Raw genomic sequence first — 57,392 nt, 5'->3', positions numbered from 1 at the left:
GTACCTGTGGGTTCGGTCTGAAACCATCAACCAGTCCTCGTTCACCTTGAACCTGGATCGCAGCAGGCCCGTGCTGTACGCCTTGCAATCGCCTTCGCTGGCCGACCTTGCCGTGGTCGACCGCGAATGCAGCAAAGCCGGCCTGCCACGCCCGGTGCTGCCCGTGGCCATCGGCGATCTCATGGAGCCCACGGCGGTGTTCTACCTGACCCCGGACCCTGACTGGCTGGGCCGGCAAGACAAGCGCGGCGCCCCGCCCACCCTGGCGCGGCTGGTCACGGCACTGGCACAGAACGCCGGCGAAGATGCGCAGATCATTCCGGTAAGCGTGTTCTGGGGCCAGTCGCCAGCGAGCGAATCCAGCCCCTGGAAGCTGCTGTTCGCCGACAGCTGGGCGGTTACCGGGCGCTTGCGCAAGCTGGTCAGCATTCTGATCCTGGGACGCAAGACCCGCGTACAGTTTTCCGAGCCAATCCACCTGGCCGAGCTGGTGCAGCAGAACAAGGGTCACGAGCGAACGGTGCGCATGGCCCAGCGCATCCTGCGTGTGCATTTTCGCAACCTGAAGACGGCAGTCATCGGCCCCGACATTTCCCACCGCCGCCATCTGGTCAAGGGTCTGGTGCGCGACCCACTGGTGCGCCAGGCCATTGCCGAAGAAGCCGAACGCGAGCACATCACCCTGGAAAAGGCCGAGGCCCGAGCGTTGCACTACGGCAACGAAATCGCCTCGGACTACACCTACACCGCCATCCGCTTCATGGAAGTGGTGCTCAGCTGGTTCTGGAACAAGATCTACGACGGCATCAAGGTCAACAACATCGACGGTGTGAAGGACGTTGCCCGTGGCAACGAGATCATCTATGTGCCATGCCATCGCAGCCACATCGACTACCTGCTGCTGTCTTACCTGCTGTTCAAGAACGGCCTGACGCCACCCCATGTTGCTGCCGGCATCAACCTCAACATGCCTGTGATCGGCAGCCTGCTGCGCCGAGGCGGGGCGTTTTTCATGCGCCGCACTTTCAAGGGCAATCCGCTGTACAGCGCCGTGTTCAACGAATACCTGCACACCCTGTTCACCAAGGGTTTTCCGGTGGAGTACTTCGTCGAAGGCGGGCGCTCGCGCACCGGACGCATGCTGCAACCCAAGACAGGCATGCTGGCCATCACCCTGCGCAGCTACCTGCGCTCCTCGCGTACGCCCATCGTCTTCGTACCGGTGTACATCGGCTACGAACGGGTGCTGGAAGGCCGTACCTACCTGGGCGAGTTGCGCGGCGCGGCGAAGAAGAAAGAGTCGATTCTGGACGTTTTCAAGGTCATCGGTGCACTCAAGCAGCGCTTTGGCCAAGTGGCGGTCAACTTCGGCGAGCCGATCAAGCTGCAGGCTTTTCTCGATGAGCAGCAGCCTGGCTGGCGCGAGCAGGACCTGGCGCCGCAGTTCAAGCCCGACTGGCTGAACGAAACCACGCATCGCCTGAGCATCCGCGTGGCTCGCCACATGAACGAGGCTGCAGCCATCAACCCGGTGAACCTGGTGGCACTGGCACTGCTGTCGACCAGCAAGCTGGCTCTGGACGAACGGGCAATGGAACGGGTACTCGACCTGTACCTGACCCTGCTGCGCCAGGTGCCCTACTCGCCTCATACTACCGTGCCCACGGGGGACGCCCGCAGCCTGATCGCTCATGTCCAGGGCATGCAGCTGCTGTCCGAACAGAGCGATGCCCTGGGCAAAATCCTGTATCTGGACGAACAGCACGCGGTGCTGATGACCTATTACCGCAATAACGTGTTGCACATCTTCGCCCTGCCCGCGCTACTTGCCAGCTTCTTCCAGAGCACTTCGCGCATGACCCGCGAGCAGATCCTGCGCTACGCCCATGCGCTGTACCCCTATCTGCAAGCCGAACTGTTCATCCGCTGGAACGCCGGGCAGCTCGACGAGGTGATTGACCAGTGGCTGCAAGCGCTGGTCGAACAAGGCCTGCTGCGCCTGGAAAACGGTGTGTACCTGCGCCCCGCGCCGAGTTCGCGGCAATTCGTGCTGCTGACCTTGTTGTCGCGTGCCATCGCGCAGACCCTGCAGCGTTTCTACATGGCCATCGCCCTGTTGCTCAATGCCGGGCAGAACACCCTCAGCGCCGAAGAACTGGAAAACCTGTGCACCACCATGGCCCAGCGCCTGTCGATCCTGCATGGCCTGAACGCCCCGGAGTTCTTCGACAAGAGCCTGTTCCGTCACTTCATTCAGACCCTGCTCGATCAAGGGGTACTGCGCCGCGATGCCCAAGGCAAGTTGAGCCACCACCCCATGCTCGATGAGCTGGCCGAAGGCGCTGCCAAACGGGTATTGCCCGCTGAAATACGCCTGTCGATCCGCCAGGTTGCGCTGCACCGCAGCGATGAGGCCGCCGATGGGCTGTGATCGACGACGGTCTTTGCCTATGCTTTTGCCTGACGGCCGAATTTGTAAATGGAGATAACCATGAAGCGCCTTTCACTGATCGTATTCAGCGCCCTCATCGGCGCCTGCAGCAGCATGCAGCCCGCACCCAAGGCCACGCTCGAGGGGGAGGCGTTCTATCTGCAGCGCATCGCCTTGCCGCCTTCGGCCGTATTGACCGTGAGCCTGCAGGACGTGTCCCTGGCTGACGCACCTGCGGTGGCCCTGGCCCGGCAGAGCGGCCCGATCACTGGCCAGGTGCCGCTGCCGTTCAAACTTGAATACGACCCGGCCCAGGTCAAGCCGGGGCATCGCTATTCGGTGAGTGCCCGCGTTGAAGCCGACGGGCACCTGCTGTTCGTCAGCACCCAGCATCACGGCGTGACGCTGGATGGCAAGGATGAGCAGCCGCTGCGTATCCGCATGGATGCCGCTTCGCGGTAGGCAGGGCTGCGGCGGTGTTCAGAACCGATAGACGCTGCTCAATACCGCCGCACGACCATCACCGAACTCCACGGCCGAAGAACGGGTATCGCTGCCGACGACCGTGCGTACGCGCTCGACGTACTTCGTGTCGGTCAGGTTGCTCAGGTTCAGCTGCAGCTCGAGGTTGTCGGATGCCCGGTAGCCCAGCATCGCGTCGTGTACCCAGTAGGCATCGAGCTTGATTTGATCCTGGGACGTCAGGTTGCGTTTGCCGACGTGGCGGATGCCGTAGGCCAGGGTAATGTCGCTGGGAAGCTGGTAGGCGGTCCATAGATTGAAAGATCGGGGCGCCGTGTTTTTCAGTGCCTGACCTATGCGTTCGGGATTGGCCACCGACTTCAGTGTCTCGCTGCTTTGCAGGGTGTAGTTGGCGAACACGTGCCACTTCTCGCTCAATGCGCCCGTGGCTGCCAATTCCAACCCCTGCACGCGCTGCTTGCCGGCAAGCAGGTTGCTGCCGTCGCTCAAGCGCTCGCGCACGTTGTCCTTGACCACCCGGAACAGCGCGCCTTCCAGCTGCAGCCGCTCATCGAGCAATTGCCACTTGGTACCCAGTTCCCAGGTCTTGCCCTTCTCGGGTTCCAGGCTCTGGGTGCTGTCGGAAAGACCACCGCCGTAGGTCAGCAGGTTCTCGGCCGAAGGGTTGAACGAGGTGCCGTAGGCGACGTAGAAGCGGCCGTTCTCGGCGGGCTTGTAGACCAGGCCGGCACGTTGGCTGAACACGCCGTCGGTTGAGCCGGCCTGGGTCCGAACGCCGCTGGCCGAGCGATTACTGGCCTGGGCCCGCATGTGGTCGTAGCGCAGGCCCAGGCTGAGGTCCCACTGCTCGTCCAGGGCCAGCGTATCGAACACATACAGGGCGCGATCTTCCATGCTGTTGTGCGCCACGCTGGTAGGCGACTTGACCTTCGGCCCGCTCCAGTAACCCGGCGGGTTGGCCAGATCGTAGCCGTTGGCTGGGTAGAAGGACTCCACGGCATAGCCCGAGGCCTTGCGGTCGTAGGTTTCGCGTGACAGTTCCGCGCCGACCACCAGGGTATGGCCCAGGCCGAAGGTATCGAAATGACCGGTCAGGCTGGTCTGGTTCATCGCCAGGCGGGTCTGCACGTCGCGCCGATAAGCTTGCGGCCCTGCCGGCAGGTAGCGTAGCGCCGGAAGCTTGGCCAGCCTGACATGGGAAGCGGACACGGTGGCATCGCGGTCAACCTGGCTGAGCCGGGCAAGGTTCTGCGCGCTCCAGTCCGGGTTCAGGTCGTGCTCGTACTTGACCGTCAGGCTGTCGGTGTCGGTGCGGTCCTGGTCCAGGTTGCGCCAGCCATAATAGTGACTGGTCTTGACGCCCGGCAAGCGCTTGCCATCGCGTGCAGGCACGCCGTAGTCGGGCAGGTTGTCATCGCTCTGGTGGAAATAGCTGAGGGTCAGGCGCGTGTCGCTGCCGTGCCCGAACATCAGCGACGGCGCCAGGCCCCAGCGCTGCTGTTCGATGCGATCGCGCCCCGGCACGTGGTTCTCGTGAGCCATCATATTCAGACGAAACAGGGTGCCGTCGCCCAGGTCGTGCAGCTGCTGATTGGTGTCCAGGGTCAGGCGGCGATAGCGATCGGTACCAACGCCGGCGCCCAGCTCGGTGAAGCTGTCGGCAACCGGCAGCTTGGTGATCAGGTTGATGGAGCCGCCGGTGGTGCCGGCGCCACCGAATACCGAACTGGGCCCCTTGATGACCTCGACCTGCTCCAGGTTGAACAGGTCGTTGCGGCTGGTCTGCGCAGAGTCGCGCAGGCCGTCGATCTGCAGGTTGGCATTGGCACTGAAACCGCGGATGTTGATGCTGTCTCCCGACCCGCCGCCGCCCTCGCCGGCATTGAAGGAAATGCCGGAGACGTTGGACAGTGCCCGGCGCAGGCTCAGGGCATTCTGCTCGCGCATGATCTGGCGCGGGACAACGGTAACCGTTTGCGGCACGTCGAGCAGTGGCACGGCGTACTTGGCGGAAGCCGAACGCTCGACCTGGTAGGGTGGCGCGGCCTGCTTGCCGGTCACGCTCAGCTTGTCGAGCACCAGCGATTCGGGCCCTTCGTGGGCATTGGCACCTGCGGCGCAACCGATCAACGCCAGGCCCAGCGCCGAACGGCGGGGCAATGTGCAAACTCCTGTAGAACGGTACATGTATACAGCCTCACTACAAATGAGACTTGATTCTATTTGAGCGCATCGGGCTAAAACCGGCTGGGAAAAAATCAGGACCGATCCTACGTACCCCCGGGCGCCGGGGGTCGTCCTGGCCTACAACCTGCGTCCATTCATCACGTCGGTTTTAGGGCTTTCTTCGGGTAGATATCGTAGCGGCTGGATTTGCCTTCAAGCGCATGGCTGGGTTTGCAGCCCTCGATGCAGGGCGCCTTGCGCGGTCGCTTGACCACTACCCGGTGGCTGGCCAGGGCCAGGGCGGCGGCCAGCAGGGCCGGTGCGTCCATGTCATCGCCCACCAATGGCCGGAACAGGCGCATTTCCTTTTTCACCAGCGCACTCTTTTCGCGGTGCGGGAACATCGGGTCCAGGTAGATGACCTGGGGTGCTTCGCCCTGCCACTGCTGCATGACCTCGATCGAGTTGCCCTGAAGCAGATGCATGCGCGCAACGATGGCGCCTACCTCCAGGTCACCCTGGGCACGGGCCAGTCCGTCCTCGAGCAGCGCGGCGATGATCGGCTGACGCTCTACCAGGCTCATCTCGCAGCCCAGGCTGGCCAGCACGAACGCGTCCTTGCCCAAGCCGGCCGTGGCATCCAGTACCCGCGGGCGCACGCCAGGCTGCACGCCAACGGCCTTAGCGATCATCTGACCGCTGCCACCGCCGTACAGTCGTCGGTGAGCGACGGCGCCCTCGACGAAATCCACACGCACGGGCCCCGGCGCGTCCGCGCCCAGTTGTTGCAACTGCAGGCCGGTTTCGCCGACCTGCAGCACGAAATCGGCGTCGGGCAACTGGCGAGGCAGATGCAGGCGTTGCGCCCATCGTTCGGCTTGCGGTTCGCAGGCGTCGTTCTGTGCCTGAACCTGGATGCGACCACCGGCTTGCTGCTCCACTGAAGATTCCTGTATCGAAAGGCTAAAAGATCGGCGCACGCCGCCGATAAGAACTTTGCCAGGCATTTTGCCAGAGCCCAAGCGTGCCGAGTGCCATGTCCGTCATCAATTCCACAGCGCCAGGTTACATTTCGCCCATCGGCGACTTCAGCCAGCACAACATCCAGACCCTGGGTGCTGCAAGTGCGCTGTGGCAGGACTTCTTTGCCCAGGCATTGACCGAGCACTGCGATGGACAGCTGCCAGGGCAGGCTCATGCAGCGGCGGACAATGCAGCGGCGGCCGAGCCCAGCGCCGGCAGCGAGATCCTGGCGCACATTCTTCTGCAGCGCCTGTGCGATGTTCGCGACACCGAAGTGAAGCCTCCCGAGCCGTTGTTTCTGCCAAAGGCCGAACTGGAGCTGACGTTGCTGGACAAACCCTCGGCGCCGCTGCCCGAGCAGGACGTGCTGGCCCAACAGGCGCAGTTGGCGTTCGACAGCCGCTGGGTTCGTCCGCTGGTGCTGAACCAGGGTGGCCAGAGCACGCAACCTGCCCCGGCGCCTCTGCCTCGGGCACTGCGCCTGCCGATTGCCGAGCTCGACTGGCAGTTGGCACAGACGCCGGTACCGCTGGCGCAGGAAACCATCAGTGAGCAATGCCATGCGTTGGATCTGGACCTGAGCTGGAGGCGCCCCGCCGTGTTGAACAACATCCGTCTGGCTGCCTGAGCGCCGATCGCATCCATCCAGATACCTCGCGCGCACCGCCGACGCGGCTCGCGTCGCTGCTACAGAGGCCCACACCGGCAGCCATATGGCAGCGGCGCAAGCCGCGTCCGGCGTTCAGCCAACCCAGGCCCTGTAGCAGCGGCGCAAGCCGCGTCCGGCGTTCAGCCAGCCCATGCCCTGTAGCAGCGGCGCAAGCCGCGTGCGGCGTTCAGCCAGCCCATGCCCTGTAGCAGCGGCGCAAGCCGCGTCCGGCGTTCAGCCAACCCAGGCCCTGTAGCAGCGGCGCAAGCCGCGTCCGGCGTTCAGCCAGCCCATGCCCTGTAGCAGCGGCGCAAGCCGCGTGCGGCGTTCAGCCAGCCCATGCCCTGTAGCAGCGGCGCAAGCCGCGTCCGGGTTCACCGCGGTGGCCGGAAATGAATCAGCGACACACGCTCCAGCGGCCCATGTCGAGGTGAAAATGGTTGCGGTGGGCGGCGTTGTACTCGGGGCCCAGCACGGTATTGAAATGCTTGCAGGCGCCGTCGCGTACCTGGCGCAGGAAGCGCGCGTTGGCGCTGTCGCCAGGCCAATCCTTGAGCACGTTGATACGACGTCCGTCGGCCAGACGAAACCCGGCGATGTCCAGCGCGTTGGCGCTGGCATGCTGGCTCAGACGTCCTTCACTGCGACCATAGACATTGCGGCAGGCAAAACTGCCCAGGTGATCCACCTGCGTTACTGCCTGACCGAACGTCGCCTGCGCTGCCGGCTGCAGGGCCTGGCGCTCGAACATGGCGAACGCCACCACCACTGGGCAGGTGGCGAGGAAACTGCTGCTCAACCTGACCTCGCTGCCCTGCACGCGCAACACGTTCACCAACGGGCACTTGGCATCGGCCGGGCTGTCGGCCTGAACGCTATAGCGCACGGTGGAAGTTGCCAGAGCCTGCACACACAGCTGTGGATCATTCTGTAACTTGCCGAGCTTGTAGCGGGTAAGGAAATTCACCGGTTCGGCGATATCCAGCGGGGCCCAGGGATTCCAGCGATCGGGCACCTCGACCCAACCTCGCCACACGGCAACGGGCGCGGCGGCCAGAAGCAGCAGAATGATCAGCAATTTCGGCACACAGGCTCCTGCTTGGCGTGGCTGAACGGTACTTGCGGGAAAACCGCGTCAGAGCAGGCCGAGTTGCGCCGTCTGTGGCTCCCGAGGCAGTTCCATTAAGGCCGGCAAGCCTGGCAAACGTTCCATCAAACGCTCGTGGAAACGCCGGGCCAGCGCGGGCGCGAGCAAGTTGTCGGCCGTGTGCAGGAAAATGTAGGGGGTGCGGCCCTCTTCGATCCAGGTGGCGATCTTCTCCACCCAGGGGGTCAGAAAAGGCTCATTCGCCTGCAACTGCGGGTGGCCGATGAAACGCACCTGCGGGCTGTGGCTGAACGCCGCTGGGCGGGGTGGCACCCGCGGCTTCTTGGACTGGGCATGAAGCACGGCAGGCGCGTCGGAAACACAACTGAACAGCGCACGCGGATCCAGACAGATGCGTTCGACATTGCGTTCGCGCAGCAGATTGTTGAGCAGTCGTTCCTCGTCACCGCGAGCGAAGAATGCGCCGTGGCGTACCTCCACAGCGATGGGCCGCTGCAGGACGTCGATGAAGCCGATCAATTCCGGCAGCCGCCAGGGCGCGAACGATGCAGGCAGCTGCAACCACAACGGCGCCACCCGATCGCCGAGCGGCGCGAGCAGCCGACAAAAATCCTCAGCCACTCCCAGTTGCTCGCGCAGATCGCCACCATGGCTGATGTCGCGCGGCAGTTTGGCCGTGAAGCGAAAATCGGACGGCATGCTTGCAGCCCAGCGTTCCACGGTATTGGGCGCCGGCCGTGCGTAGAACGTGGTGTTGCCTTCCACAGCGTTGAACTGCTGGGCATAGAGAGCCAGGAAATCCGGCGGACGCGCGTCTTGCGGATAGAAATCCCCGCGCCAGGCGTTTTCGCTCCACGACGGACAGCCGATGAAATAAGGCAGGCTGGGCACAGTCAGATATGCACATCCAGGCCCAGGACTTCATTGTCCCACTCGACGAAACCCTGGGTGCTCAGGTACATGCCCAGCGCGTCGGCCGCACGCCGGCTCATCGAGCGGGGGAAGATCATGTCCTGCTGGCGGGCCGGCACGCTGGTGCCACGCGCGCGGGAGCGCTGGGGCGTAGGTTGCGCAGGAACCTCGAACTCGCCTTCGATATCGTCGAGGGTTTCCTGCACCCGCGCCTTGTCCGCAAGCGGCTTGCGCTTGATTGGATAAGGCTGGGAGGAAACACCATCGATACGCATCAGATTCACTCGATCGTCGAAACAAGCCGCCACAATGTCCTGCAGTGACCCAGGTAACCACTAGACCACAAATTGCGGCAAAGTTTTATCTTCATGGCAGATTATGCCGATGAAATGCGCACTACAGGCTTGAACGCCGACGAAGCGTACTACAACGGCGACTTCTTCGGTGTGGCAACGTTGTCACGCAGATAGACCGGCTGGGCGCCATCGGCGGGCAAGCCTTCGCCACGCGCCCAGGCAAACCGTGCAAGCTCGAGCAGGTCTTGCGCATGGGGCAGCAGATCGGCATCACGCCCTACGATGGGCACAGCGATCCGCTCGGCATAGGTCCAGCCGGTGCCCGCGCCGAACCATTCGCCAGAGGCCTGGGCCGGCAGCAGGGCCCGTTCGGGAGCGAATACCCCCTCCTCACCCTGCAGGCGCATTTCTCCCGCGTGCTCCCGATAACAACCCCAGTACACCTCGTCCATGCGCGCGTCGATCGCGGCCGCTACCTGGCCGACGCCATGCTCGCGCCAGGCGCGCTGCGCCAGCAGGGCCAGGTTGGACACTGGCAACACGGGACGATCCAGACCGAACGCCAGGCCCTGGACCACCCCCACCGCGATGCGCACCCCGGTGAAAGCGCCCGGGCCGCGCCCGAAAGCGATCGCATCGACGGCCGTCAGCGCTACCCCCGCTTCGGCCAGCAAGGTCTTGATCATCGGCAGCAGCTTCTGCGCGTGAAGGCGCGGGATCACTTCATAGTGGCTCGACACCTTGCCATCGTGCAGCAACGCAACGGAACAGGCTTCAGTGGCAGTGTCCAGGGCCAGCAGGGTGGTCATCGAAAGGGTCCAGGCAAGGGGGAATAGGCGATTATAGACAACTACGGCCCGCAAGCGGGCCGTTCATGGCAAGGCAGTGGCCGACACCCAGTGTGTGGGTGCCACGCGTCTGGATGCCAGCACTCAGCTCAGTGCGGCAAGCACCTTGGCGGTGATGTCGGCGACCGAACCGACGCCTTCGACGTGGCTGCACTTGGGCTTGCCATGGGCAGCCGCCAGTTCGTTGTAGAAGGCCACCAAGGGCTTGGTCTGCGAGTGGTAGACCGAGAGGCGATGACGCACGGTTTCCTCGGTGTCGTCCTTGCGCTGCACCAGCGCCTCACCGGTCACGTCATCCTTGCCCGCCTCGCGCGGTGGATTGTAGACAGTGTGATAGACCCGGCCCGATGCCTCATGGACCCGACGGCCGGCGATACGCTGAACGATCTCTTCGTCGTCGACGGCGATTTCCAGAACGTGGTCGAGCTCCACACCGTTGGTGACCAGCGCTTCGGCCTGCGGAATGGTGCGCGGGAAGCCATCGAAGAGGAAGCCGTTGGCACAGTCGGGCTGGGCAATGCGCTCCTTGACCAGGGCAATGATCAGGTCGTCGGACACCAGGCCACCGCTGTCCATGACGCTCTTGGCCAGCACGCCCAGTTCGCTACCGGCCTTGACGGCAGCACGGAGCATGTCGCCCGTGGAAATTTGCGGGATACCGAATTTTTCGGTGATGAATTTTGCCTGAGTACCTTTACCGGCCCCGGGAGCTCCCAGCAGAATCACGCGCATCGATGTGCTCCTCTCGATTTTTATAGATAGTCGTCGAATCTGCTTCCGCCGCGCTGACGGCAGAAGCCCTTCCCAAGAAAAATGATGGCCGCAAGATGGCCAAAGGCTGATCAAGATACACAGCGGGCACGGGGCACACAAGCCACCGAAAGTCGCAGGCACCTGCCCCCGAGGACGGCATCCTGCAGGGGTTGTACCGGGTATCACCGCCAATCGGTTGCACCCGAGCTGACAGCTGCCCGGCTGCACCGATCGACCGCCAGCCTCAACCGGTATTGCGCAACCCGGCGGCGATGCCTGCCACGGTGACCAGCAGGGCCTGTTCCAGAGGGCTGTCCAGCGCCGCTTCGCGGGCGCGCGAGCGTTTCAGCAGTTCGGCCTGCAACTGATGCAACGGATCCAGGTAGGTGTTGCGCAGGCTGAAGAACTCCAGGGTCGTCGGGCTGTGCGCAAGCAGGTGAGTCTGCCCGGTCAGGCCCAGCACGGCCGCGCAACACTGCGACAATAGGTCGCGCAGTTGCGCGCCCAATGGCTGCAGCTCGGGTTCGACCAGCCGCACGTCGTACAGCGCCGCAATCTCGGCATCGGCCTTGGCCAGCACCATCTCGAGCATGTCGATGCGCGTGCGGAAGAACGGCCAGTGGGCGCGCATCGAAGCCAGTTGCGCAGCCTGGCCACGCGCCAGCGCTGCGCCCAGGGCCGCCTCCCAGCCCAGCCAGGCGGGCAGCATCAACCGCGTCTGGGTCCAGCCGAAGATCCACGGAATGGCGCGCAGGCTTTCGATGCCGCCCTGCCGGCGCTTGGCCGGACGGCTGCCCAGTGGCAAACGACCAAGCTCCTGTTCGGGCGTGGCCTGGCGGAAGTACTCGACGAAGTGCGGGTTCTCGCGCACCACCTGCCGATAGGCCTTGACGCCCTGCTCCGCCAACTCGTCCATCACGGTGCGCCAGGCAGGCTCGGGCAGCGGCGGAGGCAGCACGGTGGCTTCCAGCACGGCGGCGACATACAGGTTGAGATTTTGCTCGGCGATGTCCGGCAGGCCGAACTTGAAGCGGATCATTTCGCCCTGTTCGGTGGTGCGGAAGCGCCCCGCCACCGAGCCTGGTGGCTGCGACAGAATGGCCGCATGGGCCGGACCGCCGCCACGGCCGACGGTGCCGCCGCGACCATGGAACAGCAACAGCTCGACGCCGTGCGCCTGGCAAATGTTCACCAGGGTTTCCTGGGCCCGGTACTGCGCCCATGCGGCGGCGGTGGTCCCGGCATCCTTGGCCGAATCGGAGTAGCCGATCATCACCTCCTGCGGACCCTGCAGCGAGCTGCGGTAGTCAGGCAGCTTCAGCAGGCGCTCCAGCACCGGGCCGGCATTGTCGAGGTCGGCCAAGGTTTCGAACAGCGGCACCACGCGCATCGATCGACGCAGCCCGGACTCCTTGAGCAGAAGCTGCACCGCCAGCACGTCGGAGGCGGCGCCCGCCATGGAGATCACGTAGGAGCCCAGCGACGCAGCCGGCGCGGCCGCTACCTCGCGGCAGGTAGCCAGCACTTCGGCAGTGTCTTCGCTGGGTTCGAAGCAGGCCGGCAGCAACGGCCGGCGATTGGCGAGCTCGCGCACGAGGAATTCGACCCGCGCCTCTTCGTCCCAGTCGGCATAGCGACCCAACCCCAGGTACTCGGTGATCTCGCTCAACGCTGCGCGATGGCGGGTCGAATCCTGACGCACGTCGAGGCGCACCAGAAACAGGCCGAAGGTCACGGCGCGGCGCAGGCAGTCCAGCAGCGCTCCATCGGCGATCACGCCCATGCCGCAGGCGTGCAGTGAGTCGAAGCACAGCTGCAACGGCTCGATCAGCTCGCGATTGTCCTGCAGCACCTGGTCATCGCCGGGCTGATCGCCCGGCAGCGAGGCATGGGCCCAGTTGCGCGTGGCCCGCAGGCGTTCGCGCAGTTGCTTGAGCACGGCGCGATAGGGTTCGCGGCTGTCGGACGCCTGGGCCATGAGCGGCGCACTGGCCTGCTGCATGGACAGATCGGCGGCCAATTGGTCGACATCGCGCAGAAACAGATCCGCCGCCATCCAGCGCGCCAGCAGCAGCACTTCGCGAGTAACCTTGGCTGTCACGTTCGGATTGCCGTCGCGGTCGCCGCCCATCCACGAAGCGAAGTGTATGGGTGCAGCGCCCAACGGCAGGCGTTGGCCGGTGGCGGCCTGCAATGCCGCGTCGACCTTGCGCAGGTGGTTGGGCACCGCTTGCCACAGCGAATTTTCGATGACCGCGAAACCCCACTTGGCCTCATCCACAGGCGTGGGTCGGGTACGACGGATTTCTTCGGTGTGCCAGGCCTCGGCGATCAACCGCTGCAGGCGCTCGCGCACCGCGTTGCGCTCGGCGGTGGTGAGATCGCGGTGGTCATGCAAGGCCAACTGCGCAGCGATGGCGTCGTATTTCTGGATCAGCGTGCGGCGAGCCACTTCGGTGGGGTGCGCGGTCAACACCAGCTCGATATCCAGCGCCAGCAACTGCTGCGCCAAGGCTTCAGGGCTGTGCCCGGCGCTTTTCAACCGCCCCAGCAGCTCGCCCAGGGCAAGGTTTTCGAAAGGTTCGGGCTGGCCCTCGTCACGACGGCGGATCAGTTGGTATTGCTCGCAGATATTGGCCAGGTTGAGGAATTGGTTGAAGGCGCGGGCCACGGGTAGCAGCTCTTGCTCACCGAGGTCGTCCAGGCTGGAGCGCAGTTCGGCGCTGACCGCATCACCGGCCGGATCAGCCCGACGGTCTGCCTTGGCGCCACGCCGTATGCGCTCGATCTTTTCCAGAAAGGCGTCGCCGTACTGCTCGCGGATGGTATTGCCCAGCAATTCACCCAGCAGGTGCACGTCTTCGCGCAGGCGCAGATCGATATCGGACATCGGCATTTTCTCCATTGCTTGGAAACGGTGTGCCCTTCCAGCCCGCGCGGCGCGACCGGTGATTCGATCGCCATGGCCACTGAACAAGCACGGGAAAAATGGCTCTACAAACTACTGGTACGCAACAACTACTGCCATGCAACGACGGCTGTACAGTAAAGAGTGCCCCAGCCGAGCCGAGGCTGACAAGCGTGGTGGACGGGGGCGTGAACAACCTGGGCAAGAGGTATATATGAAGATTCATGAACTGGCCGAGCATTGGGAACAGAACGCCAAGGGCCGACTGACCGACACGGGTATCAACATACATCTGGACATGGAGTCGGCCGCACGCCTGGCGGCCCTGACCCAGATGTACCCCAAGCACCATGCTCAGGAACTGCTGGGCGAACTGATCGGTGCGGCACTCGAAGAACTCGAAGGCAGCTTTCCCTACGTCAAGGGGACCAAGGTCATCGCTACCGACGAAGAAGGCGACCCGATGTACGAAGACATCGGCGCGACGCCGCGTTTCCTGGCGCTGTCGCGTGAACACCTTGGGCGCTTGAAACACAATGCGGATGACACTCCAGACTGAACATGGACTATTAACTTTAAGAATATTCCTACACCCATAACGCGCCGGGTCAAATGGTCAGAAAAAAAACCAGGCCTCCACGTATAAAACCATATAAATCAATAGGATAGTGTTCCATAGCGATTGTAGACTCGAAAAAAAGAGCCGGGTAATGGCCACCGATCCGTCCGCAGCGCATCCCAGCGACAGGCCCACTCCGGCGCGTCGCGGATAGCGGACGAAGCAATCAATCGCTGTCCAATGGAGCACTATCGCGTGAATACATCCAGCGTAAGGTCGTCTTTCGGCCCTTTGAAAACAGCCCTTGTATGCCTTGCTGCCGGTGTCGTGCTGACAGGCTGTGCCAGCAACGCACCGGTCGAGCAATATGCGCTGAGCCGGTCGGCCGTCAATGCGGCGGTGAGCGCCGGTGGCACCGAGTTCGCCGCCATCGAAATGAAGTCCGCCCAGGACAAACTCAAGAACGCTGAAATCGCCCTGCACCGCAAGCACCACGATGAAGCCCGGCGCCTCGCCGAGCAGGCTGAGTGGGATGCCCGTGTGGCCGAGCGCAAGGCTCAGGCCGCCAAGGCTCGCCGCGCCGTCGACGATGCCCGCCAGGGCGTCCAGGACCTGCGCGAGGAAGGCCTGCGCGCTGCTTCTTGAGCCTGGCCTTCGCGTTCTTCTTTCAAGATTCAGGAAAATACCGTGAACAACACATTCAAGTTCCCCGCCCTGTCGGCGCTGTTCGTACTGCTGGCTGCCTGCTCCAAGACCCCCAACCCACAACTGGTGCAGGCCCAGGCCAACTTCGCCGGCCTGCAGGGCAACCCCAAGTCGGTACAGTTGGCCGCCCTGGAGACCAAGGACGCCGCCGACTGGCTGGAGCGCGCCGAAGCGGCCGCTCGCGCCAACGAGGCCGATGAGCACGTGGGTCATCTGGCCTACCTGAGCAATCAGCGTGTCGAAGTTGCCAAGCACACCATCGAACTGCGCACGGCCGAGCACGCGATCCAGGGTGTCGCCGCGCTGCGTGCGCAGGCCCGCCTGGAAGCTCGCGATGCGCAGATCAAGAAACTGCAGGAAAGCCTCAATGCCAAGCAGCCCGCAGCCGAAGTGATGGCCGTGGCACAGACCGAGCGCGGAAGCCTGGTGACCTTCGGCGATGTGCTGTTCGAAGTGGGGCAAGCCGAGCTGCGCGCCAATGCCTACGACAACATAGGCCGCCTGGCGCAGTTCCTGCGCGACAACCCGGACCGCAAGGTCATCGTCGAAGGGCATACCGACAGCACGGGTTCGGCTTCCTTCAACCAGACCCTGTCACAGCGACGCGCCAATGCCGTCATGGTGCAGCTGGTGCGTACGGGCGTGGGTGCCGAACGTATCGTGGCTCAGGGGCTGGGTATGGCCTACCCGGTTGCCAGCAACGGCGACGCCTCGGGTCGGACACAGAATCGCCGGGTAGAGGTGACCATTTCCAACGACAACCAGCCGGTCAGGAGCCGCGCTTCGCTGCATTGATCCACGATGCCTCGAAAAGCCCGGCCTGCGCGCCGGGTTTTTCATGCCCGGGCGTTTCATCGCGACGAATGCGCGGTCGGTTCGCGAGCACCTTGGCCTTAAGTATGGTTCTGCGCGGTCGATAATCTAGGTGCCCTTCCCCTACCCGAGGCCTGCCACATGTTCTCTTTCAAACGCATGAAAAACGAAATGGCCGCCTTGCGTGAGGAAGTGGCAATGGTCAGGCAGATCCGTCAGGGCCTGGACGAAGAAACCATCCACCTGAGGCTCGACCCTCGCGGGTGCATTCTCGGCGTGAATGCCAACTTCGAGGAAGTGCTGCAATACCGCAATGACGAGCTGGCGGGCAAACCGCTGGAAAGCCTCGTTGCCGAACAGGTGCGCAGCGACCCGCACTATGCGCGGGTGCGGACCGCGATCCGGCAGGGCGAACATTTCTGTGGCGCCTGGCGGCTGTTGCGCAAGGACGGCGGCGAAACCTGGCTGCGCGTCATCATGCACCCTGTACGCGCCACCGACGGCACGTTGCTCAAGTTCTCCTGCTACGCAAGCGACCTGACCAATACCATCGAAACCTCTCGCGCCCACGAGAACTTCATCCAGGCACTGTTGCGCTCTACTGCGGTGATCGAGTTCGACCTCGGCGGGCACGTGCTCACCGCCAACGACCTGTTTCTGCAGGCGATGGGCTATCGCCTGGAGCAGGTAAAGGGCAAGCACCACCGGCTGTTCTGCAGCAGCGACATCGCCGACTCCAGCGAATACCAGGCGTTCTGGGATCGGCTGCGCCGGGGGGAGTTCGTTGCCCAGCGCTTCAAACGCATCGACAGCAAGGGCCGGGATGTGTGGCTCGAAGCGTCCTACAACCCGGTCCGCGATGGCAATGGCAAAGTCTACAAGGTGGTGAAGGTCGCTACCGTCATTACCGAGATGGTAGAGCGTGAAATAGCCATCGCCGAAGCCGCCACGGTGGCGTACGACACGTCGGTGCGCACGGATGAAACTGCACTGCGCGGGGCGCAAGTCGTGCGTGAGACGGTCGAAGTGATGAAAGATCTGGCTCATCATATGCAAAGCGCCGCCGAAGGCATCGAGGCGCTGGACGAGCAGAGCCAGGTCATTTCCAACATCATCAAGACGATCAGCGGAATCGCCGCGCAAACCAATCTGCTGGCGTTGAATGCCGCTATCGAAGCTGCGCGAGCCGGTGAACAGGGTCGCGGTTTTGCAGTCGTCGCCGATGAAGTCCGGCAGCTGGCATCGCGCACGACCCAAGCCACTGCAGAGATCGAGAGCGTGGTGCAGCAGAACCAGAAACTGGCCACCGGTGCAGTAGCCACCATCGGCGCCGGCAAACACAAAGCCGAGTCTGGCCTGCAACTGGCGAACCAGGCAGGCACGGTCATCACCGAAATTCAGGACGGTGCGAAGCGCGTGCTAGGCGCGGTCGAGAGCTTTGCTACCCAGCTGGGCGCGGAGTCCTAGTCGAGTTCCAGGCAGCTGTCGACACGGTATGTGGTCGACCTCCGTATCACGGCTTTTTTCATGGTGCCAAACCCACGGCGTCAGAAAAAAACCACCCATTCGGACAAATTTCTGAACTATTCAAAATTCTCTTGTGTCCCAACGTTTAACCATTACAGCCAGCGGCGTCAGTGAGTCGCCGGGCTTGACCCAGGCGCGCGAAACGTTCGACTGTCATGGATTTTGATGTTTTTCAGGAGCTATCCAATGGAGTTGAAAGCCATGAATACCCGTACTGCCAAAACCTCGTCCAACCCTCTGCGCGGGCTGAAACTGGCTGCCCTGGCACTGGGTACCACCTTCGTCCTGGCTGGCTGCGCCGGCAAGCCACCGACCGAACAGTACGCTGTGACCGAGTCGGCCGTGAACAGCGCCGTTAGCGCTGGCGGTACCGAATACGCTGCCGTCGAAATGAAAGCGGCGCAGGACAAGTTCAAGCAGGCGGAAATCGCCATGCACGACAAGAACTACGAGAAAGCCAAGATGCTGGCCGAACAGGCCGAGTGGGACGCACGTCTGGCCGAGCGCAAGGCCCAGGCCGGCAAAGCCGCCAAGGCCCTGCAAGACTCCAAGCAGGGTGTACAGGACCTGCGTGACGAAGCCGGCCGCAGCGTTCAGTAAGCTGCCCATCGCGACTTGAACTCGAATAAAGGATGAAGATTATGCGTAAACAATTGATGGTTCCTGCTCTGTTGGCTCTCAGCGTTGGCCTGGCAGCTTGCTCCACTCCGCCGAACCCTAACCTGGAACAGGCGCGGACCAATTTCTCGTCCCTGCAGACCAACCCCAAGTCGGTACAACTGGCGGCCCTGGAAACCAAGGACGCGTCGGAGTGGCTGGACAAGGCTGACAAAGCCTTCCGCGACGACGCCGACGCGAAGAAAGTCGATCAACTGGCCTACCTGACCAACCAGCGCGTTGAAGTGGCCAAGCAGACCATCGCCCTGCGCAGCGCCGAGGAAAACCTCAAAGGCGCGGCTGCCCAGCGCGCTCAGGCTCGCCTGGATGCCCGCGACGCTCAGATCAAGAAGCTTCAGGAAAGCCTGAACGCCAAGCAGACTGACCGCGGCACCCTGGTGACCTTTGGTGATGTGCTGTTCGACCTGAACAAAGCCGAGCTGAAATCGTCCGCGTTCGTCAACGTGGCCAAGCTGGCCCAGTTCCTTCAGGAAAACCCTGATCGCAAGGTCATCGTCGAAGGCTACACCGACAGCACCGGTTCGGCTGCCTACAACCAGAGCCTGTCCGAGCGTCGCGCTACTTCGGTAATGGCCGCACTGGTTCGTGCTGGCGTCGAGCCTTCGCGCGTCGTCGCCCAGGGCTATGGCAAGGAATACCCGGTTGCCGACAACACCAGCAACTCGGGCCGCGCCCAGAACCGCCGCGTGGAAGTGACCATTTCCAACGACAACCAGCCAGTGGCTCCACGCTCGTCGATGCGTTGATCCTCGCGCTGTAATCGAACGCCCCGGTGAGTGATCACCGGGGCGTTTTCATTTGTCCGCAGCGGGCGCTGGGTAGTTGGGAATCTCGCCCAGACGACGCAGGCCATTGAAATGCTGCGGGTCGTCCAGGTAGCGCAGCATGACCTGGCGCCAGGTAGGGTCGGCGAACGTCTGCACGTGTCCCCCACGGGTCAGTTGCAGGACTCGCGGCAGCGGTGCCTGCTGGTACAGCGCGATACCGTTGGCCAACGGCACGATAGAGTCGTCCATGCTCTGGAAGAGCAGCGCCGGTGTGCCCTCGAGCTGGGCGATGGAGCGGATCGCACTGTCGCTATCGGGCACCAGCCAGGACAGCGGCACCTGCAGTGGCCAGGTCAGCCAGGATGTGCTCAGTGCGTACTGGCCAACGGCGCGGTAACTGGCAGGGACGCCATCGAGCACCAGCGCCTGCAGGCGCTGGCGTTGCCTGGGGCGTTCGGCCAGGTAGTGCACGGCCATGGCGCCGCCCAGGCTTTGCCCCAGCAGGACCAACGGCTTGGCCTGCACCTCAGGCTTGCTCGCCAGCCAGGCGAACGCGGCGTCGATGTCCTGGTAGATCGCCGGCAGGCTGGGCGACCCCCCGGACATCCCGTAGCCACGGTAGTCGAGCATCAGCACCTGATAGCCCTGCTCGGGCAACCACCAGCTGCCGCCCAGATGCCAGGCGAGGTTGCCGCCGTTGCCGTGCAGGTGCAGCACGGTGCCCTTGACCTCGACACCGGGCTTGGCAGGCAGCCACCACCCGTGCAATCGGGTACCGTCGGCGGCCGTGAGGTTGACGTCCTCGAAGCCCAGCCCGGCTTTTTCCGGGGTGAACGGCAAACCCCGCTCGGGGTAGAACAATAATGAGCTGCAGCCACTCAGTACCGCGGTCAGTAGCAGCAGCGCTGGCAGGCGTCGCGATAGGCAGGCTTTCATGTGCAACGCCCGGACGCGGCTCGCGCCGCTGCTACAGGGGGGCGATGCAGCAATGTCGGCGAGCGTCGCGACAGGCAGGCCTTCATGTGCAACGCCCGGACGCGGCTCGCGCCGCTGCTACAGGGGGGCGATGCAGCTGCGTCGGCAGGTCAGAGGATGTTCGAGTAGTCGGCTTCAATTCGGTCCAGGCTCAGGTGATTGAGGAAGTTCGAGAAGCACATCCAGGCGGACAGTGCATTCATGTCGCGGAACTGTTCGGGCAGGTACTTGGGCGGCGTCACCAATCCTTCGTCGACCAGCTGGCGCAGGGTGCGCATGTCCTCCAGGGTGGTCTTGCCACAGAACAGCAGCGGCACCTGTTCCAGCTTGCCCTTGCGCACAGCCAGCTGAATGTAGTTGTAGACCATGATGAAGCCTTTGAGGTACGACAAATCCTTGGTGAACGGCAGACCGGTCGGGGTCGAGCCGCGGAACACGCGGCTGGCGTTGCCATAGGCCTCGGGCATCTCGAAGCCTTCTTCGCGAAAGAATTCGAACACCTGCAGGAAGTCGGCGCCCTCCTCGACCATGTGGATCGCGCGCGTGCGATTGGTCAGCTTGCGCAGGCGGCTGGGGTAGGAAGCGAAGGCGATCACTTCCATCAGGATCGCCAAGCCTTCCTGGGTCACGGTGGACGACGGCGGACCCTTGGACAGGAAGGTGCAGATCGGCTGGTTCTGGCCATTGAGGGTGGTGGCAACATGGACCAGGCCCTCGTGCACCTCGAGGGCGCGCACATCGCGCTCGTTGAACATGGCATCGCTGCGGATCTTGATGTAGTCCGCCCCTGCGGCAGCGTCGGCGACGATGCCATCGGATTCGAACACGCGGATGGTGCCCTCGGTTTCGCCGAACACACGGTTCAGGCGCCCTTGCAGCATGTTCACTGCATCCTTGGCGGTCAGGGTCTTGGCTTCGTCCTTGAGATCGCCACGCCCGGCAATGTTGTTCAGGTAATCGGAGAGCATCAGGCCGAGGTCGGCCAGGGTCGGATCGCCGGCATGAAACGCATCCGACGCGGCGCCGTACAGCTCCTGCGAGATCAGGCCGAAGTCCTCGGTGCCACGCGCCTCGAGCATGCGCACCACCATGCGGTACTCCTTGCACATGCGCCGCATGATCTGCCCGACCGGGTTGAACTGGCCGAGCTGACGGGTGATGTCGCGCTCGATGTTCTGGAATTCCAGTTTGACCGCACTGGAGTCGAAGCCCAGTGCGCGGTTCTGGTAATAATCGCGGTCGACCGCAGGCATCTGCTTGCCGCCCGCCTGCAGAAAGCCGTGACGAATGGAGTCGTCCCATTTCACCGCATCAAGCACGCGGATCGGCGTCTGCGCGTGCACGATGCGGTCGGACAGGTCTCGAATCGTCTGCTGATACTCGTCCACCGTACTGCTCCTCGTTCTGGCTCGGCCCGCCGGCAGCGGACCTCTCACTGCATGGGGCTCAGCTCAGTACCCACTGCATGAAACGGGTAAGGATGCCGAGCATTTCACGGTCGGCATCGGCAGGGGCACTGGCCAGCAGACCCTGATATTCCATCCGGCCGATAATCGCCGTCAACACCTGTGCGTCCTGCGACGGTTCGCGCGAGCCAAGCACCTCGAGCATCTGCCGCCCGCCCTGCAGCAGAATGTCCTGATGCGCCAGCACCAGTTCGGCCAGGCGCGGGTTGAGCAACGCTTCCTGGCGGAAAGCCTGCTCGGCAATCAATTGGTCGCGACGGGTCTGCAGCTGATGCATGACGTAGTCGGCGGTCAGGCGGGCGATTTCGTCGGCCAGGGCAGCGCGGGCCTGGGGGCTGCCGTCGCCGCGGGCGATCAGGGCGCGCAGCAGCTCTTCGGTGTTGCTCCACAGCTTGGCCATGAACACGGCGCTGCGCTCGACGTACTGGGCGAAGGCATCGTTGAGCAGGTCATCGATGTCCTTGAAGTAGTAGGTAGTAGCCGACAGCGGCACCCCGGCTTCGGTGGCCACGGCGCGATGGCGCACACCCCGCACCCCATCGCGCACGACGATGCGCATGGCTGCGTCGAGGATTTCCTGGCGGCGCAGTTCGCTGCCCTGTCGGCTGGCCTTGCGGCCTTGATACTGGACGTTGCGGGCGAGCGTCGAGGCAACGCTGGCGGCTCCCTGTCTGGGTGTGGCTGGGATCACTGCTCGTATCCTTTGAGTGAGTGGGAGTGGGTGCCGACGCGGCTTGCGCCGCTGCTACACGATAGCGTAATCGCCTGTAACGACGGCGTGAGATCGCAATCCCTGTAGCAGCGGCGCAAGCCGCGTCGGGGCCGGCAATGACACCGCTGATCTGCGCTCATAAAAAAGCCGCCCCATGGGGCGGCTGATCAACGACCGTCAGGCTTGTGGTCGCATGTGCGGGAACAGGATCACATCGCGGATCGAAGGCGAATCGGTCAGCAGCATGACCAGGCGATCGATACCGATACCCTCCCCAGCCGTCGGCGGCATGCCGTATTCGAGCGCCCGAACGAAATCGGCGTCGTAGTGCATGGCTTCGTCGTCGCCGGCATCCTTGTCCGCCACCTGGGCCATGAAGCGTGCGGCCTGGTCTTCGGCGTCATTGAGCTCGGAATAGGCGTTGGCGATCTCGCGGCCACCGATGAACAACTCGAAGCGATCGGTGACGTTGGGGTTGTCGTCGTTGCGGCGCGCCAGTGGCGACACCTCGAACGGATACTGGGTGATGAAGTGCGGCTGCTCGAGCTTGTGCTCGACCAGTTCTTCGAAAATCATCACCTGCAGCTTGCCCAGGCCTTCGAACCCCAGCACCTTGGCGCCGGCCTTCTTGGCAATGGCACGCGCCTTGTCGACATCGTTGAGGTCGTCTGCCGTCAGCTCGGGGTTGTACTTGAGGATCGAGTCGAACACCGACAGGCGTACGAACGGCTCGCCGAAATGGAACACCTTGTCGCCGTAGGGCACGTCGGTGCTGCCCAGTACCAACTGGGCCAGCTCACGGAACAGCTCTTCGGTGAGGTCCATGTTGTCTTCGTAGTCGGCGTAGGCCTGGTAGAACTCGAGCATGGTGAACTCGGGGTTGTGCCGGGTCGAAACGCCTTCGTTACGGAAGTTGCGATTGATCTCGAAGACCTTTTCGAAGCCACCGACCACCAGGCGCTTGAGGTACAGCTCCGGGGCGATGCGCAGGAACATTTCCATGTCCAGGGCATTGTGGTGGGTTTCGAACGGCTTGGCCGCAGCGCCGCCGGGAATGGTCTGCAGCATCGGCGTTTCGACTTCGAGGAAGTCGCGCTTGGCCAGGAAGCTGCGAATGTGGGCGATGACCTGGGAGCGCACACGGAAGGTGTCGCGCACCTCCTCGTTGACGATCAGGTCGACATAGCGCTGACGGTAGCGCTGCTCGGTATCGACCAGGCCATGGTGCTTGTCGGGCAGCGGGCGCAGCGACTTGGTCAGCAGGCGTACGCTGGTCATTTCGACGTACAGGTCGCCCTTGCCGGAACGGGCCAGGGTGCCTTCAGCCGCGATGATGTCGCCCATGTCCCAGGTTTTCACCTGAGCCAGGGTTTCTTCGGGCAGGGTCTTGCGATTGACGTAGACCTGGATCCGCCCGGTCATGTCCTGGATCACCATGAACGAGCCACGGTTGAGCATGATGCGACCGGCGACCTTGACCGGAATCGCCGCTTCGGCGAGCGCTTCCTTGGTCTTGTCGGCGTACTGCTTCTGCAAGTCGCCTGCATAGTTGTCGCGACGAAAATCGTTGGGGAAGGCCTGGCCCTGGGCACGCACGGCAGCAAGCTTTTCCTTGCGCAGGGCGATCAGGCTGTTCTCTTCCTGTTGCAGGTCTTGCGGGTCGGGTTGTTGGTCGCTCATGTCTTGGATTTTCCATCACGGGTTCGTTGCTCCCGACTACGGCGCCGGGATCGCGGGCAGGCCAGCCGTGGCAGGCCGACGCAATTGCTGCGCCAGCCTGCCAGGCGGTGTTACAGCCCTTGTTTCAAGCTGGCTTCGAGGTATTCGTCGATGTCGCCGTCGAGCACCTTGTCGCAGTCGCTGCGTTCGATGTTGGTACGCAGATCCTTGATCCGCGAAGCGTCGAGCACATAAGAGCGAATCTGGTGACCCCAGCCGATGTCCGACTTGCTGTCTTCCATCGCCTGCGAGGCGGCATTGCGCTTCTGTACTTCCTGTTCGTACAGGCGCGCACGCAACATCTTCATTGCCGTGTCTTTGTTGGCATGCTGCGAACGTTCGTTCTGACAGCTGACCACGGTGTTGGTCGGAACGTGGGTGATACGCACCGCCGAGTCGGTGGTGTTGACGTGCTGGCCGCCGGCACCGGAGGAGCGGTAGGTGTCGATGCGCAGGTCGGCCGGGTTGATGTCGATTTCGATGTTGTCATCGATTTCCGGCGAGACGAACACGGCCGAGAACGAGGTGTGGCGACGGTTGCCGGAGTCGAACGGGCTTTTGCGCACCAGGCGGTGGACACCGATTTCGGTGCGCAGCCAGCCAAAGGCGTACTCGCCCTTGATGTGCAGGGTGGCGCCCTTGATACCGGCGACTTCACCGGCCGACAGCTCCATGATGGTGGTGTCGAAACCGCGCTTGTCCGCCCAGCGCAGGTACATGCGCAGCAGGATGTTGGCCCAGTCCTGGGCTTCGGTGCCGCCGGAACCGGCCTGGATGTCCAGGTAGGCGTTGTTGGCGTCCATCTCGCCGCTGAACATGCGGCGGAATTCCAGCTTCTCGAGCTGGGCACGCAGGCGCTCGACTTCGGCGGACACGTCGTCGACGGCGCTCTGGTCTTCTTCTTCGGCCGCCATTTGCAGCAGGTCGCGGGCATCGCCGAGGCCGGCGTTCATTTCATCGAGGGTGTCGACGATCTGCGCCAGCAGCGAACGCTCGCGGCCCAGTTCCTGGGCGTAGGCAGGGTTGTTCCAGACAGCGGGATCTTCAAGCTCGCGATTGACTTCGGTCAGACGCTCATGCTTTTGATCGTAGTCAAAGATACCCCCGAATGGTTTCGGAGCGCTCGGACAGGTCCTTGATGCTGTTAAGGATCGGGTTGATTTCCATGGCGGGCAGCTCTCGTGCGTAACGTGTCAAAAGCCGGAGAGTATACCGCAGCCGGCCAATGACAGCAGCCCGCCGAGCAGGGGACGGGCTTTTTTTTTGGAAGATCGGGCGGCCTAGCCCTGATCCCCGACCACTACCTGATTGCGCCCGGCATGCTTGGCCGTATACAGGCCCTTGTCGGCGGCCAGGATCAGCTCGCGGCAATGGCTGCCCTGCTGCGGAGTCATGGTCGACAGGCCGATGCTCACCGTCAGGCATGCATCGGCCTGGGGCGCGATGTGGGGGATGTTCAGGGCGGCAATGGTCTGCCGCAGCTTCTCGGCAACCAGCCGCGCGCCGCCAGGCGAGGTACCCGGCAGCACCAGGGCGAACTCTTCGCCGCCATAGCGCGCCGGCAGGTCGCTGGAGCGGTTGCTGGAATGGCGAATGGCGTCGGCGACGCGGCGCAAGGCTTCGTCGCCTGCCAGGTGGCCGAAGTTGTCGTTATAGGACTTGAAATAGTCGACGTCGATCATCAACAGCGACAGCTGGGTCTTGTCACGCATCGCGCGACGCCATTCCAGTTCCAGGTACTCGTCGAAATGACGACGATTGGACAGCGCGGTCAGGCCATCGGAGTTCATCAGCCGCTGCAGCACCAAATTGGTGTCGAGCAGTTGCTGCTGGCTCACGCGCAGCGCACGGTAGGCTTCGTCGCGCTGCAGCAGCGTCAGGTACGACTTGGAGTGGTAGCGTATGCGCGCCACCAGCTCGATGGTGTCGGGCAGCTTGACCAGGTAATCGTTGGCGCCGGCGGCGAAGGCAGCGCTCTTGATCAGCGGGTCTTCCTTGGTCGACAGCACGATGATCGGGATGTCCTGGGTGGCCGGATGGTTGCGATAGTCACGCACCAGCGACAGGCCGTCGAGCCCCGGCATGATCAAGTCCTGGAGGATCACCGTCGGCTTGATTCGCATGGCCTGGTTGATGGCCTGCTGCGGATCGGCGCAAAAGTGGAAGTCGATGTTGGCCTCGTCGCTGAGACTGCGACGGATGGCTTCACCGATCATGGCCTGGTCGTCCACCAGAAGTACCATCGACTTGTTGTTGTCGTTGGACCTGAAGGCTTCGATCTGTAGATCAATCATGCGTTGTCACCTGGATACTGCCTACGCGGTGGCTCGAGTTCATCGTGAAAATACGTCCATCAGTCGGGGTGCGATCCGCTCCAGCGGACGAATTTCAACAGCTGCGTCAATGGCCGCCGCCGCTTTGGGCATTCCGTAGACAGCGCTGCTCTGCTGGTCCTGCGCGATGGTCAGGAAGCCGCGCTGACGCATCGACTTCAAGCCCTGTGCGCCGTCGCGGCCCATGCCGGTGAGCAGTACGCCCACTGCATCGCCATTCCAGAATTGCGCCACGCTTCGGAAAAAAACATCTATGGAGGGCCGGTAGATCTCGTCCACCGGTTCTGCCGTGTAGGTTAAGGTACCATTTTTCAGCAGACGAATATGATGATTGGTGCCTGCCAGTAGCACAGTGCCAGCCAACGGCGTTTCTCCGTCGCGGGCCAGACGCACCGGCAAGCCGGCTGCGCTGCTCAGCCACTCGGCCATTCCGGCGGCGAACACCTGGTCCACGTGCTGGACCAGCACGATCGCCGCCGGGTAATCGCGTGGCAGCCCCTTGAGCAGGATTTCCAGCGCGGCCGGGCCGCCGGCCGACGAACCGATGGCCACCAGTTTCTGCCGCACGCCGCCCGAGCGCGGCAGCGGCAACTCGCTGCGCACCGCCGGGCTGCGCTGGCCCACCAGCCAGCCGATATTGAAGATCTTGCGCAGCAGCGGCGCTGCAGCTTCGCGAGCGTCGCCCACCCCCAGTGTAGGGGTGTCGACCACATCCAGGGCGCCATGGCCCATGGCCTCGAATACGCGGTGGACGTTCTGCTGGCGGTCGACGGTGACGATGACGATGGCGCAGGGCGTATTGGCCATGATCTGCCGGGTGGCTTCCACGCCGTCCATGACCGGCATGATCAGGTCCATGAGGATCAGGTCCGGAGTCACGGCCTGACAGCGCTCGACCGCCTCACGACCGTTGGCGGCCACCCATACCACGTCATGGGACGGTTCGAAGGCGATCGCGCGACGCAGCGCCTCCACGGCCATGGGCATGTCATTGACGATGGCGATCCTCATCCCCGCGCTCCTCCGATCAACTCAACCACCGCATCGAGCAAGGCATCGTCGTGGAAACTGGCCTTGGCCAGATAATAATCGGCCCCGGCGTCGAGGCCACGGCGGCGGTCCTCTTCCCGGTCCTTGTAGGACACCACCATGACCGGCAGCGATTGCAGGCGGGTGTCGCGGCGCAGCAGAGTCACCAATTCGATACCGTCCATGCGCGGCATGTCGATGTCGGTGATCAGCAGGTCGAAGTCCTCGCTGCGCAACGCGTTCCAGCCATCCATGCCGTCGACGGCCACCGCAACGTCATAGCCACGATGGCTGAGCAGCTTGCGCTGCAGCTCGCGGACGGTGAGCGAATCATCCACCACCAGTACCCGCTTGCGAGCCGATTCGGCCTGTTGGCTGCGCTTGTCGATACGCTCCAGGCGGCCGGTATTGAGCAGCTTTTCCACCGAGCGGAACATGTCTTCGACGTCGATGATCAGCACCACCGAACCATTGTCGAGCAAGGCACCGGCGGAAATATCCTGGACCTTGCCCAAGCGGGCGTCCAGCGGCAGCACCACCAGCGTGCGCTCGCCGATGAAGCGTTCCACGGCCACGCCGTAGATCGCTTCACGGTCGCGAATCACCACCACTTTGAGGCTCGCTTCGTCGCCCTGGCTGGCCGGCCTCTGCAGCAGCTGGCTGGCGGCAACCAGCCCCACATGGCGGTTCTGGAACCAGAAGTGCTGGCGCCCCTCGAGCTGGATGATGTCTTCGGCCGGCAGGTCCATGGTGTGTTCGATGTGGGCCAGCGGAAACGCATAGGCCTCGCCCCCCACTTCCACTGCCAGGCTGCGCACCACCGACAGGGTCAGCGGCACCTCGATATGGAAGCGACTGCCCTGCCCTGGCACTTGAATCAGTTCGACCGAGCCACGCAGCTGGCGAATCAGGTGCAATACCGCATCCAGGCCAACGCCGCGGCCCGAGACCTCGGTTACCGTGTCGCGCATGCTGAAGCCGGGCAGGAACAGAAAGCTCAGCAGCTCTTCTTCACTGAGCTGCTCCACCGTATCGGCGGCCGACAAACCGCGCTGGACGATACTGCGCCGCAGCGCGGCAAGGTCGACACCCGCCCCGTCGTCGCTCAGTTCCACCACCAGCAAGCCCGCCTGGTGCGAAGCGCGCAGCACCACGCGACCTTCGGCGGGCTTGCCGGCCAGCAATCGCTGCTCGGCGGTTTCGATGCCGTGGTCGACGGCGTTGCGCAGCAAGTGGGTCAGGGGCGCTTCGAGCTTTTCCAGCACGTCGCGATCGACCTGGGTCTTCTCGCCTTCGATATCCAGGCGCACCTGCTTGCCCAATGAACGACCGAGGTCGCGGACCATGCGTTCCTGACCACCGAGCATGTCGGCGAATGGGCGCATGCGGCAGGCCAGCGCCGTGTCGTACAGCAACTGCGCGCGCTGGCTGGCCTGCCAGCCGAAATCGTCCAGTTCGGCGGTCTGCTGCAGCAGCATCTGCTGGGTCTGATCCAGCAGCGACTGCGCCTGCGCCAGGGCGTCGCGTACCTCTGCGCTGTGGCCCTCGAGCTGCAATTGTTCGGCAAGCCCGCCAAGCGCGCGGATGCTTTGCGCCTGCATGCGCTTGAGGCGCTGCATGGTCAGCAGATAGGGCTTGAGGCGCTGGGTTTCGACCAGCGACTTGCTCGACAGGTCCAGCAGGCTGTTCAGACGCTCCGCCGTGACCCGCAGCACGCGCTCGCCGGTATCGCTGACCCGGCGCGCCCGGCTGGCAGGTAGTTCGGCGGCCGAGTCGTCCTGGCCGGGCATCGCTTGCGACGGATCGATGTCCCGAGGCGGCTCGGCCGCGACCTCCATGGGCGGCTCGGCAGGCGCGAGCGGGACGGCCGATACGGGCACGCTGACCTGTACCTGCGCTGCCGCGGCCGCCAACGGGTCCATCACCGCGGCCATCTGCGCCTCGTAGGCATCGATATCGAGGGTACCCGGTGCGCCAGGGCCGGGCGTGCCGACGCGCATCAGCAGGTCGGTGCCCAACAGCAGCGCATCGATGTGTTCGGGCATCAGGTAGACACGCCGCTCCTGCGCCGCGACCAGGCAGTCTTCCATCACGTGAGCCACACGCACCCCGGCATCCAGGCCGACGATGCGTGCCGCACCCTTGAGCGAGTGGGCCGCGCGCATGCACGCTTCCAGTTGATCGGCCTGGGTCGGATTGCGTTCCAGGGCCAGCAGCCCGGCATTGAGCACCTGGGTCTGGGCCTCGGCTTCCAGGCTGAACAGCTCCAGCAACGAGGCGTCGCGCATCTGTTCCGGGGTCATGTCAGGCTCCGGTTCATGGCGATCAGCAGCGCCTTGTCATCGAGCAGGCGCACACTGCGCTGGCGAAACGGCAGAACCCCTTGAGTGAAACGGGCGCCCGCCTGGGTGGTGGCGGTAGACGCCTGTTCGAGCTCGACCAGGTCGATCCGATGAATGCCATCCACCTCTTCCACCGGTACCACCACCGAGCCGCCGTCTATGGCGATGATCAGCATGCGTGGCATGACCCGCGCCGAAGCGGCCGGTGCGACGTGCTGGGTGTCGATGCCCAGCAGTTCCTCCAACGCCAGGCATGGCACCAGTGCGCCGCGCACGTTGGCGACCCCGCGCAAGGCGCGCGAACGCTGGTGCGGCAGCGAATGCACTGCCTGCACCGGGGCCACTTCGACCAGGCAGCGGGTGGCCAGCGCCAGCCACTCATCGCCCAGGCGAAACAGCACCAGCGACCTGCTTTCGACCCGGCCCAGGGTTTCGCTGTAGTGCATCGGCGCGTGCTGGCGGTCCAGCGCGTAGCGGTCCAGCAGGCGCACGGCCGCCGAGGCGTACACCGCGCAATTGCGGCAGTGGATATGCTCGGCGAGCAACGGGCAGGATTTGTCGCCATGAATACCAATACGGTTCCAGCAGTCGTCGATCTGCTGGGCGTCGCTGTCGATCAGGTCCAGGGCGGTCATCGCTTATGCTCCTGGACATGCGGGCGGTCGTTGCGTGCGGCGCGCTCCTGCAGTCGCCGCGCCCCGGCAATGTCGCCCTGGGCGGTGAGCAGCATGGCCAGGTGGGCCAGGGCCTCGGCGTGCTGCGGGTCTAGGTACAGCGCCTTGCGGTAATAACCCTGCGCCTGCAGCACCTGGCCGCCGACATCACTGAGCAGGCCCAGCCAGTAGAACACCTGGGGATCTGGACCGTGGCTGCGCAGGAACGCGTCGCACGCGGCCTGCGCCTCGGCACTCTTGCCTTCGTTGGCCAAGCGGGCGATCTGCGCGAGCAGACCGGCGCCATCGCTTGCCACTGCCTCGGCGGCATTCGCCACCGGCAGCGCGCGGGTTCGCGTTCGCACGGGCAACCTGCCCGGCTCGGGCAACAACTTGATCGGCATCTGCAGGCGCGCCGTTGCCGGGGGCAGCGGCGTGGGCGTTGGTGCGACGTGGCGATCGCGGACGAACGCGAAGGACTGGGCAATACCGATCGGGCGCATGCCCAACCGTGCCAGCAGGCTGCCTTCGGCAGGACCGATGAACAACGCGCCGTCTTCACGGGTGAATGTCTTCAGCACTTCGAACACCTGCTGCTGGGTCGGCAGGTCGAAATAGATGAGCAGGTTGCGGCAGAACACGAAGTCATAGGGCAGTTCACCGCCCAGCAGCAACGGATCGAGAATGTTACCGACCTGCAAGCGAACCTGGGCCCGAACCTGAGCATCGAGCAGATACCCCTCGTCCGCAGGCACGAAATGGCGGTCGCGAAAGGTCAGTGGTGCGCCGCGAAACGAATTGCGGCCATAGATCCCTCGCGTTGCCCGGGCCACCGACAGGGGGCTGATGTCCACGCCGTCCACACTGAATTGCTGCGGCGCCAGCCCGGCGTCGAGCAAGGCCATGGCGATCGAGTACGGCTCCTCGCCAGTGGAACACGGCAGGCTGAGGATGCGCAGCGCCACGCCAGGCCGTTCGGCGAGCCGCGCCTTGGCGACCTTGCACAGCGCGGCAAAGGACTCGGGATAACGCATGAACCAGGTTTCCGGGACGATCACCGCCTCGATCAGCGCCTGCTGTTCGGCCGCCGAACCCTGCAGCAGCTTCCAGTAGGCATCCAGGTCGCGGACATGCGCAGCCTGGCTGCGCTGCGCGACCGCGCGCTCGATCAGCGCCGGGCCTACCGAGGCCACGTCCAGGCCGATGCGCTCACGCAGAAAACGTACGAAGCGCTGCTCTTCACCCATCACGATGCATCACCCATCACCCTGTTTCACCCAATACGGAGGCCGCCAACTGCGGTGCGAAAAGCAAGTCGCGCACCGACGGTTCGAGCAGATCCTGTACCCGCAACCACTGCAACAGCCCCTGGCTGTCTTCGAGCACCGGCCCCAGATAGGGCGTGGCACGGTTATGCACTCCCATGGGTTTGAAACCGTTGGGGTCACAGCGAAGGGTTTCGCTGGCGTGTTCGACGATCAGCCCCAGGCGCGCCTCGGGGCCGGCCTGCTCGTGCGGATAATGCACCAGCACCAGACGCGTGCTGGTGCGCCGCACGGCAGCCACGCCGAAGCTCAGCGCGCTGACGTCCAGCACCGGCACCACCCGGCCACGATGGGCGAACACACCGGCCACCCAGGCCGGGGCATGCGCGACCGGTTTGAGCGGCAGCAGCGGCAGCACCTCTGCGACTTCCAGCGCATCCAGGGCGAAGCGTTCCTGCGCAATGCGAAACAACAGGAACAACTTGCTGCGCGATGTGACCGGCAATGCGTTCATCAGACTTTGAAGCGCGAGACGCCGCCGCGCAGGCCGGTAGCGACCTGGCTGAGCTCGTCGATGGCAAAGCTGGCCTGACGCAAGGATTCGACCGTCTGGCTGCTGGCATCGCCCAACTGCGACAGGGCGTGGTTGATCTGTTCGGCACCGGTCGCCTGGGCCTGCATGCCTTCGTTGACCATGAGCACGCGCGGCGCCAAGGCCTGGACCTGGCCAATGATCTGCGACAGCTGATCGCCGACCTGCTGCACTTCGAACATGCCGCGGCGCACTTCCTCGGAAAACTTGTCCATGCCCATGACGCCGGCCGACACTGCCGACTGGATCTCTCGCACCATCTGCTCGATGTCGTAGGTGGCCACGGCGGTCTGGTCGGCGAGGCGGCGCACTTCGGTGGCGACCACGGCGAAACCGCGACCATATTCACCCGCCTTCTCGGCTTCGATGGCCGCGTTGAGCGACAGCAGGTTGGTCTGGTCGGCGACCTTGACGATGGTCACGACTACCTGATTGATGTTGCCGGCCTTCTCGTTGAGGATTGCCAGCTTGGCGTTGACCAATTCGGCGGCACCCATCACCTGGTGCATGGTTTCTTCCATGCGCGCCAGACCCTGCTGGCCGGAGCCGGCCAGCGAGGAAGCCTGATCGGCCGCCGAGGTGACTTCACCCATGGTTCGCACCAGATCACGGGACGTGGCAGCGATTTCCCGGGAGGTCGCGCCGATCTCGGTGGTGGTTGCGGCAGTCTCGGTCGCCGTGGCCTGTTGCTGCTTGGAGGTGGCCGCGATTTCGGTCACCGAGGTGGTGACCTGCACCGAGGAGCGTTGCGCCTGGGCGACCAGCGCGGTGAGCTCGGTCATCATGTCGTTGAAGCCCAGTTCGACCTCGTTGAACTCGTCCTTGCGCGCCAGGCTCAGGCGCGTGCTCAGGTCACCGGTGCGCATCACTTCGAGAATCCGCACGATCTTCTGCATGGGCGCCATGATGGTGCGCAGCAGCCAGAGCCCGCAGATACCGGCAACGATGATTGCCACCAACAGGGAAATCACCAGGCTGACCTTGGCCGCCGCGACCGAAGCGTCAATGGCGCTGGTGGCTTTCTCGGCCGCTTCACGATTGCGGTCGATCAAGGTATTGAGCTGCTTGCGACCTGCCACCCAGGCGGGCGTGAGGTCGTCGATGGCCATCTGCTGGGCTTCACTGAACTTGCGCAGTCGATAGGCCTCCAGCACATCGGCCAAGGTCTTTTCATAGGTCACGCGCATCCGCGCGAATTCTTCGAAGGCCGCCTGGTCGTCGCTGTCCTGGACGGTGCTGCGGTAATTGGCCATCTGCTGGGTCAGGCGCTCGGCGAAGCTCTTGTACTGGTCCACGTCGGCCGTGAGCAACTCGCGCTGATAGCTCAAGCCCACCAGTTGTTGGGTGTACACGTAGCTGTCTACCCAGGCGCTGCGGATCATGGAACTGAAGACCACGCCCGGAACGCTGTCGGTGCGCACCTTGGTTTCGTTCGTCTCGATGATCTGCAGACGTGAATAGGAGACCACGACCATCAACAGCATGATTGCAATGACAACGGCGAAACTCGCCAGAATGCGGTGGCGCAAGGACCAGTTCTTCACAGTCAACCCTCGAAAATTCCTGCAGCTACAAACGAAAAATCGCCTGAGTATAGCCCTACCTCAGACGATTTCGCGCTGGTACCTGACTTTCCTTCATCCGCGAGGGTATTGCCAGTTACTGGTAGATCAATGCGCCACTATTGCCGACCAACGTAAGTTCCGGCAGATGAGTGGCGGCGTCAGCCTTCGGACCTGACGTCCGGGGTCAGACGGCTTCGACTTCGGCCTGACGCACCTGCTTCTCCAGTTCGAGCTTGAGCGCAGGGTCGAGGGCCAACTGCTTGGCCAGCTCGTCTAGATAGGCACGCTCCATGAAGTGCTCCTGATCCACCATCATGACGCTGGCAATGTACATTTCGGCAGCGATCTCCGGAGTCTTGGCTGCCCGCGCCACGTCTGCCGGGTCCAGCGGCTTGTTCAGTTCGGCGTGCAGCCACTGCTGCAGTTCGTTGTCCGAATCCAGGCGGGTGAATTCGCCTTCGATGAGCTCGCGCTCGCGATCATCCACATGGCCATCGGACTTGGCTGCTGCCACCAGCGCCTTGAGGATAGCCTGGCTGTGTTCCTCTACCTGCTGGGGTGGCACTCGGTCGACCGTCTGCGGTTCGCCTCGAGGGGCGTTCTGCTGCTGGGCCTGCCAATTGCCGTAGGCCTTGTAGGCAATCACGCCCAGTGCCGCCAACCCACCGTAGGCCAAGACCTTGCCACCGTACTTGCGCGCGCTCTTGTTGCCGAGCAGCAAGCCCATGGCGCCGCCGGTCAGTGCGCCCTTGCCGCCGGACAGCAGGCCACCCAGCGCGCCGCCCGCACCGCCCTTGCCCGAGAGCAGGCCGCCGAGCGCGCCGGCAACACCACCGGTGCTACCGGCACCGCCCAGGGGGGAAGAACCGCCGCCCTTGTTCTTGAGCAGTTCCTGGCCGGATTTGAACAACTGGTCGAGCAAGCCACGCGTGTTCATTTTTTGGTCTCGTCAATGGGAGATACGTTTGACGAGAGTAAGGGCATTCCGTTGCCTGGCTCGCACGGTGATTTGCTTCGGGATGTTGCGCAAAGGCTTGCTCTCAACACTGCGCCTCGACCACCGATCTCGCTGTCGATACAAAGTGCACGTGAAAAAATTTTTACAGGAGTTTGCGAACACATCGGTCATTACGGTATCTGTGTACAGTTCTCTGCGTTTGGACAAGGCAGGCCCAAACCTTCCTACTTGAGCCTCGCCGGTCGCTTGGAGCGACCGAGGTTGATTCAGAACAGGTTATCTATGCACCGCAGGCACCTTCTGAAAGCGTCGATGGCCCTCGCGGCCTATACCGGACTGTCCGGCACCGGATTGTTCGCTGCCCAGGCCCTGGCCGCCACCGCCGACGGCGAAGCCGAACCGTTCACTTTCGACATGCTCAAGGCCCAGGCCAAGAGTCTCGCCGCGCAGGCTTATGTCAGCAACAAGCAGACCTTGCCGCCGACCCTGGCAAACATGACCCCCCAGCAATTCAATGCAATTGCCTACGACGCCAATCATTCGCTGTGGAACGACCTCAAGGGCCAACTGGACGTGCAGTTCTTCCATGTGGGCATGGGGTTCCGCACGCCGGTGCGCATGTACAGCGTCGACGCCGGGCGCAAACAAGCGCGTGAAGTGCATTTCCATCCGCCGCTGTTCGACTACAAGAACACCACGGTGGATACCTCGCAGCTCAAGGGCGACCTGGGCTTTGCCGGCTTCAAGCTGTTCAAGGCACCCAAGCTCGACCGCCATGACGTGGTGTCCTTCCTCGGCGCCAGCTACTTCCGCGCCGTCGATGCCACCGGGCAGTACGGTCTGTCCGCGCGCGGCCTGGCCATCGACACCTATGCCAAGAAGCAGGAAGAGTTCCCCGATTTCACCAAGTTCTGGTTCGAAACGCCTGGCAAGGACAGTACCCGCTTCGTGGTTTACGCCCTGCTCGACTCGCCCAGCGCCACCGGCGCCTATCGTTTCGACATTGACTGCCAGGCCGAGCGCGTGGTGATGGACATCGACGCGCACATCCATGCGCGCCAGGACATCGAGCAACTGGGCGTGGCGCCGATGACCAGCATGTTCAGCTGCGGCAACCACGAGCGGCGCATGTGCGACACCATCCACCCGCAAATCCACGACTCCGACCGGCTGGCCATGTGGCGCGGCAACGGCGAATGGATCTGCCGGCCGTTGAACAACCCGGACCGGGTGCGCTTCAACGCCTTCGCCGATGTCGATCCAAAAGGCTTCGGCCTGATCCAGACCGACCACGACTTCAGCAACTACCAGGACACGGTCGATTGGTACCACAAGCGCCCCAGCCTGTGGGTCGAGCCCACCACCGCCTGGGGCGAAGGCTCCATCGACCTGGTGGAACTGCCGACCACCGGTGAAACCATGGACAACATCGTTGCCTTCTGGACACCCAAATCACCGGTCAAGGCCGGCGATGCCCTTAATTTCGGTTACAAACTGTACTGGAGCGCCCTGGCGCCGATCGGTACACCGCTGGCCCGCGTTGCAGCGACGCGCTCGGGGATGGGCGGTTTCACCGAAGGCTGGGCACCGGGTGAACACTATCCGAATGTCTGGGCGCGGCGTTTTGCCGTGGACTTCGCCGGCGGCGGGCTTGAATCGCTGAAAACGCCGATCGAGCCCATCATCACGGCTTCGGGTGGCAAGGTGCAGGACGTTCAGGTACTCGAGCTGCCCGACATCAAGGGCTTCCGCGTGCTGTTCGACTGGTACCCGACCAGCGACAGCGTCGATCCGGTGGACATGCGCCTGTTCATCAAGACCCAGGGGCGTACCCTCAGCGAAACCTGGCTCTATCAGTACCTGCCGCCCGCAGCGGAGAAACGCAAGTACGTGTGATGCGCTGACCTCAGCCAGCATCCTCGCCCGCCCTTTTTGCGGGCGAGGATGACATCACCGAAACGCCGCAGCGCCACTCAGTCGCGAAGGTCCGATTCCACAATCGGCTGGTCGCGATGGGTGGCGCGCTGGTACTGGGCGGGCCATGTGGCCAGACGACCACCCAGGTCTTCGTCGGCGTGCAGCGGCCAGTACGGATCACGCAACAGCTCACGCGCCAGCAGGATGACGTCGGCCTGGCCAGTGCGCAGGATGTGTTCGGCCTGCGCGGGATCGGTGATCATCCCGACGGTGCCCGTGGCAAGATCCGCCTCTTTGCGGACTCGCTCGGCAAAGCGCGTCTGATAACCAGGCCCGGTCGGGATCTCGGCATTGGCCGAGGTACCGCCCGACGACACGTCGATCAGATCCACGCCCAGCGCTTTCAGGCGCTTGGCCAGCTCGACGGTCTCGTCCGGGTTCCAGCCGTCTTCGACCCAATCGGTGGCCGACACACGCACGAACACGGGCAATTCTTCAGGCCAGATGTCGCGAATCGCCTGGGTGACTTCCAGAGTGAGACGGATGCGATTTTCAAAGCTGCCGCCGTAACTGTCCTGACGCTGGTTACTGATCGGCGACAGGAACTGGTGCAGCAGATAGCCGTGCGCCGCATGCACCTCGACTACCTTGAAATTGGCGGTCAGCGCGCGACGAGTCGCGTCGACGAACGCCTGGATGATGTCCTTGATGGCTGCTTCATCCAGTGCGGTCGGCGCGGTGTGCTGCGGGTCGAAGGCGATACGCGACGGGCCCACCGGCACCCAGCCGCCTTCATTGACAGGCACGCTGCCATGCTTGCCCAGCCAAGGCCGCCAAGTGCTGGCCTTGCGCCCGGCGTGGGCCAGTTGGATGGCCGGCACCGCGCCTTGCGAGGTAATGAAGCGGGTGATGCGCTGCAGCGGTTCGATCTGCTCGTCGTTCCACAGGCCCAGGTCTTCAGGCGTGATGCGACCCTCTGCCGTCACCGCGGTGGCCTCGGTGAAGACCAGACCGGCACCGCCACTGGCGCGACTGCCCAGATGCACCAGGTGCCAGTCGTTGGCCAGGCCATCGACACTGGAGTACTGGCACATCGGCGATACGGCGATGCGGTTGCGCAGGGTCAACTGGCGCAGGGTATAGGGTTCGAGCAACATGCTCATCGGGCACCTCGGTTGGCAGTTTCAGATGGGACGAGAAGCGTCCGCTCGAACACGGCTGCGGACGTGCCTGTCTCGTTCTCGAAGACTAGTCGACAACCGAGCCGCGAGCGTGGTTCCGCGGCCGAGCAGGGTCGTACGGCTCAGCGCGGCTCGATGTGGGTAATCAGCAACTGCACCGTTTCCCGCCCGCGGAACTCGTTGAGATCCAGCTTGTAGGCCAACTGCACCCAGCGTACCGATGGATCGGGCCACACCTCGCGGTCGACGCCGAACGCGATGCCGTCCAGGCTGACGCTGCCGCACTCGGTCTTGAGCGTCACCTTCAGGTGTCGCTCGCCAACCACCCGCTGCTCCACCAACTGGAACACCCCATGGAACATCGGCTCCGGGAAATGTTGCCCCCACGGGCCGGCATTGCGCAGGGCGCGCGCCAGCTCCAGATGGAATTCCTCGACGCCCAGGGTACCGTCCGACAGCAGGCGCCCGGTCAGGTCTTCCTCGCACAGCTGGGTGCGCACCTGCGCGTCGAATGCCTCGCAGAACGCCGGGAAATTCTCCTGCGGCAGGGTCAGCCCGGCGGCCATCGCATGCCCACCGAACTTGCTGATCAATTGCGGATGCCTGGCCGCCACCGCGTCCAGCGCGTCACGGATATGGAAGCCCTGGACCGAGCGTGCCGAGCCTTTGAGCAGCCCGTCACCGGCGTCGGCGAAGGCAATCGTCGGGCGGTGGTAGCGCTCCTTGAGACGCGAAGCGAGGATGCCGATCACACCCTGATGCCATTGCGCATCGAACAGGCACAAGCCAAACGGCATCGACTCCAGCGCCAGGTCCTTGAGCTGAGCCAGGGCCTCACGCTGCATGCCTTGCTCGATCGACTTGCGGTCCTGATTCAAGCCATCGAGCTGCGCCGCGATGGTCTGGGCGCTGGGCAGATCGGTGCTCAGCAGGCACTCGATGCCCAGGCTCATATCGTCCAGGCGGCCGGCTGCGTTGAGTCGCGGCCCGAGAATGAACCCCAGGTCGGTCGAGGTGATACGCGCATGCTCTCGGCGTGCCACTTCAAGGATTGCCGTGATGCCCGGCCGCGCACGGCCCGCACGAATGCGCTCCAGGCCCTGGTGCACCAAGATGCGGTTGTTGGCGTCCAGCGGCACGACGTCCGCCACGCTGCCCAGTGCCACCAGGTCCAGCAGCTCGCCGATATTGGGCTGCGGCACCTGTGCATAGCGGCCCAGCTGGCGCAGCCGCGCCCGCAGTGCCATCAGCACGTAGAAAATCACCCCGACGCCCGCCAGATTCTTGCTGGGGAACTCGCAGCCTGGCTGGTTGGGGTTGACGATGGCATCAGCAGCCGGCAACTCGTGCCCCGGCAAGTGGTGATCGGTGACCAGCACCTGCAGCCCGGCAGCCTTGGCCGCAGCCACACCTTCGACGCTGGAAATGCCGTTGTCGACCGTAACCAGCAATTGCGGCTCGCGCTGCAGGGCGACTGCGACGATTTCCGGGGTCAGGCCATAGCCATACTCGAAGCGATTGGGCACCAGGTAGTCGACGTGAGCGGCGCCCAGCAGGCGCAGGCCGAGCACACCGACCGCGCTTGCCGTGGCACCGTCGGCATCGAAATCGCCGACGATCAGGATGCGCTGGCGCTGGTCGATCGCCGTCACCAGCAGCTCGACGGCGGCCTCGATGCCCTTGAGCCGCTGAAAGGGAATCAGGCGCGCCAAGCTCTTGTCCAGCTCCTCTGCGCTCGACACGCCACGTGCCGCATAAAGACGATTCAGCAAGGGCGGCATGTCGCCGAGGAAAGGCAGGGTCTGGGGCAACTGACGGGGTTCGATGCGCATGGGGCCTGGGGCGGTTCTCACTGCAAGACAAAGGAAGAAGGTTGAAACCTGGGCGGCCTAGCGCTCGCCCAGCAGCCACTCGAGCTGGACTTCGTGCTGACCGCGGTCATCGGTGACGAACACCGTGCCCTCGCTGATCATGACGTCCCACTTGATGACCCGCGGCATATCCTTGGCCAGGGTCTCGAGCACCTCCTGAGGCACCGCGGCGATGTTGACGTTCTTCAGGTTCTTCACCGCATCGACCACCTTGGTCTGCCATACGCGCAAACTGCCGTAGGCCAACAGGCTGGTGCGTTCGGTACGCCGCGAACACCAGGTCAGGCGATCGGCATCGGGCAGGCCGACTTCGATCCAATGCAGGATCCGGCCATCCAGGCTCTTTTCCCACAAGGCAGCCTCGTCGACATCCGACAGACCACGGCCGAAAGACACCTGCTCGTTGTACCACAGCGCGTAGGCAAGCAAGCGCACGGTCATCCGCTCTTCGGTTTCCGAGGGGTGACGCGCGATGGTCTGCTTGACGGTCTGGTAAACGCTGCGGTCAAGATCGGTGAGGTTGAGTTCGAATTTGTAGGTGGTCGACGGCTGGGCCATTAGGCAGGCTTCTTGGGGACAGGAAAAGGCCGACAGTCTACCCGATGCGGGCCCGATCAACGACCACCACGGGGCAGTGCGACCCTGCGGCACGTTTTGATCATGGGTCCGGGTGTGGTAAAGATGGCGCAGTGTTTCAAAAACGGACACCCACGCCCCACACCCCGCGCAAGGAATGCCATGGACTCGTGTTCCAGAACTCTGCCGCCCAGCAGCCTTCTCCTGGCACTGGCGGTGTGCTCGTGCCTGCTCACTTCACCGCTCGCCCATGGTCGCGAGACCATTACATGGCTGCTGCGCGACCTGGCGCCGCTGACCATCGCCAGCGGCCCGGCGCGTAATCTGGGCGCCGTCGACCTGGCCCTGCCGTTGTTGCGCGCAGCCTTGCCCGAGTACGACCACAATGTCCTCAGGGTCAATCGGGCGCGTGCCTCGCAGATGCTTGGCGAACCCGGCCTCAACTGCGACCCTGCGCTGCTCTGGACCGCACAGCGGGCGCGCAGCATTCTTTATTCCGTGCCCAGCATGAATGTGCTGAGCAATATGCTGATCATGCAGCGCGGCGACCTGCCGCTGATTGCCGAGTTCATGCGAGACGGCAAGGTCGACCTGGGCGCGCTTCTACGCAGCAGAACCCTGGCCCTGGGCATCATTGCCGAGCGCAGCTATGGCCCTGTGGTGGACCGGATTCTCGCCGACACCGACAGCTATCAGCTTCTGGCCCATCATGGCAACGACGCCATGGGCAGCCTGCTGCGCATGGAAAGACTCGGCCGGATCAAGGCGCTGCTCGGCTACTGGCACGAAGCGCGCTACCAGGCACGTCAGGAAGGTCTGGATCCGGAACAGTTGGTGCAAGTCCCCATCGAGGGCTCAGCGCGCTCGCAGTTCATTCATGTCGGTTGCTCCGACAGCCCTGCCAGCCGGCGCGTACTGACAGCACTGAATTCGGTGTTGCTGGACCTCAGGAACGGTCAGTTGGCAGATTTCTACGCCCAATGGCTGGCGCCCGCCGAACGGCCGGCGTACTTGCGGGAAACCACTGCGCTGTTCGATGCCCAGCGCAAAGAGGCCATGAGCAGTCAGCGCTGAGTGAGGATTACACAGGCGGCCATCCATCGATGAATGTCAGACCAGCGCGTGGCTGAAAGCGGCATTTTGCGAAACATTGCGCAGCGCCGCGATCATCGACGGCTCCAGCCGCCCTTCTGCCACCAGAAGATCGCGGTGCAGACCATCGACCACGTCGGTAAACGAACGCAGATCCTCGAACTGACTGCGGTTGACCAAACGCTTGGTCACCACGCTCCCAGCCGCGCTCATCACCACGACCTGGCAATTGCCAAGGCTATCCTGCCCTTCGAGCGTCACGCGATACGGCGTCAGGGCTTCATTGAGCAACAGGCTGATATTCTTCATCGCATCACCACTCGTCTGTTCGAATTCTTAAGGTGCATGACACTGACCCCTGCCCTGCGAAAAAAGTTCTGAGCAAGCCGTGTCAGACTATTACCGAGGTTGCCGATAGAATATGACAGCGCGAATGTAGGACATTTCTGATTATTAGATTTGGCGCCTGCATGCTTAGAAATGGACTACAAAACAGATCAGGAATGGACCACAGGTGTGCCAGAATTCATCGCCTGATTTGCCCGTCACCGGAGCCTGCCTTGACCGACCCACTGATCGCCCCGCTGCGGATCGTGCTGGCCGATGACCATCCGATCTTTCGCGTTGGCCTGCGCGCCGTACTGGAACGAGACCCCGGTTTGCGCGTGGTGGCCGAAGCCTCCTCGCCGGAGGAGCTGACACGCTGCCTGGGCGAAACCGAATGTGGCCTGTTGATCACCGACTTCATGATGCCCTCCACGGAACAGGGCGATGGCCTGCGGCTGATCGCCTACGTTCGCCGGCATTGGCCAAAGGTGCCCGTGCTGGTGGTGACCATGCTGACCAACCCGGGTCTGTTGCGTTCGATCCTCAACCTGGGGGTAGCTGGTTTGCTGGGCAAGGCCAGCCTGGTGAACGAACTGCCCACGGCGATTGCCAGCCTCAAGCGCAACAAACCCTACGTGGCGCAATCGGTGAAGAGCATCCTGGCACTGCCCAGCGATACCCCCGCAAGACGGATCACCGGCCATGTCGACCTGTCACCTCGCGAGCTCGAGATAACGCGACTGCTGGCGCAGGGGCTCTCGGTCAACGAAATCGCCGCGCAGCTCAACCGCAGCAAGCAGACGATCAGTGCACAGAAAGTGAGCGCCATGCGCAAGCTGGGCATCGGCAACGATGCTGCGCTGTATATCTACCTGCAGGCTCACGGGCTGAAATGAACCTGGCCGCGGCAGATGTGCGCAGGGTAGGCGGGCCGTTCTAAGGACGCAAAGGCAAAGACCAGGCGCCCTCGAAGTGACTGATTTCGTGCACTTCCGGCAGGGGCAACAAGGCCCGTGCGCTCATGCTTCGCTGGTAATCCTGCAACAGGCCATGCACTGCTGCGGCCGACACCGGTGTGTGCAGTACGCCCAGCAGCGGTAGCCGATGCTGCCGCGCCAATGCCGTGAACGGTTCCACCGGCTGTGACCCATTGCTGTAGATGACCAGCGCCCGTGCCAACCCGGTTGCGGCCAGATGGCCGATCAGCTCGCCCATGTCCAGGCCGGCCACGGTCATTTCGCAGATGACAATGTCGACGCCCTGGCGCTTCTCCAGCGAAAGGCATGCCGCGTTGAAACTTTGCGCGGTCAGGACATCGAACACGCCACACGCATTGAGCACCTGATGCATGGCGATCAGCTGGTACGGAATGTCTTCAAGCACCAGAACTCTGAGCGAACGCATGAATGAAACCTCGAGTGAGCGCATCGAGCTGCGCATTGACGGGCACTCTAAAGGGCAAGCGGCACGCTTGGGATAGGACAAGTCCGAAAGTTTCCGAGAATTTTCCTAGCAGCGTGCTATCGCCGTTGCCAGCCTGGCGATCTCGCGATTCAGCTCAGCAGCGTGAACGGTCAACTGTTCATCGCTGCCCGACCGGCAGCATGCGTTCACCTTGGCCAGCACGCGTGCCAGAGGTGCGGCATCGATCAAACAAGCGATGCCGTGGAGCCGATGAAGCACTTCGTGCAGCCGCACACGATCGAGCGTCTCGACGCTTTCTGCCAACGTCTGGCTTTCAGCCTCAAGGTTGCGCGAGAGCTCATCGAGCATTCGCCTGATGACCGCGTTATCCGCCTGGGTCAGGTGATGCAGCGCCTGCATGGAGAATGCCGGGCCTTGCTGCATGTCGGCGATGATCTGCGCCAGCTTGTCCAACGCTATCGGCTTGACCAGCAGTTCGTCCATGCCCGCTTCGGCGCAGCGCAACCGCTCGTCCTGCATGGCATTGGCGGTGCAACCGATGAGCCTGACCGGAGGCGCGGCGGACGCGGCCTCCTGCAGGCGGATGGCTTTGCACAAGGCATGGCCGTTCATGCCCGGCATATTGCAGTCGGTCAGCACCAGATCGAAATGCCCGGCCTGCCAGGCCGCCAGCGCACTCACACCGTCGCTGGCGTCCTGCACCCGGTGCCCGAGGAACTGCAACTGCTGGGTCAGTACCATCCGGTTAGCCGACAGATCGTCCACGACCAGTATGTCCAGTGCGGCGCTGTCGGGCCGAGCGTGCACGGTCGGCATCGCGTCCTGTTCAGCCTGATGCCGCACCTCGATCTGCACTTCCACCCGTGTCCCCTCGCCTTCGGTGCTGTGCAGGCTGATCGTGCCACCCATCAGCTGCACCAGCTGCTTGCAGATGCTCAAACCCAAGCCGGTGCCGACCGATTCCTGCTGCACATCCACGTTACCCTGGACGAACGGCCTGAACAGCCTGGCCTGTTGAGCGGGCGTGATGCCCGCACCTGTGTCGCTGACGGTAATGGTCATGTGCCACTGGCCTGAACTGAGTGGCTGCGCCGCGACCGCCAGGCTCACGCTGCCCTGGCGGGTGAACTTCAAGGCGTTGCCGAGCAGGTTGTGCACCACTTGCCGCAATCGCAGCGGATCGAACCAGAACGCGCTGGCCACGCCCGGCGCAATATCGAGGTGCAGCGCTACGCCCTTGCGCTGGGCCTGGGCCGAGAACAGGCTAAGCATGCCCTCGAAGAACGGCCTCACTTCGGTTACCTGCTCGGCCAGCAACATGCTGCCCGATTCGATCTTCGCCAGGTCCAGGCTGTCGCCGATCAGGGCGATGAGGTCCCGCGCCGAACGCCAGGCCACTTCCAGCGCCTGCGACACTGGCTGGTCGTCACGCTTGCGCCGTTCACGCTCGAGCTCGAGCAGACCGATGATGGCTGCCATGGGCGTACGGATCTCATGGCTCATGGTCGCCAGAAAAGCGCTTTTGGCCTGGTTGGCCTGTTCGGCAATGTGCCGCGCTTCGACCAGTTGGTCTTCCAGGCGCTTGCGTTCGGAGATGTCGATCCAACCACCGAGCAGGCCCTGCAACTGCCCCTCGGCGTTATAGAACGGCACGATCCATTGCCAGGCGTGAACCTTGCGGCCGCGCATCTGGATCTGCCGATCGGTCGACACCGGCTGCTGATCGTCCAGCAGCCTGAGGTAGTCACGGTGCATCTGCTGCGCTTCGTCGGCATTGACCACGGCGACTTCCAGCAATGTACGACCCTTGATGTCCTGCAGACGGGTGGCAAAGCTCTGCTCGTAACTCTTGTTGCAGGACAACAGCCGCGCCTGCAGGTCGCGGACATAGATGGGCCCGGGAATGCCATCGAGCAGCGCGTGCTGGAATGCCAGCTGATCGTTGAGTGCCTGCTCGGCCTTGAGCCGCTGACGAATCTGCGCCTTGAGTCGACCACTCCACAACAGCGACACCGCGCCCAGCACCAGCGCTGCTGCCAGCAGCCAATAGACCCAGGTGGCAATGCGTTGCCACATGGGCTCTGGAGGCACTACCGCACCCAGCCACTTCAGGCGCGCTGCACGCAGTTCCGCGACCGGATAGGCCTCCAGCGCCTTGTTGATGATGGACGTGAGCTCGGGTTCCGAGGCACGAATGGCAAAACGGTCGGGCGACCATTCGCCGTCGACATTGCGTCCGACCTTGAGCACGCCGGGCGGATAACGGCCGACCGCGCGATAGGCGCCGACTTCACTGTCGATGGTGGCATCCGCTTCGCCGCTCGCCACCATCTCGCGCGCCTTGTCGTAGGTGCTGACCAGGCGCAGCTTGATGTGCGGGTACTGGCTGCGGATCGCGCTTTCCAGGGCGTGCTCGGCCGGAATCGCCAGGACCTTGCCGGCCAGCTCGTCCAGATGACCGATGGGCAGGTCCTCGGCGCGCACGATGAACACCCAGCCCTGGCCACCGAACGAATGGCTGAAACTCAGGAAGGCCTTGCGGTCCGGCGTTTCCGAGAGAGTGGTATTCATATCGGCCTTGCCAAGCTTCAGCATTTCCAGGCTCTGGGCCATCGAGTTGGAAGGCAGGTAGACGAACTGCAGTCCCGTCATGTGCGACAGCGTTGCCAGCACTTCACTGTTGAGCCCTACCCAGTTTCCCTGGCGGTCCCGGTACAGGTAGGGAGGATACTGCGTCGCGACCACACGCACCTGGCGGTGCCGGGCGATCCAGGCTTGTTCGGCAGGCTCCAGCGGTACCCGATGGTGGCCGATTTCCGACCCCAGCCCGGTGGTCCAGCGGGTCAGGATCTCGCGGCGCAAACCATCGTCGAGGCTGGCCAGGGCCCGCTCGACCATCTGCCCCAATATCGGATCGGCCTGGCGACTGGCGATGGTGTAACCCACGGGTGGCAGACCGCTGGGGCCGACGATATCCAGAGCCAGGTAGGGTCGCAGTGCGTTGTAGGCGCGCACGATCACCTCGTTGCTGATCATGGCGTCGACATCGCCCTGGTGCAGCGCCTGCAGGCCACTGCTCAGGCTGGGTGCGACCACGATGCGGCTGTCGGGATACACGCGCTGCACCGTGGCATCGTCGGCATAGCCATCCACCAGCGCGACCTTCTCCCCGGCCAGGCCGCTGCTGTGCTTGCTGCCCGCGCGCCGTACGATGACGCCGCGATCAGGCATGTACTCCTTGGAAAAGGCCAGGCCGTCGATGGCCTGTTCGAAGGCATTGGCGCTGGTCAGCAGATCGATTTCGCCATCCTTGAGCGCCTGCACCGCCTCGCTGCGCTGGGCAAACCCCAACACCCGCAGATCGACCCCCAGGCGGCTGCCGATCAGGCTCAGGTAGTCGGCACTCACACCTTGATAGCGGTTGCGATCGCTGGTGATGTCGATGGGTTCGTGATCGGCCAGGGAAACACCCACCCTGAGCGTGCCGTGGCGTTGCAGCCACTGCTGTTCGGTGCTGGAAAGGGGCAGTGGAGAAAGCTGCGCGAACGGTGCAACCAAGGCGAAGGGCAGGCTTTGGGCAGCGAACGCCAGGCCGGGCGAAAGCATGGCAACCGCCATGAACAACCCCGCCATCCACGCCGTCACCCCTGCGAGCGTGAGAAACGAGGTCAGTGTGGGTTTCATGCCATGCATCCTTGCCTGCGGGCCAAAGGGGCCCAGGAAAAAGTTGCATAAGCTTGGCACTGTAAAAAGCATAAAGCCCGCATCGGGCGGGCTTTATGTGTTTCAGATCGCGTCAGACGCGAGGCTGCATGCCATCACAGTGGTTTGCCGCGATTGCCATGTTGGCTGACGAAGGCTTGTACGGCCGACAGGTCGTTGGGCAACACGGTGCACTTCTCTTCGCGCTCGAACAGATCGACCAGGTGCGCAGGCAACTCCAGGGCCTTGCCTACGCCGGCCTTTTGCACGGCTTCGGGGAACTTGACCGGGTGCGCCGTTCCCAGCACCACCATGGGCGTGTCGAGGCTGCGACGACACTCGCGCGCCGCGCGTACGCCAATGGCCGTGTGTGGATCGAGGACCTCGCCGCACTCGGCGAACACCTGGGCGATGGTCTCGCAGGTTTGCTCGTCGGTGACCGCCAGCGAGTCGAACAGCTTGCGCGCCTCGGTCCAGCGTTCCTCATCGACGCTGAAACCGCCGCCCTGGCGGAAGTTGTCCATCAGGCCTGCAATGGCCGCGCCGTTGCGACCGTGCAGGTCGAACAGCAGGCGTTCGAAGTTCGACGACACCATGATGTCCATCGACGGCGACAACGTCGCGTGCAGGGTTTGCTTGACGTACTGATTGCCGCTCATGAAACGGTGCAGGATGTCGTTGCGGTTGGTGGCCACCACCAACTGGTTGATCGGCAGGCCCATGTTGCGCGCCAGATAGCCGGCGAAGATATCGCCAAAGTTGCCGGTGGGCACCGAGAACGCCACCGAACGTGCCGGGCCGCCCAGCTGCAGGGCCGCGTGGAAGTAGTAGACGATCTGGGCCATGATCCGCGCCCAGTTGATCGAGTTCACTGCAACCAACGGCGTGCCCTTGAGGAAACTCTGGTCGGCGAAGCTGTTCTTGACCATTTCCTGGCAGTCGTCGAAATTGCCTTCGATGGCGATGTTGTGCACGTTGTCGCCGGTAATCGTGGTCATTTGCCGACGCTGAACCGCAGACACGCGCTCATGCGGATGCAGGATGAAAATATCGACGTTCTCGCAGTGCTTGCAGCCTTCGATTGCGGCCGAACCGGTATCGCCACTGGTGGCGCCGACGATCACCACACGCTGGCTGCGTTTGGCCAGTACGTAGTCGAGCAGCCGCCCCAGCAGCTGCAGGGCAAAGTCCTTGAACGCCAGCGTTGGCCCGTGGAACAGCTCCATCACCCACTCGTTACCACCCAGCTGGCGCAAAGGTGCGACGGATGCATGGGCGAATACCGCGTAGGTTTCTTCGAGAATCTTCTTGAAATCGGCATCCGGAATGCTGCCGGTGACGAACGGGCGCATGACCCGGAAGGCCAGCTCGTGATAAGGCAGCCCCGCCCACGAGGCGATTTCTTCCTGGGTGAAGCGCGGCAGGTTTTCCGGGACATAGAGGCCACCGTCACTGGCCAGACCGGCGAGCAGAACCTCTTCGAAGTTCAGGGCCGGGGCCTGACCGCGAGTACTGATATAACGCATTGCGAATTCCTCTGGCAGCTGCCGCTTAGTTCAAGTGCTCGACACGGATGCGCACGACCGGGCCAACCACGCCCTGCAAGGCTTCCAGCGCCTTGATGGCATCATTGATGTGCTGTTCGACGACGCGGTGGGTCAGCAGGATCATCGGCACCAGGCCGTCGTGTTCCTCGACCTCTTTCTGCATGATCGACTCGATGTTGATGCCACGCTCGGAGAGGATGCTCGCCACCTGCGCCAGCACGCCCGGATGATCCTTGGCTTGAATGCGCAGGTAGTAGGCGCTTTCGCAGGCCTCGATGGGCAGGATCGGGTGAGCGGAAAGCGAATCCGGCTGGAAGGCCAGGTGCGGCACGCGATTCTCCGGGTCCGAGGTCATGGCGCGGACCACGTCGACCAGGTCGGCGACCACGCTCGAGGCAGTCGGCTCCATGCCCGCACCGGCACCGTAGAACAGGGTTGAACCGGCCGCGTCGCCGTTGACCATCACTGCGTTCATCACGCCATTGACGTTGGCGATCAGACGGTCGGCCGGGATCAGCGTCGGGTGCACCCGCAGCTCGATACCGCGCTCGGTGCTGCGCGCCACACCCAGATGCTTGATGCGGTAGCCCAGGGCTTCGGCGTAGTTGACGTCGGCCGTGGTCAGGCGGGTGATGCCTTCGGTGTAGGCCTTGTCGAACTGCAGCGGAATGCCGAAGGCGATGGACGCCAGAATGGTCAATTTGTGCGCCGCGTCGATACCTTCGACGTCGAAGGTGGGGTCGGCCTCGGCATAACCCAGGGCCTGCGCTTCGGCCAGGACGTCCTCGAAGGTACGGCCCTTCTCGCGCATTTCGGTCAGGATGAAGTTGCCAGTACCGTTGATGATGCCCGCGACCCAGTTGATGCGGTTGGCCGAAAGACCTTCGCGAATGGCCTTGATCACCGGGATGCCACCCGCCACGGCGGCTTCGAACGCAACGATCACGCCCTTCTCGCGTGCCTTGGCGAAGATCTCGTTGCCGTGCACTGCAATCAGCGCCTTGTTGGCGGTGACCACGTGCTTGCCGTTTTCGATAGCCTTGAGTACCAGCTCGCGCGCGATGCCGTAGCCACCGATCAGCTCGATGACGACATCGATATCCGGGTTGCAGGCCACGGCGAAGACATCGTTGGTAATGGGGGTACCGGCGATCTGGCAATTGGGGTTCTGCGAGCGCATCGCAATCTGCGCCACTTCAATACCGCGCCCGGCACGGCGGGCAATCTCCTCGGCGTTGCGCTGAAGTACGTTGAAGGTGCCGCCACCGACGGTACCTAACCCACAGATGCCTACTTTGACCGGTTTCACTCTGAACTCCCCATGAAACGACCGCCTCGATGACGGTCGTGATACTGGCCGCAGGCCGTGAGCCTTCGGCTATTGATGACGTGCGAGTGCCACTCAGCCTTTCGCGTCGAGAGCCAGCTTGGCGACGTTGGCGGCCGGCTGGTAACCCGGAATGACCTGACCGTTCTCCAGCACGATGGCTGGCGTGCCGGTGACGCCGATCGACTGGCCCAGCTCGAACTGCCTGGCCACCGGGTTGGCGCATGAAGGCGCCTTGATGGTGTCGCCCGATACCATCTTGTCCATCGCTGCCTTGCGGTCCTTGGAGCACCAGACAGCCTGCAGCTGTTCGTCACCGGCCGACTTCAAGCCCTGGCGCGGGAACGCCACGTAGCGGACCTCGACACCCATGCGGTTCAGCTCGGGGACTTCGGCGTGCAGCTTGTGGCAGTACGGACAGGTGGTATCGGTGAAGACCGTGATGTGCGACTTGGTTTCGCCCACCGCGGGGTACACAACGGTATCGGCTACCGGGATCGCGTTGACGGTCTTGGCAATGGCCAGTCGCTCGGTTTTCTCGGTGAGGTTGACCGGCTTGCCGTCCTGGATCTGGAACAGGTAGCCCTGCATGACGAACTGACCGTCGGCGCTGGCGTAAAGCACGCGACCGCCCTTGAGCTTGACCTCGTACAAGCCGTTGAGCGGACTGGCGGCGACGCTTTCGATCGGCACTTCCAGTTGCAGGGTCTGCAGGGTCTTGCGAATCGCTTGTTCCGCAGCCGGGTCGGCAACGGCAAAGGTGCTGGCCAGCGCAAGGGCTGCGGCGGCGAAAAGGCGGGTCACGCGCATGGGAACTCCTGGAGCGACGGACTTGAGGGGCGGTGGACGATCAGCTCGTCACAGCCCGCTGCATAAACCGGGCAAGCCTACCACATTCATTGGCCAAGACCGACTCTGGACAACCCTCGACACAGCCTTGGAGCACGTTGTTTCATCCGCGCGGATGATGCCTGGCATGAAGCTCCTGCAGACGCGCGCGTGCCACGTGGGTGTAGATCTGCGTGGTCGACAGATCGCTGTGGCCGAGCAGCATCTGCACCACGCGCAGATCCGCACCGTGATTGAGCAGATGCGTCGCGAAGGCGTGGCGCAGCGTGTGCGGCGACAGCGACTTGGCGATGCCGGCGACCTGGGCCTGATGCTTGATCCGATGCCAGAAGGTCTGTCGCGTCATCTGCTCGCCGCGCTGGCTGGGGAAGACCACGTCGCTGGGCCTGCCGCCGAGCAGTTCGTGACGTCCGTCGCGCAGGTACCGCTCGACCCAGACCACCGCTTCCTCACCCATCGGCACCAGGCGCTCCTTGTTGCCCTTGCCCACCACGCGCAATACACCCTGGCGCAGATTGACCTGGTCCAGGGTCAGGCTGATCAACTCGGTCACGCGCAGGCCGCAGGCATACAGCACCTCGAGCATGGCGCGATCCCGCTGGCCGATCGGCTCGCTCAGATCGGGCGCCTGCAATAACGCTTCGACGTCGGCTTCGGACAACGATTTCGGCAACGGTTTGCCCAGTTGCGGCATGTCGATCTGCAGCGTCGGGTCGGCACCGATCAGCTTTTCGCGCAGCAGGTAGCGATAGAAGCCGCGCGCGCCCGACAGCAGGCGTGCCGTGGAGCGCGCCTTGTAACCCTGCTCGACCCGCCAGGCCAGGTGATCGAGCAGTACATCGCGGCCCGCCGCCTCCAGCGCGATGCCGCGCTCGTGCAACCAACCATTGAACAATGCAAGGTCGCTGCGGTAACTGTTGCGGCTGTTTTCCGATAGGCCTTTTTCCAGCCACAAGGCATCGAGAAATTGGTCGATCAGGGGGTGGTCGAGGGCAGGCATCGCAATCGCAGGGCTGTGGGGGTGCGGGGATGATAACAGGGCGCAGCGTCAGGGCGACGCCTTCGGGCAGAGGGCTCGCCGCCCGCCCCCCTCCCACATGAACCTTACCCACCCGTTCACGCTCGCCTACACACTTTCGCCCACAAAAAAGGCAGCCCGAAGGCTGCCTTTTCCTGCATCAGAAACAAACTGTACTCAGGACAGTTTTTCCTTGATACGTGCTGCTTTACCAGACAGGTCGCGCAGGTAGTACAGCTTGGCTTTGCGCACGTCACCACGACGTTTCACGGCCATGCTGTCGATCTGCGGGCTGTAGGTCTGGAAAGTACGCTCTACACCTACACCGTTGGAGATTTTACGAACGGTGAAAGCACTGTTCACGCCGCGGTTGCGCTTGGCGATAACAACGCCTTCGAACGCCTGCAGACGCGAGCGATCGCCTTCCTTCACTTTCACCTGAACGACAATGGTGTCGCCCGGGGCAAAGGGAGGGATTTCTTTGGTCATCTGCTCTGCTTCGAGTGCAAGGATGATTTTGTTGGTCATGCTGTGCTCCTAAGGTAAATCGTCTGACTTACCATCGATACGTTAACTATCGTCCCGCTCGCGGAGGTACTCCGCCAGCAGCTTGTTCTCTTCTCCAGAAAGCGAGCGTCTTTCCAGAAGATCGGCACGTCGTTCGTAGGTCCGCCCAAGGGACTGCTGCAAACGCCAGCGCCGGATGTGTGCATGATTGCCGCTAAGCAATATGTCGGGAACACGCTGATCCGCATACACCTCCGGTCGGGTGTAGTGCGGGCAATCCAGCAGACCGTCGGTGAAGGAATCTTCCTCCGCGGAGTCCGCATGCCCCAAAGCTCCGGGCAGCAGCCGTGTAACCGCATCGATCAGGACCATGGCAGGCAATTCACCGCCCGACAGCACATAGTCGCCAACAGACCACTCTTCATCGACATGAGCTTCAATGAAACGCTCGTCGATGCCTTCGTACCGCCCAGCGATCAGAATCAAGGATTCGGACGTCGCCAGTTGTTTCACCGCACCCTGTACCAGCGGCCGGCCCTGGGGCGAAAGGTAGATCACCTTCGCCGCTTCCCCTGCCGCAGCCTTGGCCTGAACCAGAGCGTCTTCCAGGGGCTTGATCTTCATCACCATTCCCGGACCACCGCCGAAGGGCCGGTCATCCACTGTGTGGTGACGGTCCGTGGTGTAGTCCCGCGGATTCCAGCAGGTCAATTGCAACAACCCCTGTTTCACCGCGCGGCTGGTAATGCCGTACTCGCTGATGGCCGAGAACATCTCGGGGAACAGGGTGATCACTTCCACGCGAAGGGTTGCCATCGCCTAGAAGTCCGCGTCCCAATCCACCCTCATCTCGCCAGCGGCCAGGTCGACCTTCAACACGCATTGCGCCGTATAGGGCAACAGGCGTTCACGATCATCCAGGCTGCCCGCGCAGGGCTTCACCACCATTACATCGTTGGCGCCGGTCTCCAACAGGTGATCGACGGTGCCGAGCAATTGCTCTTGCAGGTCGATGACTTTCAGGCCCTGAAGCTGATACCAGTAGTAGTCATCTTCGGCCAGGTCGGGCAAAAGGCTGCGCGAGATGCAAATCTCGTAACCGGACAGAAGACGTGCTTCGTCGCGATCGTCCAGGCCTTTCAACTTGGCAACCAGATCCTTTTGCGTGGATCGGCCGCTGACCAGCTCTACCTGCTTGGTCACGCCTTCGCGCCGGAGCGTCCAGGAGGTGTACTGCAGCAGGTTTTCAATCGGATCGGTAAAGGAAAAGACCTTCACCTCGCCGCGAACGCCGTGTACCGAGAAAATCTTGCCGACGACGATCAAGTCATCAGCGGAATCTGGCGTCGCGTTCATATTGCTCAGGCCGCGGCCTTGGCATTTTCCTTCAGCAACTGAGCAACGCGCTCAGAAGGCTGTGCACCAACGCTCAACCAGTGGTTGACGCGCTCTTGGTTCACGGACAGACGGATTTCCTGACCACGGGCAACAGGGTTGAAGAAACCCACGTGCTCTTTGTGGGAACCGTCACGCGGGTTGCGCGAGTCGGTTACGGTCAGTTGGTAAAACGGGCGCTTTTTGGAGCCGCCACGGGCAAGACGGATGGTTAGCATTGAACATCGTTCCTGTAGTCGGTGCTGCAAATCATAATGCACAGCGGGCACACGGGTGCCCGAAAGGCCGCATATTCTCAAGGAATACACGGACATTTGCAAATGCCTTTTTCCGATAGGTCGAGGCTTGCAGCGAGGATTTGCCTATGAGCCGTTGCAAGCAACGGAGTTTGGCCACATGGCCAGGGTATTCATCGGCACGAGGGATGCGCTTGTGGGAGCAGGCTCCCACAGGGTTCTCGTACCGACGCAATGGGTTACATCTTGGGCATGCCGCCACCGCCGCCGGGCAGCATGCCGCCCATACCGCGCATCATCTTGGCCATGCCGCCCTTGGTCGAGAACTTCTTCATCATCTTCTGCATCTGCTTGTGCTGCTTGATCAAGCGACCGATGTCCTGCACCTGGGTACCCGAGCCCATGGCGATGCGACGCTTGCGCGAGCCGCTGATCACCTCGGGGTCGCGGCGCTCGGCCGGGGTCATGGAGTTGATGATGGCTTCCATCTGCTTGAACTGCTTCTCGGCGACATTCTGGGCGTTGCCCATCTGCGAGAGGTTCACACCGCCGATGCTCGGCAGCTTGTCCATCAGGCCGCCCAGGCCGCCCATGGTCTTCATCTGTACGAGCTGGTCGCGGAAGTCTTCGAGGTCGAAGCCCTTGCCCTTCTTCAGCTTCTTGGCCAGCTTGTCGGCCTTGTCCTTGTCCAGCGACTGCTCGGCTTGCTCGATCAGGCTGAGCACGTCGCCCATGCCCAGGATGCGCGAGGCGATGCGGTCGGGGTGGAACGGCTCGAGCGCTTCGCTCTTCTCGCCCATGCCGATGAACTTGATCGGCTTGCCGGTGATGGCACGCACCGACAGTGCGGCACCGCCGCGAGCGTCGCCGTCGACCTTGGTCAGGATCACACCGGTGAGCGGCAGCGCATCACCGAAGGCCTTGGCCGTGTTGGCTGCGTCCTGGCCGGTCATGGCGTCGACCACAAACAGGGTTTCGGCAGGCTTGACCGCCGCGTGCAGCTGCTGGATCTCGCCCATCATCTCGGCGTCGATGTGCAGGCGCCCGGCGGTGTCGAGGATGACCACGTCAATGAACTTGAGCTTGGCCTCGCGGATCGCGGCGTTGGCGATGTCCACGGGCTTCTGGCTGATGTCCGACGGGAAGAAGGTCACGCCGATATCGTTGGCCAGGGTTTCCAGCTGCTTGATGGCTGCCGGGCGGTAGACGTCTGCCGACACCACCATCACCGTCTTCTTCTTGCGCTCCTTGAGGTAGCGCGCCAGCTTGCCGGCGGTGGTGGTCTTGCCCGCACCCTGCAGGCCGGCCATGAGGATGACCGCCGGCGGGGTCACCGCCAGGCTCAGTTCCTCGTTGGCCGCGCCCATCATCTCGACGAGCTCGGCCTGGACGATCTTCACGAACGCCTGGCCTGGGGTCAGGCTGCGCGAAACCTCCGTGCCGACCGCACGCTCCTTGACCTTGTTGACGAAGTCCTTCACCACCGGCAAGGCGACGTCGGCTTCGAGCAGCGCCATGCGCACTTCGCGCAGGGTGTCTTTGATGTTGTCCTCGGTCAGCTTGGCTTTGCCGGTAACGTGGCGAAGCGTCTGCGAGAGGCGGTCTGTAAGGTTTTCAAACATGTCGCGATCCTTTCTGGCTCTGGTTGAGCCGAGGTTGTGGCGGCAAGAGCAGGCCGGCGATTATAACCAAGAGTGGGTGCCACGGACACTGCGCGGTATGCAGTCTTTCGTCGGCGGGCATTTGATGCCAAACTCAGGCACTTTCCGGCTTGTGCTCCACAGGACCTATGCTCCCCTTGTCACCCAGTCTAATCCCCACCCTCGCCGCCGCCTGCCTGTACGCCGCTGCGACTGCCTATCAGGCAACCCGTATCGGCCAAGGCGGCAAGGCTGACAAGCGCGTGCTCTACCTGTTCGGCTTCCTGGCCGTGATTGCCCACGGCTGCGCGTTGTTCTCGCAGTTGCTCACCCCCCTGGGGCTGAGCCTGGACTTCTTCAGCGCGGCCAGCCTGATCGCCGTGGCGGTGATCGCCCTGACCCTGCTGGCCACCAGCCAGATACCCGTGGAAAACCTGCTGGTGCTGCTGTTTCCCCTGGGCCTGGCGACCATTCTGATCGCCCAGTTCGCGCCCGGCGGGACTGCACCGCTGATCCACGAAGAGCCAGGCATTCTCACGCACATCCTGCTGTCCATCCTGGCCTATGGCATGTTCACTATCGCCGTGTTCCAGTCGTTGCTGCTGTTGCTGCAGGACCACCAGCTCAAGCACAAGCATCCGGCAGGGCTGATCAAGAATTTCCCGCCGCTGCAGACCATGGAAAGCCTGCTGTTCGGTTTCATCTGGGCCGGCTGGGCACTGCTGTCGCTGTCACTGATTTCAGGCTGGGTGTTCGTCGAGAACCTGTTCGCGCAACACCTGGTGCACAAGACCCTGCTCGCCTGCCTGGCCTGGATCGTTTTCAGCGTGCTGCTGTGGGGACGCAATCGCCTGGGCTGGCGCGGGCACAAGGCCATTCGCTGGACGCTGGCCGGCTTCTGCCTGCTGATGCTGGCCTATTTCGGCAGCAAGCTGGTTCGCGAATACATTCTGCACATCTGACAGGTCACCCATGGACACTCTGCCCCTAGGGCCGATGCTCGGCGCGCTGGCGCTGGCAATTCTCCTCGCCGCGCTGCTTTGCGCAGTGGAAGCCGCGCTGCACACGCTGGCCGCACAGCGCCCTACCGGGCGCAATGGCGATCGACCGGCGCTGCAGGCGCCGCTGCCCAGCCTGGTGCTGCTCAATACCCTGGCCCGCGCCATGGCGGTTACCCTGGGGGTAACGCTTGGCATCTATCTGCGCGGCGCCCATGGCGCCTGGCTCGGTGGCCTGGGCACCATGCTCGCCCTGCTGGTGCTGGCCGACTACCTGCCACGCCGCCTTGCCCAGCGCTACCCGCGGCCGTTCATCGGCATGGCCAATGCCCTCCTGGCGCCGCCACTCAAGCTGGTCTGGCCGCTGGCATGGCTACTGGACGGCGCCGCGCGGCTGCTGGTCGTGCCGTTCGCCCGCAAGGAACCCGGCAAAGGCGCCCAGCAGGAGCCTGCCATACCGCGTAGTGTGCTGGACGAACTGGCCGCCGAAGCGCGCAGCAACAAACCGCACCTGGCCAACAGCATCCATGCGCTGGACAAGATCACCGTCAACGACATCCTGGTGCCGCGCAACGAAATCGACGGCATCAATCTGGAAGATTCGCTGGACGAGATCATCGACCAGCTGATGATCAGCCGCCATACCCGCCTGCCGGTCTTCCACAACGACATCAACCATGTCGAACGGGTGCTCAATACCCGCCAGATCAGCCACCTGCTGCCGCACCGCGAACTCACCATCGAGGCCTTGCTGGCCGCCTGCTATGAAGCTTACTTCGTGCCCGAAAGCACGCCCCTGCAGATGCAGCTGCTGAATTTCCACAAGCAGCAACGCCGATTGGGCATCGTCGTCGACGAATATGGCGAGGTGCAGGGCATCGTCACCCTGGAAGACATTCTGGAAGAGATCGTCGGCGAGTTCGAAGACGACGATGCGCTGGCCAATCCGCATATCCATCCGCAGCTGGATGGCCGCTTCGTGGTCGAAGGCCAGGCCTCCATTCGCGACATCAACAAGAGCCTGGGCTGGCACCTGCCCAGCGATGGCCCCAAGACCTTGAACGGCCTGGTGACCGAGGCGCTGGAAAGCATCCCCGCCAGCGCGGTGTGCCTGAAGATCGGACGCTATCGCATGGAAATTCTCGAGACCGAGGAAAACCGTGCGTCACGGGTGCTTATATGGCACGCGAGCAGCCTGCCAGCGGCGTGACGGCGGTGTCGCACCCTCGCAAAACCGGCGCCGCCGCTCGGCAGGCACCGGTCGACTCAGACCTTACAGTTCGACCTTGACCGCTTGCGAGGCGCGCGTGGCCTTGGCCCGGGCTGCCTCGATCGATTCGTCGCGGGCCAGGGCCACGCCCATGCGCCGTTGCCCATTGACCTCGGGCTTGCCGAACAGACGCAGCGCCGTATCCGGTTCGGCCAGTGCCGCGCCGAGGTTGTCGAAGGCGGTCTGGCGAGAGTTGCCTTCGACCAGGATCACCGCCGAGGCGGATGGCCCGAACTGCCGGACCAGCGGGATCGGCAACCCGAGAATGGCGCGTGCGTG

At 63.3% G+C, this 57,392-nt stretch carries 51 protein-coding genes and 1 pseudogene (2 of these 52 running past the window's edge); 15 read left to right on the top strand and 37 right to left on the bottom strand.

Annotated elements, in window-relative coordinates:
* Positions 1-2,431: the 3' portion of a glycerol-3-phosphate 1-O-acyltransferase PlsB gene (gene plsB / locus IFT80_RS14385; RefSeq protein WP_122475018.1), read on the top strand. It extends 53 nt beyond the left edge of the window; only the last 2,431 of its 2,484 coding nucleotides appear in the window; the start codon falls outside the window, past its left edge; it ends in the stop codon at positions 2,429-2,431.
* A 60-nt stretch (positions 2,432-2,491) separates the two neighbouring features.
* Complete coding sequence (locus tag IFT80_RS14380; protein WP_122475020.1) at positions 2,492-2,893, top strand: YbaY family lipoprotein; 402 nt, start codon at positions 2,492-2,494, stop codon at positions 2,891-2,893.
* 18 nt (positions 2,894-2,911) lie between these two features.
* Here IFT80_RS14380 and IFT80_RS14375 read toward each other — a convergent pair whose 3' ends face one another.
* A complete protein-coding gene (locus IFT80_RS14375) occupies positions 2,912-5,101 on the bottom strand; it encodes a TonB-dependent receptor (RefSeq protein ID WP_192137766.1) in 2,190 nt (729 codons plus the stop codon).
* 137 nt (positions 5,102-5,238) lie between these two features.
* Positions 5,239-6,021 (bottom strand): class I SAM-dependent methyltransferase, encoded by a 783-nt coding sequence (locus tag IFT80_RS14370; protein ID WP_240998651.1) that lies wholly within the window; start codon positions 6,019-6,021, stop codon positions 5,239-5,241.
* A 95-nt stretch (positions 6,022-6,116) separates the two neighbouring features.
* On the opposite strand from IFT80_RS14370, the gene IFT80_RS14365 reads away from it, so the two are divergent.
* Positions 6,117-6,731 carry an energy transducer TonB gene (locus IFT80_RS14365; RefSeq protein WP_192054585.1) on the top strand — a complete coding sequence of 205 codons (615 nt, stop codon included), beginning with the start codon at positions 6,117-6,119 and terminating at the stop codon, positions 6,729-6,731.
* A 418-nt stretch (positions 6,732-7,149) separates the two neighbouring features.
* On the opposite strand, the gene IFT80_RS14360 is transcribed toward IFT80_RS14365, so the two are convergent.
* The 6 genes from IFT80_RS14360 to ppc form a co-directional block, all read right to left on the bottom strand.
* On the bottom strand, positions 7,150-7,839 hold the full coding sequence (locus IFT80_RS14360; protein WP_122475028.1) for an extensin family protein: 690 nt from the start codon (positions 7,837-7,839) through the stop codon (positions 7,150-7,152).
* Between the two features lie 48 nt (positions 7,840-7,887).
* Positions 7,888-8,757 carry a DUF72 domain-containing protein gene (locus tag IFT80_RS14355; protein WP_192137778.1) on the bottom strand — a complete coding sequence of 290 codons (870 nt, stop codon included), beginning with the start codon at positions 8,755-8,757 and terminating at the stop codon, positions 7,888-7,890.
* Positions 8,754-9,047 carry a hypothetical protein gene (locus IFT80_RS14350; protein WP_192058689.1) on the bottom strand — a complete coding sequence of 98 codons (294 nt, stop codon included), beginning with the start codon at positions 9,045-9,047 and terminating at the stop codon, positions 8,754-8,756. The genes IFT80_RS14355 and IFT80_RS14350 overlap by 4 nt, the downstream gene beginning before the upstream one ends.
* A 149-nt stretch (positions 9,048-9,196) precedes the next feature.
* Complete coding sequence (gene tsaB / locus IFT80_RS14345; protein WP_122475032.1) at positions 9,197-9,877, bottom strand: tRNA (adenosine(37)-N6)-threonylcarbamoyltransferase complex dimerization subunit type 1 TsaB; 681 nt, start codon at positions 9,875-9,877, stop codon at positions 9,197-9,199.
* Between the two features lie 123 nt (positions 9,878-10,000).
* Positions 10,001-10,648, bottom strand: coding sequence for an adenylate kinase (adk, locus tag IFT80_RS14340; protein WP_122475034.1), 648 nt, complete (start codon positions 10,646-10,648; stop codon positions 10,001-10,003).
* A 265-nt stretch (positions 10,649-10,913) separates the two neighbouring features.
* Positions 10,914-13,559 carry a phosphoenolpyruvate carboxylase gene (gene ppc / locus IFT80_RS14335; RefSeq protein ID WP_192137765.1) on the bottom strand — a complete coding sequence of 882 codons (2,646 nt, stop codon included), beginning with the start codon at positions 13,557-13,559 and terminating at the stop codon, positions 10,914-10,916.
* 232 nt (positions 13,560-13,791) lie between these two features.
* On the opposite strand from ppc, the gene IFT80_RS14330 reads away from it, so the two are divergent.
* From IFT80_RS14330 to IFT80_RS14305, 7 genes and pseudogenes are all read left to right on the top strand, one after another.
* Complete coding sequence (locus IFT80_RS14330) at positions 13,792-14,136, top strand: pilin assembly protein (protein WP_192058681.1); 345 nt, start codon at positions 13,792-13,794, stop codon at positions 14,134-14,136.
* Between the two features lie 240 nt (positions 14,137-14,376).
* Positions 14,377-14,781 (top strand): DUF4398 domain-containing protein, encoded by a 405-nt coding sequence (locus tag IFT80_RS14325; RefSeq protein ID WP_185795075.1) that lies wholly within the window; start codon positions 14,377-14,379, stop codon positions 14,779-14,781.
* A 42-nt stretch (positions 14,782-14,823) separates the two neighbouring features.
* Positions 14,824-15,636, top strand: coding sequence for an OmpA family protein (locus IFT80_RS14320; protein WP_122475042.1), 813 nt, complete (start codon positions 14,824-14,826; stop codon positions 15,634-15,636).
* A 159-nt stretch (positions 15,637-15,795) separates the two neighbouring features.
* Positions 15,796-16,569: pseudogene (locus tag IFT80_RS21900) on the top strand (PAS domain-containing protein); the annotation flags it as partial.
* Positions 16,567-17,121 (top strand): methyl-accepting chemotaxis protein, encoded by a 555-nt coding sequence (locus IFT80_RS21895; RefSeq protein WP_446730996.1) that lies wholly within the window; start codon positions 16,567-16,569, stop codon positions 17,119-17,121. The pseudogene IFT80_RS21900 and the gene IFT80_RS21895, both read left to right, overlap by 3 nt.
* 246 nt (positions 17,122-17,367) lie before the next feature.
* Positions 17,368-17,781 (top strand): DUF4398 domain-containing protein, encoded by a 414-nt coding sequence (locus tag IFT80_RS14310; RefSeq protein ID WP_122475046.1) that lies wholly within the window; start codon positions 17,368-17,370, stop codon positions 17,779-17,781.
* Between the two features lie 41 nt (positions 17,782-17,822).
* Positions 17,823-18,605, top strand: coding sequence for an OmpA family protein (locus IFT80_RS14305; protein ID WP_122475048.1), 783 nt, complete (start codon positions 17,823-17,825; stop codon positions 18,603-18,605).
* A 48-nt stretch (positions 18,606-18,653) separates the two neighbouring features.
* On the opposite strand, the gene IFT80_RS14300 is transcribed toward IFT80_RS14305, so the two are convergent.
* The 13 genes from IFT80_RS14300 to IFT80_RS14240 all read right to left on the bottom strand — a co-directional run bounded on the left by IFT80_RS14300 (position 18,654) and on the right by IFT80_RS14240 (position 34,214).
* Complete coding sequence (locus tag IFT80_RS14300) at positions 18,654-19,562, bottom strand: alpha/beta hydrolase (protein ID WP_192137764.1); 909 nt, start codon at positions 19,560-19,562, stop codon at positions 18,654-18,656.
* 149 nt (positions 19,563-19,711) lie between these two features.
* Positions 19,712-20,989, bottom strand: a complete 1,278-nt coding sequence (locus tag IFT80_RS14295) for a flavohemoglobin expression-modulating QEGLA motif protein (protein ID WP_122475052.1) — start codon at positions 20,987-20,989, stop codon at positions 19,712-19,714.
* Positions 20,990-21,047: 58 nt separating this feature from the next.
* The gene (locus tag IFT80_RS14290) at positions 21,048-21,758 is read right to left on the bottom strand and encodes a TetR/AcrR family transcriptional regulator (RefSeq protein ID WP_185795070.1); all 711 of its coding nucleotides are present in this window, start codon (positions 21,756-21,758) and stop codon (positions 21,048-21,050) included.
* Positions 21,759-21,956: 198 nt separating this feature from the next.
* Positions 21,957-23,459 carry a lysine--tRNA ligase gene (lysS, locus tag IFT80_RS14285; protein WP_185795069.1) on the bottom strand — a complete coding sequence of 501 codons (1,503 nt, stop codon included), beginning with the start codon at positions 23,457-23,459 and terminating at the stop codon, positions 21,957-21,959.
* 110 nt (positions 23,460-23,569) lie between these two features.
* A protein-coding gene (prfB, locus tag IFT80_RS14280) for a peptide chain release factor 2 (RefSeq protein WP_122475055.1) occupies positions 23,570-24,665 on the bottom strand; the annotation gives its coding sequence in 2 pieces (ribosomal slippage) (positions 23,570-24,592 and positions 24,594-24,665; 1,095 coding nt in all).
* Between the two features lie 113 nt (positions 24,666-24,778).
* Positions 24,779-25,792 (bottom strand): diguanylate cyclase, encoded by a 1,014-nt coding sequence (locus IFT80_RS14275; protein WP_122475057.1) that lies wholly within the window; start codon positions 25,790-25,792, stop codon positions 24,779-24,781.
* A 39-nt stretch (positions 25,793-25,831) separates the two neighbouring features.
* Positions 25,832-26,842 carry a chemotaxis response regulator protein-glutamate methylesterase gene (cheB, locus tag IFT80_RS14270; RefSeq protein ID WP_185795068.1) on the bottom strand — a complete coding sequence of 337 codons (1,011 nt, stop codon included), beginning with the start codon at positions 26,840-26,842 and terminating at the stop codon, positions 25,832-25,834.
* Positions 26,839-29,163: a hybrid sensor histidine kinase/response regulator gene (locus IFT80_RS14265; RefSeq protein ID WP_192102590.1), complete on the bottom strand. Its 2,325-nt coding sequence runs from the start codon at positions 29,161-29,163 to the stop codon at positions 26,839-26,841. The genes cheB and IFT80_RS14265 overlap by 4 nt, the downstream gene beginning before the upstream one ends.
* Positions 29,160-29,837, bottom strand: a complete 678-nt coding sequence (locus IFT80_RS14260; RefSeq protein WP_122795255.1) for a chemotaxis protein CheW — start codon at positions 29,835-29,837, stop codon at positions 29,160-29,162. Before IFT80_RS14260 ends, IFT80_RS14265 begins: the two co-directional genes overlap by 4 nt.
* On the bottom strand, positions 29,834-31,102 hold the full coding sequence (locus IFT80_RS14255; protein WP_192102591.1) for a CheR family methyltransferase: 1,269 nt from the start codon (positions 31,100-31,102) through the stop codon (positions 29,834-29,836). Before IFT80_RS14255 ends, IFT80_RS14260 begins: the two co-directional genes overlap by 4 nt.
* A gap of 16 nt (positions 31,103-31,118) precedes the next feature.
* Positions 31,119-31,634: a chemotaxis protein CheW gene (locus tag IFT80_RS14250; RefSeq protein WP_185795066.1), complete on the bottom strand. Its 516-nt coding sequence runs from the start codon at positions 31,632-31,634 to the stop codon at positions 31,119-31,121.
* The gene (locus IFT80_RS14245) at positions 31,634-33,256 is read right to left on the bottom strand and encodes a methyl-accepting chemotaxis protein (protein ID WP_192137763.1); all 1,623 of its coding nucleotides are present in this window, start codon (positions 33,254-33,256) and stop codon (positions 31,634-31,636) included. Before IFT80_RS14245 ends, IFT80_RS14250 begins: the two co-directional genes overlap by 1 nt.
* Positions 33,257-33,461: 205 nt before the next feature.
* Positions 33,462-34,214, bottom strand: coding sequence for a tellurite resistance TerB family protein (locus tag IFT80_RS14240; protein ID WP_192102592.1), 753 nt, complete (start codon positions 34,212-34,214; stop codon positions 33,462-33,464).
* 303 nt (positions 34,215-34,517) lie between these two features.
* Here IFT80_RS14240 and IFT80_RS14235 point away from each other — a divergent pair, with 303 nt between their 5' ends.
* Positions 34,518-36,131 carry a glucan biosynthesis protein D gene (locus IFT80_RS14235; RefSeq protein ID WP_122475070.1) on the top strand — a complete coding sequence of 538 codons (1,614 nt, stop codon included), beginning with the start codon at positions 34,518-34,520 and terminating at the stop codon, positions 36,129-36,131.
* A 77-nt stretch (positions 36,132-36,208) separates the two neighbouring features.
* On the opposite strand, the gene IFT80_RS14230 is transcribed toward IFT80_RS14235, so the two are convergent.
* The 3 genes from IFT80_RS14230 to IFT80_RS14220 form a co-directional block, all read right to left on the bottom strand.
* Positions 36,209-37,315, bottom strand: a complete 1,107-nt coding sequence (locus IFT80_RS14230) for an NADH:flavin oxidoreductase/NADH oxidase (RefSeq protein WP_192054608.1) — start codon at positions 37,313-37,315, stop codon at positions 36,209-36,211.
* Between the two features lie 140 nt (positions 37,316-37,455).
* Positions 37,456-39,165: a single-stranded-DNA-specific exonuclease RecJ gene (gene recJ, locus IFT80_RS14225; protein WP_122475073.1), complete on the bottom strand. Its 1,710-nt coding sequence runs from the start codon at positions 39,163-39,165 to the stop codon at positions 37,456-37,458.
* Positions 39,166-39,222: 57 nt separating this feature from the next.
* Positions 39,223-39,762: a YaeQ family protein gene (locus IFT80_RS14220; RefSeq protein WP_122475075.1), complete on the bottom strand. Its 540-nt coding sequence runs from the start codon at positions 39,760-39,762 to the stop codon at positions 39,223-39,225.
* Between the two features lie 180 nt (positions 39,763-39,942).
* On the opposite strand from IFT80_RS14220, the gene IFT80_RS14215 reads away from it, so the two are divergent.
* Complete coding sequence (locus IFT80_RS14215) at positions 39,943-40,854, top strand: TIGR02285 family protein (RefSeq protein ID WP_244652135.1); 912 nt, start codon at positions 39,943-39,945, stop codon at positions 40,852-40,854.
* A gap of 36 nt (positions 40,855-40,890) precedes the next feature.
* Here IFT80_RS14215 and IFT80_RS14210 read toward each other — a convergent pair whose 3' ends face one another.
* Entirely contained in the window at positions 40,891-41,181 is a 291-nt protein-coding gene (locus IFT80_RS14210) for a DUF3509 domain-containing protein (protein ID WP_122475077.1), read from the bottom strand.
* 275 nt (positions 41,182-41,456) lie between these two features.
* Between IFT80_RS14210 and IFT80_RS14205 the strand changes: the two genes are divergently transcribed.
* Positions 41,457-42,095 carry a response regulator transcription factor gene (locus tag IFT80_RS14205; RefSeq protein ID WP_244652432.1) on the top strand — a complete coding sequence of 213 codons (639 nt, stop codon included), beginning with the start codon at positions 41,457-41,459 and terminating at the stop codon, positions 42,093-42,095.
* 40 nt (positions 42,096-42,135) lie between these two features.
* Here IFT80_RS14205 and IFT80_RS14200 read toward each other — a convergent pair whose 3' ends face one another.
* From IFT80_RS14200 to ffh, 11 genes are all read right to left on the bottom strand, one after another.
* Positions 42,136-42,603 carry a response regulator gene (locus tag IFT80_RS14200; protein ID WP_163007386.1) on the bottom strand — a complete coding sequence of 156 codons (468 nt, stop codon included), beginning with the start codon at positions 42,601-42,603 and terminating at the stop codon, positions 42,136-42,138.
* Between the two features lie 105 nt (positions 42,604-42,708).
* Positions 42,709-46,308 carry an ATP-binding protein gene (locus IFT80_RS14195; RefSeq protein ID WP_244652418.1) on the bottom strand — a complete coding sequence of 1,200 codons (3,600 nt, stop codon included), beginning with the start codon at positions 46,306-46,308 and terminating at the stop codon, positions 42,709-42,711.
* A 134-nt stretch (positions 46,309-46,442) separates the two neighbouring features.
* The gene (gene thrC, locus IFT80_RS14190; RefSeq protein ID WP_192058665.1) at positions 46,443-47,852 is read right to left on the bottom strand and encodes a threonine synthase; all 1,410 of its coding nucleotides are present in this window, start codon (positions 47,850-47,852) and stop codon (positions 46,443-46,445) included.
* 25 nt (positions 47,853-47,877) lie between these two features.
* Positions 47,878-49,182 (bottom strand): homoserine dehydrogenase, encoded by a 1,305-nt coding sequence (locus tag IFT80_RS14185; RefSeq protein WP_122475085.1) that lies wholly within the window; start codon positions 49,180-49,182, stop codon positions 47,878-47,880.
* Positions 49,183-49,275: 93 nt separating this feature from the next.
* Positions 49,276-50,010 carry a DsbC family protein gene (locus IFT80_RS14180; protein WP_122475087.1) on the bottom strand — a complete coding sequence of 245 codons (735 nt, stop codon included), beginning with the start codon at positions 50,008-50,010 and terminating at the stop codon, positions 49,276-49,278.
* A 142-nt stretch (positions 50,011-50,152) separates the two neighbouring features.
* Positions 50,153-51,049 carry a site-specific tyrosine recombinase XerD gene (xerD, locus tag IFT80_RS14175; protein ID WP_122475089.1) on the bottom strand — a complete coding sequence of 299 codons (897 nt, stop codon included), beginning with the start codon at positions 51,047-51,049 and terminating at the stop codon, positions 50,153-50,155.
* Positions 51,050-51,244: 195 nt separating this feature from the next.
* A complete protein-coding gene (gene rplS, locus IFT80_RS14170; protein WP_043193039.1) occupies positions 51,245-51,595 on the bottom strand; it encodes a 50S ribosomal protein L19 in 351 nt (116 codons plus the stop codon).
* Between the two features lie 42 nt (positions 51,596-51,637).
* On the bottom strand, positions 51,638-52,390 hold the full coding sequence (gene trmD / locus IFT80_RS14165; RefSeq protein ID WP_122475091.1) for a tRNA (guanosine(37)-N1)-methyltransferase TrmD: 753 nt from the start codon (positions 52,388-52,390) through the stop codon (positions 51,638-51,640).
* A gap of 3 nt (positions 52,391-52,393) precedes the next feature.
* The gene (rimM, locus tag IFT80_RS14160) at positions 52,394-52,930 is read right to left on the bottom strand and encodes a ribosome maturation factor RimM (protein WP_122475093.1); all 537 of its coding nucleotides are present in this window, start codon (positions 52,928-52,930) and stop codon (positions 52,394-52,396) included.
* 5 nt (positions 52,931-52,935) lie between these two features.
* Positions 52,936-53,187 carry a 30S ribosomal protein S16 gene (gene rpsP / locus IFT80_RS14155; protein WP_043193034.1) on the bottom strand — a complete coding sequence of 84 codons (252 nt, stop codon included), beginning with the start codon at positions 53,185-53,187 and terminating at the stop codon, positions 52,936-52,938.
* A 257-nt stretch (positions 53,188-53,444) separates the two neighbouring features.
* On the bottom strand, positions 53,445-54,827 hold the full coding sequence (gene ffh / locus IFT80_RS14150) for a signal recognition particle protein (RefSeq protein ID WP_122475095.1): 1,383 nt from the start codon (positions 54,825-54,827) through the stop codon (positions 53,445-53,447).
* Positions 54,828-54,994: 167 nt separating this feature from the next.
* On the opposite strand from ffh, the gene IFT80_RS14145 reads away from it, so the two are divergent.
* Both IFT80_RS14145 and IFT80_RS14140 read left to right on the top strand, forming a co-directional pair.
* Entirely contained in the window at positions 54,995-55,807 is an 813-nt protein-coding gene (locus tag IFT80_RS14145; RefSeq protein ID WP_122475097.1) for a cytochrome C assembly family protein, read from the top strand.
* Between the two features lie 10 nt (positions 55,808-55,817).
* Positions 55,818-57,053 (top strand): transporter associated domain-containing protein, encoded by a 1,236-nt coding sequence (locus IFT80_RS14140; RefSeq protein ID WP_192137761.1) that lies wholly within the window; start codon positions 55,818-55,820, stop codon positions 57,051-57,053.
* 63 nt (positions 57,054-57,116) lie between these two features.
* On the opposite strand, the gene purT is transcribed toward IFT80_RS14140, so the two are convergent.
* On the bottom strand, positions 57,117-57,392 hold the end of the coding sequence (gene purT / locus IFT80_RS14135) for a formate-dependent phosphoribosylglycinamide formyltransferase (protein WP_122475100.1). It continues 906 nt past the right edge of the window; only the last 276 of its 1,182 coding nucleotides appear in the window; the start codon falls outside the window, past its right edge; the stop codon is at positions 57,117-57,119.

It is taken from the genome of Pseudomonas sp. CFBP 8771 (assembly GCF_014841695.1).
Lineage (GTDB): Bacteria > Pseudomonadota > Gammaproteobacteria > Pseudomonadales > Pseudomonadaceae > Aquipseudomonas > Aquipseudomonas baltica.
This window is presented reverse-complemented; position numbering and strand designations above follow the sequence as displayed.

Excerpts from the sequence above, each read along its gene's own strand:
- IFT80_RS14380 (WP_122475020.1), top strand. The coding sequence starts at position 2,492 with ATGAAGCGCCTTTCACTGATCGTATTCAGCGCCCTCATCGGCGCCTGC.
- IFT80_RS14375 (WP_192137766.1), bottom strand. The coding sequence starts at position 5,101 with ATGTACCGTTCTACAGGAGTTTGCACATTGCCCCGCCGTTCGGCGCTG.
- IFT80_RS14365 (WP_192054585.1), top strand. The coding sequence starts at position 6,117 with ATGTCCGTCATCAATTCCACAGCGCCAGGTTACATTTCGCCCATCGGC.
- IFT80_RS14350 (WP_192058689.1), bottom strand. The coding sequence starts at position 9,047 with ATGCGTATCGATGGTGTTTCCTCCCAGCCTTATCCAATCAAGCGCAAG.
- tsaB (WP_122475032.1), bottom strand. The coding sequence starts at position 9,877 with ATGACCACCCTGCTGGCCCTGGACACTGCCACTGAAGCCTGTTCCGTT.
- adk (WP_122475034.1), bottom strand. The coding sequence starts at position 10,648 with ATGCGCGTGATTCTGCTGGGAGCTCCCGGGGCCGGTAAAGGTACTCAG.
- ppc (WP_192137765.1), bottom strand. The coding sequence starts at position 13,559 with ATGTCCGATATCGATCTGCGCCTGCGCGAAGACGTGCACCTGCTGGGT.
- IFT80_RS14330 (WP_192058681.1), top strand. The coding sequence starts at position 13,792 with ATGAAGATTCATGAACTGGCCGAGCATTGGGAACAGAACGCCAAGGGC.
- IFT80_RS14325 (WP_185795075.1), top strand. The coding sequence starts at position 14,377 with ATGGAGCACTATCGCGTGAATACATCCAGCGTAAGGTCGTCTTTCGGC.
- IFT80_RS21895 (WP_446730996.1), top strand. The coding sequence starts at position 16,567 with ATGGTAGAGCGTGAAATAGCCATCGCCGAAGCCGCCACGGTGGCGTAC.
- IFT80_RS14310 (WP_122475046.1), top strand. The coding sequence starts at position 17,368 with ATGGAGTTGAAAGCCATGAATACCCGTACTGCCAAAACCTCGTCCAAC.
- IFT80_RS14305 (WP_122475048.1), top strand. The coding sequence starts at position 17,823 with ATGCGTAAACAATTGATGGTTCCTGCTCTGTTGGCTCTCAGCGTTGGC.
- IFT80_RS14300 (WP_192137764.1), bottom strand. The coding sequence starts at position 19,562 with ATGAAAGCCTGCCTATCGCGACGCCTGCCAGCGCTGCTGCTACTGACC.
- lysS (WP_185795069.1), bottom strand. The coding sequence starts at position 23,459 with ATGAGCGACCAACAACCCGACCCGCAAGACCTGCAACAGGAAGAGAAC.
- IFT80_RS14275 (WP_122475057.1), bottom strand. The coding sequence starts at position 25,792 with ATGATTGATCTACAGATCGAAGCCTTCAGGTCCAACGACAACAACAAG.
- cheB (WP_185795068.1), bottom strand. The coding sequence starts at position 26,842 with ATGAGGATCGCCATCGTCAATGACATGCCCATGGCCGTGGAGGCGCTG.
- IFT80_RS14265 (WP_192102590.1), bottom strand. The coding sequence starts at position 29,163 with ATGACCCCGGAACAGATGCGCGACGCCTCGTTGCTGGAGCTGTTCAGC.
- IFT80_RS14260 (WP_122795255.1), bottom strand. The coding sequence starts at position 29,837 with ATGACCGCCCTGGACCTGATCGACAGCGACGCCCAGCAGATCGACGAC.
- IFT80_RS14255 (WP_192102591.1), bottom strand. The coding sequence starts at position 31,102 with ATGGGTGAAGAGCAGCGCTTCGTACGTTTTCTGCGTGAGCGCATCGGC.
- IFT80_RS14250 (WP_185795066.1), bottom strand. The coding sequence starts at position 31,634 with ATGAACGCATTGCCGGTCACATCGCGCAGCAAGTTGTTCCTGTTGTTT.
- IFT80_RS14240 (WP_192102592.1), bottom strand. The coding sequence starts at position 34,214 with ATGAACACGCGTGGCTTGCTCGACCAGTTGTTCAAATCCGGCCAGGAA.
- IFT80_RS14235 (WP_122475070.1), top strand. The coding sequence starts at position 34,518 with ATGCACCGCAGGCACCTTCTGAAAGCGTCGATGGCCCTCGCGGCCTAT.
- IFT80_RS14230 (WP_192054608.1), bottom strand. The coding sequence starts at position 37,315 with ATGAGCATGTTGCTCGAACCCTATACCCTGCGCCAGTTGACCCTGCGC.
- recJ (WP_122475073.1), bottom strand. The coding sequence starts at position 39,165 with ATGCGCATCGAACCCCGTCAGTTGCCCCAGACCCTGCCTTTCCTCGGC.
- IFT80_RS14220 (WP_122475075.1), bottom strand. The coding sequence starts at position 39,762 with ATGGCCCAGCCGTCGACCACCTACAAATTCGAACTCAACCTCACCGAT.
- IFT80_RS14215 (WP_244652135.1), top strand. The coding sequence starts at position 39,943 with ATGGACTCGTGTTCCAGAACTCTGCCGCCCAGCAGCCTTCTCCTGGCA.
- IFT80_RS14210 (WP_122475077.1), bottom strand. The coding sequence starts at position 41,181 with ATGAAGAATATCAGCCTGTTGCTCAATGAAGCCCTGACGCCGTATCGC.
- IFT80_RS14200 (WP_163007386.1), bottom strand. The coding sequence starts at position 42,603 with ATGCGTTCGCTCAGAGTTCTGGTGCTTGAAGACATTCCGTACCAGCTG.
- IFT80_RS14195 (WP_244652418.1), bottom strand. The coding sequence starts at position 46,308 with ATGAAACCCACACTGACCTCGTTTCTCACGCTCGCAGGGGTGACGGCG.
- thrC (WP_192058665.1), bottom strand. The coding sequence starts at position 47,852 with ATGCGTTATATCAGTACTCGCGGTCAGGCCCCGGCCCTGAACTTCGAA.
- IFT80_RS14180 (WP_122475087.1), bottom strand. The coding sequence starts at position 50,010 with ATGCGCGTGACCCGCCTTTTCGCCGCCGCAGCCCTTGCGCTGGCCAGC.
- xerD (WP_122475089.1), bottom strand. The coding sequence starts at position 51,049 with ATGCCTGCCCTCGACCACCCCCTGATCGACCAATTTCTCGATGCCTTG.
- rplS (WP_043193039.1), bottom strand. The coding sequence starts at position 51,595 with ATGACCAACAAAATCATCCTTGCACTCGAAGCAGAGCAGATGACCAAA.
- trmD (WP_122475091.1), bottom strand. The coding sequence starts at position 52,390 with ATGGCAACCCTTCGCGTGGAAGTGATCACCCTGTTCCCCGAGATGTTC.
- rimM (WP_122475093.1), bottom strand. The coding sequence starts at position 52,930 with ATGAACGCGACGCCAGATTCCGCTGATGACTTGATCGTCGTCGGCAAG.
- rpsP (WP_043193034.1), bottom strand. The coding sequence starts at position 53,187 with ATGCTAACCATCCGTCTTGCCCGTGGCGGCTCCAAAAAGCGCCCGTTT.
- ffh (WP_122475095.1), bottom strand. The coding sequence starts at position 54,827 with ATGTTTGAAAACCTTACAGACCGCCTCTCGCAGACGCTTCGCCACGTT.
- IFT80_RS14145 (WP_122475097.1), top strand. The coding sequence starts at position 54,995 with ATGCTCCCCTTGTCACCCAGTCTAATCCCCACCCTCGCCGCCGCCTGC.
- IFT80_RS14140 (WP_192137761.1), top strand. The coding sequence starts at position 55,818 with ATGGACACTCTGCCCCTAGGGCCGATGCTCGGCGCGCTGGCGCTGGCA.